Annotated in this window: 51 protein-coding genes and 1 pseudogene (1 of these 52 running past the window's edge); 27 read left to right on the top strand and 25 right to left on the bottom strand. The window is 68.6% G+C overall.

Annotation, left to right across the window (positions count from 1 at the left end):
* Positions 1-1,046: LCP family protein (locus MRAB57_RS08615; RefSeq protein WP_245835877.1), on the top strand; the 1,046-nt coding region annotated here is incomplete at its 5' end.
* A gap of 14 nt (positions 1,047-1,060) precedes the next feature.
* Here the strand turns inward: MRAB57_RS08615 and MRAB57_RS08610 are convergent.
* Positions 1,061-1,885 carry a glycerophosphodiester phosphodiesterase gene (locus MRAB57_RS08610; RefSeq protein WP_077087186.1) on the bottom strand — a complete coding sequence of 275 codons (825 nt, stop codon included), beginning with the start codon at positions 1,883-1,885 and terminating at the stop codon, positions 1,061-1,063.
* Positions 1,886-1,889: 4 nt separating this feature from the next.
* On the bottom strand, positions 1,890-2,915 hold the full coding sequence (locus MRAB57_RS08605) for a DUF4328 domain-containing protein (protein ID WP_077090484.1): 1,026 nt from the start codon (positions 2,913-2,915) through the stop codon (positions 1,890-1,892).
* 557 nt (positions 2,916-3,472) lie between these two features.
* Here MRAB57_RS08605 and MRAB57_RS28770 point away from each other — a divergent pair.
* The 10 genes from MRAB57_RS28770 (at position 3,473) to rraA (ending at position 9,976) form a co-directional block, all read left to right on the top strand.
* Positions 3,473-3,628 carry a hypothetical protein gene (locus tag MRAB57_RS28770; protein WP_173813920.1) on the top strand — a complete coding sequence of 52 codons (156 nt, stop codon included), beginning with the start codon at positions 3,473-3,475 and terminating at the stop codon, positions 3,626-3,628.
* A 159-nt stretch (positions 3,629-3,787) separates the two neighbouring features.
* Positions 3,788-4,411: a superoxide dismutase gene (locus MRAB57_RS08600; RefSeq protein WP_077090483.1), complete on the top strand. Its 624-nt coding sequence runs from the start codon at positions 3,788-3,790 to the stop codon at positions 4,409-4,411.
* Between the two features lie 223 nt (positions 4,412-4,634).
* A complete protein-coding gene (locus MRAB57_RS08595) occupies positions 4,635-5,168 on the top strand; it encodes a peptidase (protein WP_077087185.1) in 534 nt (177 codons plus the stop codon).
* A gap of 256 nt (positions 5,169-5,424) precedes the next feature.
* Positions 5,425-6,120, top strand: coding sequence for a TMEM165/GDT1 family protein (locus tag MRAB57_RS08585; RefSeq protein WP_077087184.1), 696 nt, complete (start codon positions 5,425-5,427; stop codon positions 6,118-6,120).
* Positions 6,121-6,575: 455 nt separating this feature from the next.
* Positions 6,576-6,974 (top strand): transcriptional regulator, encoded by a 399-nt coding sequence (locus MRAB57_RS08580; protein ID WP_077090482.1) that lies wholly within the window; start codon positions 6,576-6,578, stop codon positions 6,972-6,974.
* Between the two features lie 123 nt (positions 6,975-7,097).
* A complete protein-coding gene (locus MRAB57_RS08575) occupies positions 7,098-7,754 on the top strand; it encodes a DUF6474 family protein (RefSeq protein WP_077087183.1) in 657 nt (218 codons plus the stop codon).
* Positions 7,755-7,769: 15 nt separating this feature from the next.
* Positions 7,770-8,429: a YcnI family copper-binding membrane protein gene (locus MRAB57_RS08570; RefSeq protein ID WP_083743342.1), complete on the top strand. Its 660-nt coding sequence runs from the start codon at positions 7,770-7,772 to the stop codon at positions 8,427-8,429.
* Positions 8,426-8,938 (top strand): copper resistance CopC family protein, encoded by a 513-nt coding sequence (locus tag MRAB57_RS08565; RefSeq protein ID WP_077087182.1) that lies wholly within the window; start codon positions 8,426-8,428, stop codon positions 8,936-8,938. The genes MRAB57_RS08570 and MRAB57_RS08565 overlap by 4 nt, the downstream gene beginning before the upstream one ends.
* 118 nt (positions 8,939-9,056) lie before the next feature.
* The gene (locus MRAB57_RS08560; RefSeq protein ID WP_077090480.1) at positions 9,057-9,491 is read left to right on the top strand and encodes an Rv3852 family protein; all 435 of its coding nucleotides are present in this window, start codon (positions 9,057-9,059) and stop codon (positions 9,489-9,491) included.
* A complete protein-coding gene (gene rraA, locus MRAB57_RS08555) occupies positions 9,491-9,976 on the top strand; it encodes a ribonuclease E activity regulator RraA (RefSeq protein ID WP_077087181.1) in 486 nt (161 codons plus the stop codon). Before MRAB57_RS08560 ends, rraA begins: the two co-directional genes overlap by 1 nt.
* On the opposite strand, the gene MRAB57_RS08550 is transcribed toward rraA, so the two are convergent.
* The gene (locus tag MRAB57_RS08550) at positions 9,973-11,442 is read right to left on the bottom strand and encodes a flavin-containing monooxygenase (protein ID WP_077087180.1); all 1,470 of its coding nucleotides are present in this window, start codon (positions 11,440-11,442) and stop codon (positions 9,973-9,975) included. The genes rraA and MRAB57_RS08550 overlap by 4 nt on opposite strands.
* Positions 11,443-11,518: 76 nt before the next feature.
* On the opposite strand from MRAB57_RS08550, the gene MRAB57_RS08545 reads away from it, so the two are divergent.
* From MRAB57_RS08545 to MRAB57_RS08535, 3 genes are all read left to right on the top strand, one after another.
* Positions 11,519-12,157 (top strand): TetR/AcrR family transcriptional regulator, encoded by a 639-nt coding sequence (locus MRAB57_RS08545; protein WP_077087179.1) that lies wholly within the window; start codon positions 11,519-11,521, stop codon positions 12,155-12,157.
* A gap of 30 nt (positions 12,158-12,187) precedes the next feature.
* On the top strand, positions 12,188-13,387 hold the full coding sequence (gene dinB, locus MRAB57_RS08540; protein WP_077087178.1) for a DNA polymerase IV: 1,200 nt from the start codon (positions 12,188-12,190) through the stop codon (positions 13,385-13,387).
* Between the two features lie 149 nt (positions 13,388-13,536).
* Entirely contained in the window at positions 13,537-14,295 is a 759-nt protein-coding gene (locus MRAB57_RS08535) for a YoaK family protein (RefSeq protein WP_077087177.1), read from the top strand.
* Positions 14,296-14,305: 10 nt separating this feature from the next.
* Here MRAB57_RS08535 and MRAB57_RS08530 read toward each other — a convergent pair whose 3' ends face one another.
* Both MRAB57_RS08530 and MRAB57_RS08525 read right to left on the bottom strand, forming a co-directional pair.
* Entirely contained in the window at positions 14,306-15,313 is a 1,008-nt protein-coding gene (locus MRAB57_RS08530; RefSeq protein WP_077087176.1) for a PHP domain-containing protein, read from the bottom strand.
* 20 nt (positions 15,314-15,333) lie between these two features.
* Positions 15,334-15,765, bottom strand: a complete 432-nt coding sequence (locus MRAB57_RS08525) for a hypothetical protein (RefSeq protein WP_077087175.1) — start codon at positions 15,763-15,765, stop codon at positions 15,334-15,336.
* Between the two features lie 51 nt (positions 15,766-15,816).
* Here MRAB57_RS08525 and MRAB57_RS08520 point away from each other — a divergent pair, with 51 nt between their 5' ends.
* Entirely contained in the window at positions 15,817-16,668 is an 852-nt protein-coding gene (locus tag MRAB57_RS08520; protein WP_077087174.1) for an LLM class F420-dependent oxidoreductase, read from the top strand.
* 377 nt (positions 16,669-17,045) lie between these two features.
* On the opposite strand, the gene MRAB57_RS08515 is transcribed toward MRAB57_RS08520, so the two are convergent.
* Both MRAB57_RS08515 and gltB read right to left on the bottom strand, forming a co-directional pair.
* Positions 17,046-18,512, bottom strand: coding sequence for a glutamate synthase subunit beta (locus MRAB57_RS08515; RefSeq protein WP_077087173.1), 1,467 nt, complete (start codon positions 18,510-18,512; stop codon positions 17,046-17,048).
* Complete coding sequence (gltB, locus tag MRAB57_RS08510) at positions 18,505-23,088, bottom strand: glutamate synthase large subunit (protein ID WP_077087172.1); 4,584 nt, start codon at positions 23,086-23,088, stop codon at positions 18,505-18,507. The genes MRAB57_RS08515 and gltB overlap by 8 nt, the downstream gene beginning before the upstream one ends.
* 492 nt (positions 23,089-23,580) lie before the next feature.
* Between gltB and MRAB57_RS08505 the strand changes: the two genes are divergently transcribed.
* A complete protein-coding gene (locus tag MRAB57_RS08505) occupies positions 23,581-24,627 on the top strand; it encodes a MinD/ParA family ATP-binding protein (RefSeq protein WP_083743341.1) in 1,047 nt (348 codons plus the stop codon).
* Positions 24,628-24,643: 16 nt separating this feature from the next.
* On the opposite strand, the gene sigI is transcribed toward MRAB57_RS08505, so the two are convergent.
* Positions 24,644-25,528: an RNA polymerase sigma factor SigI gene (gene sigI, locus MRAB57_RS08500; RefSeq protein WP_077087171.1), complete on the bottom strand. Its 885-nt coding sequence runs from the start codon at positions 25,526-25,528 to the stop codon at positions 24,644-24,646.
* 134 nt (positions 25,529-25,662) lie between these two features.
* Between sigI and MRAB57_RS08495 the strand changes: the two genes are divergently transcribed.
* Entirely contained in the window at positions 25,663-26,499 is an 837-nt protein-coding gene (locus tag MRAB57_RS08495) for an SDR family oxidoreductase (protein ID WP_077087170.1), read from the top strand.
* 16 nt (positions 26,500-26,515) lie between these two features.
* The gene (locus tag MRAB57_RS08490; RefSeq protein WP_077087169.1) at positions 26,516-26,965 is read left to right on the top strand and encodes a nitroreductase family deazaflavin-dependent oxidoreductase; all 450 of its coding nucleotides are present in this window, start codon (positions 26,516-26,518) and stop codon (positions 26,963-26,965) included.
* A 166-nt stretch (positions 26,966-27,131) separates the two neighbouring features.
* Here the strand turns inward: MRAB57_RS08490 and MRAB57_RS08485 are convergent, their stop codons facing one another.
* On the bottom strand, positions 27,132-27,413 hold the full coding sequence (locus MRAB57_RS08485; protein WP_077090478.1) for a WhiB family transcriptional regulator: 282 nt from the start codon (positions 27,411-27,413) through the stop codon (positions 27,132-27,134).
* A gap of 351 nt (positions 27,414-27,764) precedes the next feature.
* Here MRAB57_RS08485 and MRAB57_RS08480 point away from each other — a divergent pair, with 351 nt between their 5' ends.
* Positions 27,765-28,556, top strand: coding sequence for a transcriptional regulator (locus MRAB57_RS08480; protein ID WP_245835876.1), 792 nt, complete (start codon positions 27,765-27,767; stop codon positions 28,554-28,556).
* A 15-nt stretch (positions 28,557-28,571) separates the two neighbouring features.
* Here the strand turns inward: MRAB57_RS08480 and eccA are convergent, their stop codons facing one another.
* From eccA to MRAB57_RS08430, 10 genes are all read right to left on the bottom strand, one after another.
* Positions 28,572-30,422 (bottom strand): type VII secretion AAA-ATPase EccA, encoded by a 1,851-nt coding sequence (gene eccA / locus MRAB57_RS08475; protein ID WP_077087168.1) that lies wholly within the window; start codon positions 30,420-30,422, stop codon positions 28,572-28,574.
* A complete protein-coding gene (gene eccE / locus MRAB57_RS08470) occupies positions 30,419-31,957 on the bottom strand; it encodes a type VII secretion protein EccE (RefSeq protein ID WP_077087167.1) in 1,539 nt (512 codons plus the stop codon). The genes eccA and eccE overlap by 4 nt, the downstream gene beginning before the upstream one ends.
* Positions 31,954-33,561: a type VII secretion-associated serine protease mycosin gene (gene mycP / locus MRAB57_RS08465; protein WP_083743598.1), complete on the bottom strand. Its 1,608-nt coding sequence runs from the start codon at positions 33,559-33,561 to the stop codon at positions 31,954-31,956. Before mycP ends, eccE begins: the two co-directional genes overlap by 4 nt.
* A gap of 5 nt (positions 33,562-33,566) precedes the next feature.
* Positions 33,567-35,048: a type VII secretion integral membrane protein EccD gene (eccD, locus tag MRAB57_RS08460; RefSeq protein ID WP_077087166.1), complete on the bottom strand. Its 1,482-nt coding sequence runs from the start codon at positions 35,046-35,048 to the stop codon at positions 33,567-33,569.
* Positions 35,048-36,076: a MinD/ParA family ATP-binding protein gene (locus tag MRAB57_RS08455; RefSeq protein ID WP_425436731.1), complete on the bottom strand. Its 1,029-nt coding sequence runs from the start codon at positions 36,074-36,076 to the stop codon at positions 35,048-35,050. Before MRAB57_RS08455 ends, eccD begins: the two co-directional genes overlap by 1 nt.
* Before the next feature lie 36 nt (positions 36,077-36,112).
* The gene (locus tag MRAB57_RS08450; protein WP_077087164.1) at positions 36,113-36,946 is read right to left on the bottom strand and encodes an ESX secretion-associated protein EspG; all 834 of its coding nucleotides are present in this window, start codon (positions 36,944-36,946) and stop codon (positions 36,113-36,115) included.
* 54 nt (positions 36,947-37,000) lie between these two features.
* The gene (locus tag MRAB57_RS08445) at positions 37,001-37,297 is read right to left on the bottom strand and encodes a WXG100 family type VII secretion target (protein ID WP_077087163.1); all 297 of its coding nucleotides are present in this window, start codon (positions 37,295-37,297) and stop codon (positions 37,001-37,003) included.
* A 54-nt stretch (positions 37,298-37,351) separates the two neighbouring features.
* On the bottom strand, positions 37,352-37,672 hold the full coding sequence (locus MRAB57_RS08440; protein ID WP_077087162.1) for a WXG100 family type VII secretion target: 321 nt from the start codon (positions 37,670-37,672) through the stop codon (positions 37,352-37,354).
* A gap of 185 nt (positions 37,673-37,857) precedes the next feature.
* Positions 37,858-38,376, bottom strand: coding sequence for a pullulanase (locus MRAB57_RS08435; RefSeq protein ID WP_077087161.1), 519 nt, complete (start codon positions 38,374-38,376; stop codon positions 37,858-37,860).
* Between the two features lie 24 nt (positions 38,377-38,400).
* Positions 38,401-39,843 (bottom strand): CCA tRNA nucleotidyltransferase, encoded by a 1,443-nt coding sequence (locus MRAB57_RS08430; RefSeq protein ID WP_077087160.1) that lies wholly within the window; start codon positions 39,841-39,843, stop codon positions 38,401-38,403.
* Between the two features lie 109 nt (positions 39,844-39,952).
* Between MRAB57_RS08430 and MRAB57_RS08425 the strand changes: the two genes are divergently transcribed.
* The 8 genes and pseudogenes from MRAB57_RS08425 to MRAB57_RS08390 all read left to right on the top strand — a co-directional run bounded on the left by MRAB57_RS08425 (position 39,953) and on the right by MRAB57_RS08390 (position 50,989).
* On the top strand, positions 39,953-40,687 hold the full coding sequence (locus tag MRAB57_RS08425) for an NUDIX hydrolase (RefSeq protein WP_083743340.1): 735 nt from the start codon (positions 39,953-39,955) through the stop codon (positions 40,685-40,687).
* Positions 40,684-43,089, top strand: coding sequence for a hypothetical protein (locus MRAB57_RS08420; protein ID WP_077087158.1), 2,406 nt, complete (start codon positions 40,684-40,686; stop codon positions 43,087-43,089). Before MRAB57_RS08425 ends, MRAB57_RS08420 begins: the two co-directional genes overlap by 4 nt.
* Positions 43,086-46,712, top strand: coding sequence for a murein biosynthesis integral membrane protein MurJ (locus MRAB57_RS08415; protein ID WP_077087157.1), 3,627 nt, complete (start codon positions 43,086-43,088; stop codon positions 46,710-46,712). The genes MRAB57_RS08420 and MRAB57_RS08415 overlap by 4 nt, the downstream gene beginning before the upstream one ends.
* A gap of 62 nt (positions 46,713-46,774) precedes the next feature.
* A complete protein-coding gene (gene sigM, locus MRAB57_RS08410) occupies positions 46,775-47,356 on the top strand; it encodes an RNA polymerase sigma factor SigM (protein ID WP_077087156.1) in 582 nt (193 codons plus the stop codon).
* A gap of 56 nt (positions 47,357-47,412) precedes the next feature.
* Positions 47,413-48,193, top strand: a pseudogene (locus MRAB57_RS08405) (hypothetical protein).
* A gap of 85 nt (positions 48,194-48,278) precedes the next feature.
* Positions 48,279-49,289, top strand: a complete 1,011-nt coding sequence (gene trxB / locus MRAB57_RS08400; protein ID WP_077087155.1) for a thioredoxin-disulfide reductase — start codon at positions 48,279-48,281, stop codon at positions 49,287-49,289.
* Positions 49,286-49,639 carry a thioredoxin gene (trxA, locus tag MRAB57_RS08395; RefSeq protein ID WP_077087154.1) on the top strand — a complete coding sequence of 118 codons (354 nt, stop codon included), beginning with the start codon at positions 49,286-49,288 and terminating at the stop codon, positions 49,637-49,639. The genes trxB and trxA overlap by 4 nt, the downstream gene beginning before the upstream one ends.
* A 129-nt stretch (positions 49,640-49,768) precedes the next feature.
* On the top strand, positions 49,769-50,989 hold the full coding sequence (locus tag MRAB57_RS08390; protein ID WP_077087153.1) for an N-acetylmuramoyl-L-alanine amidase: 1,221 nt from the start codon (positions 49,769-49,771) through the stop codon (positions 50,987-50,989).
* On the opposite strand, the gene MRAB57_RS08385 is transcribed toward MRAB57_RS08390, so the two are convergent.
* From MRAB57_RS08385 to yidC, 6 genes are all read right to left on the bottom strand, one after another.
* On the bottom strand, positions 50,986-51,753 hold the full coding sequence (locus tag MRAB57_RS08385; RefSeq protein WP_077087152.1) for an acetyltransferase: 768 nt from the start codon (positions 51,751-51,753) through the stop codon (positions 50,986-50,988). The two genes, MRAB57_RS08390 and MRAB57_RS08385, sit on opposite strands and share 4 nt — an antisense overlap.
* A gap of 273 nt (positions 51,754-52,026) precedes the next feature.
* Complete coding sequence (locus tag MRAB57_RS08380; RefSeq protein WP_077087151.1) at positions 52,027-53,010, bottom strand: ParB/RepB/Spo0J family partition protein; 984 nt, start codon at positions 53,008-53,010, stop codon at positions 52,027-52,029.
* A 23-nt stretch (positions 53,011-53,033) separates the two neighbouring features.
* Positions 53,034-54,050 carry a ParA family protein gene (locus MRAB57_RS08375; RefSeq protein WP_077087150.1) on the bottom strand — a complete coding sequence of 339 codons (1,017 nt, stop codon included), beginning with the start codon at positions 54,048-54,050 and terminating at the stop codon, positions 53,034-53,036.
* Positions 54,047-54,793: a 16S rRNA (guanine(527)-N(7))-methyltransferase RsmG gene (gene rsmG / locus MRAB57_RS08370; RefSeq protein WP_077087149.1), complete on the bottom strand. Its 747-nt coding sequence runs from the start codon at positions 54,791-54,793 to the stop codon at positions 54,047-54,049. Before rsmG ends, MRAB57_RS08375 begins: the two co-directional genes overlap by 4 nt.
* Positions 54,794-54,853: 60 nt before the next feature.
* On the bottom strand, positions 54,854-55,426 hold the full coding sequence (locus tag MRAB57_RS08365) for a Jag family protein (RefSeq protein ID WP_077090475.1): 573 nt from the start codon (positions 55,424-55,426) through the stop codon (positions 54,854-54,856).
* 83 nt (positions 55,427-55,509) lie between these two features.
* Positions 55,510-55,644, bottom strand: partial view of a membrane protein insertase YidC gene (gene yidC, locus MRAB57_RS08360; protein WP_245836078.1) — the 3' portion only. It continues 906 nt past the right edge of the window; only the last 135 of its 1,041 coding nucleotides appear in the window; its start codon lies beyond the right edge, outside the window; it ends in the stop codon at positions 55,510-55,512.

Raw genomic sequence — 55,644 nt, 5'->3', positions numbered from 1 at the left:
CGCCACCGCCGAGCCCCCCGGAGCCGGCGCCACCGCCCCGGCCGACGCCGCCGCGCCGGGTGCGCCCGAAGCGCAAGGGCGGCGTGCGTCGCTGGGCCGGCAGGATCGCCCGGATACTGCTGATCGTCCCGCTAGTCGTCGGCCTCGGCATCGTCGGCGGCGCCATCTGGGTCGACAAAGAGCTACACCGCGCGGACGTGTTCACCGACTATCCCAATCGGCCCGCGCCGGGCCGCGGCACGAACTGGCTGCTCGTCGGCTCGGACAGCCGCCAGGGCCTCAGCGAGCAGCAACAGCAGGACCTGGCCACCGGCGGTGACATCGGCACCGGCCGCACCGACACGATCCTGCTGATCCACGTGGCGCAGTTCGGGTCCGGCAACCCGACGACCATGGTGTCGATCCCGCGCGACTCCCTGGTGTCGATCCCCGACCACGGCAAGGACAAGATCAATTCCGCGTTCGCGCTGGGCGGCGCATCCCTGCTGATCCAGACCGTCGAGCTGGCGACCGGGCTGCGCATGGACCACTACGCCGAGATCGGCTTCGGCGGGTTCGCGGCCGTGGTGGACGCCCTCGGCGGGGTGACCGCGTGCCCGACCACACCGATCAACGATCCCCTGGCGGGCATCGATCTGCCGGCCGGCTGCCAGCAGCTGGGCGGGCGCGACGCCCTCGGGTTCGTCCGGAGCCGGGACACCCCGCGGGCAGACCTGGACCGGATGGTCAACCAACGGCTGTTCGTGTCCGCGCTGCTGCACCGCGCCGGCAGCCCGGCCGTGTGGCTGAACCCGTGGCGCTGGTACTCGGTGCCGAAGGCGGCCACCGCTGCCCTGACCGTCGACCAGGCCGTGCACATCTATGACCTGGCGCTGTTGGGCTGGGCGCTGCATGGGCGCACCACCACGATGACCGTGCCGATCGGTTCGTTCACCGGCAGCGACGAGGGCTCGGTGGTGGTCTGGGACCACGATGCGGCGGGCAAGCTGTTCGACGCGCTGGCGTCCGACGGGCCGGTACCCGCGTCCCCCGACGGTCAGCAGTAGCGGCCCCGTCGGGGCTAGCCGCTGTCCTCGATGGTGCGGGCGTTCTGCAGCCACGCCCTGGTGCGCCCGGGGTGGTTCGTCGCGATCCAGGCCACGCCGACGCTGCGGCAGAAGTCGATGTCGTCGTACTCGTCGACGGTCCAGCAGTAGACGGACCGGCCCTGAGCCAGCGCGCGATCGACCAGTTGCGGATATTCGCGCAACGCGGCCACCGAGGGACCGACGGCCGTCGCCCCGATCGCGGTGGCGGCGCTGCTGGCCAGGTACCGGGCGCCGCTACCGAGCAGCACCGTCGGCAGCAGCGGCGCCGCGCGCCGGATCCGCCACACCGCGGCCGCCGAAAACGACATCACCACCGCGCGCGATCGGTCGGCGGAGGCCGGCGAGGCGATGCCGTAGCGGTGCAGCAGGGCCAGCACCTTGTTCTCCACCAGCGAGCCGTAGCGAACCGGGTGCTTGGTCTCGATGAAGATCTTCACCGGCCGCTGCCAATCCAGGACGAGGGCCAGCAGCGCGTCCAGGGTCAGCAGGCCGGTGTCCCCGTGGGTTCCGTCCGGGCGCCAACTGCCGTGCCATGCGCCGTATTCGAGTTCGCGCAGCTGGGCCAGCGTCATCGTGCTGACCAGGCCGGCGCCGCTCGACGTTCGTTCCAGCCGGCGGTCATGCACACAAACCAGGTGGCCGTCGCGGGTTAGCCGGACATCGCATTCCAGGCCGTCGGCGCCCTCTTTGAGGGCAAGGTCGTAGGCGGCCAACGTGTGTTCGGGCCGATCAGCGGAAGCCCCGCGGTGGGCGACGACAAAGGGGTGCCCGCCGAGCACTTCGTCGGCCGACGTCATACCCCTATGCTGCCGGTTCCTGCCCCTCCAGCTCAACCGGGCCCGCCGGTCGATCCGACCGCACCGCGACCCAGCGGTGGGCGGGCCGCTCGACCGGCTTGCGCACGAATGCGTCGAAGACGCGGGCGGCGGCGGCCACGGCCACCGCGGCCAGCAGGTAGGCGACCACCATGAGGGCGGTGTTGTCGGCGATGCCCTGGGCATCGGTGGCGAAGCTGGTGATCATGGCGGTGATCGACACCAGGTAGCTGAACACCCACGCGATCCACCACTGGATGATCGGCCGCCGCACCCGCGCGTAGTGGGCCTCCAGGATCGCCATTTCGATGACGTACACCGGGGCCCAGAGCAGATTGCCCAGCGGCACAACGCATCCGGCCCACAGGGCCCGCACGGAGCGCTGCTCGGACAGTCCGTGATGCGCGAAGACGGCGGCCCGCCGGGCGATCAGCCACTGGATCAGCAGCACGCCCGCGGCGATCACCGCGGCGAAAGCCGCCACGCTGGCCAACACGCCCAGCCAGTCCGCCACGATGGCCACCCAGGTGTCCAGCAGCGTCTTGCGGTTGATGATCAACAGCACGTACCGCACCACGTACACCAGGGCCGCGATGCACAGCACCAGCACGCTGACGAACGTGGCGAGGCGCACCGCCGCCGGCGACGGACCGGTGCGCCGCGATGTTTCGGCGGCCGCGGGGTCCTGCTGCTCGACGCGATCGACCAGGCCCCAGCGCGGGATCACGGCGTAGCGCGGGGTAGGGCCGAGCGGCCGGCGGCCGCGCCGGGCCGGCGGCGGGGCGCCGGGACGAACGGCTATCCACCGGAAGCCCGGGGGCAGTCGGGGCGCGGTGCGTTGCCAGGCCGGCAGCCCCGCCGGAACCCGCTGCTGTTGAGTGCTCCATCGCGGGTCGGCCGAGGGCGCCTCCGACAGCGGCGCCATCAGCGCCCCGCGGCAGCGGGGGCACCACTCGCGGCGCCGTTCGCGCACGTTCCACCGAGTGCCGCACTGGGAGCACGCCTGGATCACCGGACCAGCGTAGCCCCGCCCGCGGCGCCGGCGGTTGCTGCGCGACCCGTCGCCCCCGGTGTGGATCAGCGGTTGCGGGTTCGCGGAATTCAGACTCTCCCCTGACACCGATTCAGGCCCGGCGCGGGCCGCGATCGGGGCCTCTCGGCGATCACTCGCCAACGCGGACAGTTGACTATGGCTATCCACAGTTTCCACAGGTTTATCCACAGTGGCCGAGCGGGTACGAGAGTCATTAATACTGCGTCTAACTGTTGGTCGCTTGGTGTTGTGCATAACCGGCGGCCAACAATTTGTTGCCATGGACTGTCTACGCGGGGGCCGCGAGCGAAATGTATTGCCGGACTAAGCACTCGCCTGCCCGGTGGTGCCGGTTCGTCGGCCGGTCGCCCGGTGACCGCTCTCCCGATGATCGCGTTTTGGGCAAACCCGCAGCTCTCGGGCCGATGAGCGTGTTTATTTTTCAACCTGATCACAACGCGTTATGATCGCCATCACGAAAGTCGTTGTGATTCACCTCACTACGGCGGGGTGGACGGTTAGGTGAAAGGCGCTTGATGGCGACGCATTCGTTCGGCCCCGGTTCGCCGGGCCCCTCGAACTCGTATTCCGGTTCGCCTGCGTGGAACCAGAGTTACAGCGTCGCGGCGCTGCGCGCCGGCCTCATTGCCCTCGCACTGCTCGGGGTACTCGCCCTCATCGTCTTGTCTTGAAGTCACGCCGACGGGGTATTCGGTTCAGCGGCGTCTCGCAATCGTTCTTGCGGCGCGCGCGGTCTTAGAGCAGGGTTGATAACGTCAGGCTGCCGCGTGGCCGACCGCGTGCGAACGCCCGTCAAGACGATCACCCTGATCATCGAAGAAAGGAATGCCGTGGCTGAATACACCCTGCCCGACTTGGACTGGGACTACGCAGCGCTGGAACCCCATATTTCCGGTCAGATCAACGAAATCCACCACACCAAGCACCACGCCACCTACGTCAAAGGCCTCAACGATGCGGTGGCCAAGCTCGAAGAGGCGCGCGCGAATGGAGACCACTCGGCGATCTTCCTGAACGAGAAGAACCTCGCCTTCCACTTGGGCGGTCACGTCAACCACAGCATCTGGTGGAAGAACCTGTCGCCGAACGGTGGCGACAAGCCCACCGGCGCCCTCGGCTCCGCGATCGACGAGCAGTTCGGGTCGTTCGACAAGTTCCAGGCTCAGTTCAGCGCGGCGGCCAACGGCCTGCAGGGCTCGGGCTGGGCGGTGCTGGGTTACGACAGCCTGGGCGACCGACTGTTGACCTTCCAGCTGTACGACCAGCAGGCCAACGTCCCGCTCGGCATCATCCCGCTGCTGCAGGTCGACATGTGGGAGCACGCCTTCTACCTGCAGTACAAGAACGTCAAGGCGGACTACGTCAAGGCGTTCTGGAACGTCGTCAACTGGGCGGACGTCCAGTCGCGATACGAAGCCGCGACCGCGAAGACGAATGGTCTGATCTTCGGCTGATACCAACGATCAAGGCTGAGGCGTCGCGGATAATCCGCGGCGCCTTTGCTTTTCCCGGCTTTGCTTGCGCATTTCTCCAGGATTTCGCCGGCTCGCGATGGGCCGTCAAGATTGCCCGCATTACTGGCCGTGTCGAGTTGCAACGCGCCTAACCCGCAGGCATTCTTAACTATTCGGGCTACCAACGTGGTTATTTCGAAACTCGCGTCGCGGGGAGGTCGAGATGGAAGCTGCGTCGGGTCAACCTATTGGGGTTGCTCCCTTTCATTCTCGTGGCGCCCTTAAAGGGTTTGTGATTTCCGGGCGTTGGCCCGATTCCACCAAGGAATGGGCCCAGTTGCTCATGGTGGCGGTCCGGGTCGCCTCGTTGCCCGGATTGCTCTCCACCACAACGGTATTCGGCGCCCGCGAGGAACTGCCTGACGAACCCCAGCCGGACACCGTCGGGCTGGTAATGGCCGAGGGCACCATATTCGGTGAATCCGCCATTCAGCCGGGCTATTTCGCGGAACGCCAGCCGCCCGCGTTGCTGATGCTGCACCCGCCGTCGGAAACCACACCGTCGTTGCCCGAATGCAGTGGGGCGGCATCGGGATGCGTGTTGCTACCTGGCTTACCGTATCTGGGATTAGAGCATCGAGCGGCGTGGGTAGAGGCCGAATCCGACGGCACCATCACATCAATGGTGAGCCGCGTGGGGGTGGACCCCATCAGCCATCCTGATACCGCGATCCTGGCAATGCTGCTTGCCGCATAAGGCAATTCACCTCTGAATCGTCCAGTGCTCGAATCGATGAATACGGGTGCCCGAACTTCCCGGCGTTGCTGGCGCCCGCCAGAACTGCCCGGTAGCCTGGTGCGGTTAGCGAAGGGGAGTAGCCCCCAATCGTCGTGTCGACATACTGGCGCATAGCCCGGCCGACGAACCGGTCCCACCAGACCGGTGGGCGAGACCTTCGACCGATGTCGATGACCACCAGGTCGTCGACGACGTGTCGAAAGGTCGTCAGAGGATGCTCGCCGCAACACTGCTAAGCCTCGGGGTGGTTTTCCTTGCTGAACTGGGCGACAGGTCCCAACTCGTCACCATGACCTACGCGCTGCGCTACCGATGGTGGGTGGTGCTGACCGGGGTGGCTATCGCGGCGTTTCTCGCACACGGAGTCTCGGTTACGGTCGGGCACTTCCTGGGTGCCGCCCTGCCCGCCCGCCCGCTGGCGTTCGCCTCCGCGGTCGCCTTCCTCGTCTTCGCCCTCTGGGCCTGGCGCGAGGGCACCAGCGGCGACGACGAGGTCTCGACGGAAACCGAGCCCCGCTTCGCGCTGCTGGCGGTGATCTCGACGTTCGTCCTCGCAGAGATGAGCGACAAGACGACGTTGGCCACACTCACACTCGCTAGCGGCCACGACTGGCTCGGCGTGTGGATCGGCTCCACGATCGGCATGGTGCTGGCGGATGGTTTGGCGATCGGCGTCGGGGTGTTGCTGCACCGCCGCCTCCCGCGGCAGCTGCTGCATGTCCTGGCGGGCCTGCTGTTCCTGATGTTCGGCCTGTGGATCCTGCTCGACACCGCACTCGGCTGGCGGCCCGCGGCCGTCGCCGCCACCTCGGCGGTGGCGCTGGCTGCCGCTGCAGCGACGTGGGCGCAAACGGTGCGCCGGCGCCGAACGAACGCTTCGATCGCCGGGAGGTCGCCGGAAGTCTCCTAAGGTGCTCGCCCGCACCACTCCCCTCGATCCGCCGTGTTCGGCAGTGGCCCCAGAGAGCTCTCCGCGGGCTGTTTCAAGGCATCCGGAAGCCGATTGCAACGTGCGGATTGCATCTGACAGCAAATACAGCTCGCGCCGAGTTGCCGACACCCGATGGTTGCGCACCTCTACCCGGTACCGTGGGTCCGATATCTTCGGCGGGTTCTTGCGCGGCGCCCGTTCGCTTCGGATCGGCGGGTTCATTTCTGCGGATAACCTGTGAGTTTCGCTCACATTATGGACACTCGCGTGATTTAGTTGGACGCTCGTCGAGTGTGGACTCAGCTAACCTCCTTGGGGACTTCAGCGAACCCGCTTCCCTTTGCACTCGGTCGCGGTCCGAAACCCTCGGTACCATGGTCAGCAAATACACCTAGGTAATAGTTCACTTCTACAGCCCAGTGGAGGTCATATCGATGAGCACGACGTTCGCTGCTCGCCTGAACCGCTTGTTCGACACCGTGTATCCACCCGGTCGCGGGCCGCACACGTCGGCAGAGGTGATCGCGGCGCTCAAGTCGGAGGGCGTCACAATGTCGGCTCCCTACCTGTCGCAGTTACGTTCGGGCAACCGCACCAACCCGTCGTCGGCCACCATGGCCGCGCTGGCCAACTTCTTCCGGATCAAGCCGGCGTATTTCACCGACGACGAGTACTACGAGAAGCTCGACAAGGAGCTGGCGTGGCTGGCGGCGGTGCGCGAGGACGGCGTGCGCCGCATTGCGGTGCGCGCGGTCGGGTTGTCCGCGCAAGCCCAGCAGGACATCGTCGAGCGCGTCAACGAGCTGCGCCGCATGGAGCGCCTCGACGCGTAGGCCGCCGACGGTCATGCAGCCCGACCTGTTGGGCTGCTGTCGGCGTACGCCGATTAGGGTTGACTCCACGGATCGCGCACGCGCGAGAGCGATAGTCCACGAGATACCGGGAGGCGGCCTCCAATGGGCCTGTTCCGCAAGCGAAAGAGCCGCGCGACGCGCCGTGCCGAGGTCCAGGCGATCAAGGCCCGCGCAAAGCTGGAAGCCAAGCTGTCCGCCAAAAACGAGGTTCGCCGCATCAAGGGCGATCGTCGCGCCGCAGAGAAGGCGCTCCAAGCGCAGGTCAGGTCCCAGCGCGACTCCGACCGCACGGCGCTGAAGGTCGCCGAGGCCGAGCTGAAGGCGGCCCGGGAAGGAAAGTTGTTGTCGCCCACCCGCATTCGCCGCGTGCTGACCGTGCTTCGGCTGCTCACACCCATCCTGACGCCGCTGATCTACCGGGGCGCCACCGCCGTGCGCGCGCTGATCGACCAGCGTCGCGCCGACCAGCTCGGCATTCCCCTCGCCCAGATCGGGCAGTTCTCCGGGCACGGCGCCGAGCTGTCGGCCCGCATCGCCGGGGCGGAGAAGTCGTTGCGGCAGGTGCAGGACCGCAAGCCCAAGGACGCCGAGACCCGCCAGTTCGTGGCCGCGATCGTCGAGCGGCTCAGTGACCTGTCGGCGGCCATCACCGCGGCCGAAAACATGCCCACCCCGCGGCGGCGCGCGGCGCACTCCGCCATCGCGTCGCAGCTCGACGGGATCGAGGCGGACCTGATGGCCCGGCTCGGCCTGAGCTGAAAGCCGGGCACTGACATGCCCTTTCAGCAAAACTGGACGTGGCGGGCGCTGGTCGCGGTTGCCGCAGCGGGCACGCTCTACGCCGGCTCGGCCGCTTTCACCCCCGCGGCCTGGGCGCACGTGCACGCCAGCAGCGACAACGCCGTGCGCGGCGGCACGGCGTTGGTGACCTTCCAGGTGCCCAACGAGTCGGACAAGGGTGCGGCGACCACCACGCTGACGATCGTCCTTCCCGACGTCGCCTCCGCGCGGACCGAGACCATGCCCGGGTGGACGGCCAAGCTCGACCGCGACGCGGCGTCCGGCACCGTGCACTCGGTGACCTGGACGGCGGTCGCCGGCGGTGGGATTCCGGTGGACCAGTTCGCGCTGTTTCGCCTGTCCGTGCAATTGCCCAACACCGACACCGTCAGCTTCCCGGCCACCCAGACCTACGCCGACGGGTCAGTGGTGAAGTGGGATCAGCCGCCGCTGCCCGGCGGCGGTGAACCGGAGCATCCGGTGCCCATGCTGACCCTGGCCACCGGGCCGGCCACGGCGCACGAGCACCATCACGCGAGCGCGCCGACCGAGCACGGCGGCCAGGCCGACAACGCCGCGCGCCTGCTGGGCGGCGCCGCCATGATCGTGGCGGCCGTGGGTATCTGTCTCGTGCTCATCCGCCGAAGGACATGAGGCGCCTCGCGGTCCTCGCGCGGGCGGGCATCTTGCTGGCCGCCGTGGCGTTGACCGTGACCCTGCACGCGCCGGTCGCAGCGGCGCACGCCAACCGCGTGTCCACCGAGCCCGCCGACAACGCTGCCCTGGCGGCCGGCCCGGCGCGGGTGAGCGCGACGTTCAACGAACGACTGCAGACCACGTTCGCGGCCATGACCGTGGTGGGTCCGGATGGAAACTTGTGGTCAGCCGGAGAAACCAGCGTCCAGGGTGCGGTCGTGAGCGTCGGCCTGCGCCCGCTCGGGCCGGCCGGCACCTACACCGTGAACTACCGGGTGACCTCCGCCGACGGACACGTGGTCTCCGGATCCTGGTCGTTTCGCCTGACGGCGCCCGGGACCGGAACACCGGGACCCGCCGCCGCGGCAGGCAATATCGCCGGCGCGATCCCTATCTGGCCGTTTGTTCTGGCCGCGGTGGTACTGGTGGCCGGGGCGGCGCTGTGGACGCTGCGGCGGCGGCCCTGACCGTCTTGGCAGGTGAACCGGCGTCGCGCCTCCTGGCATGATGGAACTCGAGTAGTTTTTCGTGGCGCTGACAGTGCCGCTGATAATGGCCGAGACCAAGCTGCGAAGGAGCGGCCGCATGGCAGACCCGCAGGATCAACCGGACAGCGCACCCAACGGCGCACCGCCGCCGGGGCCGACGCCCCCGGAGAAGAAGCCGCCCGCCAAGGTGGCCAAGAAGACGCCCGCGAAAAAGGCACCTGCGAAAAAAGCAGCCGCAAAGAAGGCGCCGGCCAAGAAAGCCCCGGCCAAGAAGGCACCTGCCAAGAGCCCGCCGCCCACGCCACCGAAGCCCCCGGTCGAGCCGCAGCATCTGGCCGGATCCAACGGCGAAATCACGGCCGCAGCCAAAGATGCGGCGGCACAAGCAAAATCAACCGTTGACGACGCCAACAATCCGGTCGCCCCGATCATCACGCCGTCGGCACCCGGCCAATCGGCGCTGCCGCTCGCGGTCGCGCTGGCGATCAGCCTGCTCGCCATCCTGCTGGTCCGCCAGCTGCGTCGCCGCTGATGAGCGTCAAATTCACGCCGACCGCCGACCTCGTCGACAGCATCGGACCCCACGTACGCAGCTGCGACGTTCAGTTCCGCCAGTTCGGCGCCCGCACGCAATTCGCCGGGCCGATCACCACCGTTCGGTGCTTTCAGGACAACGCTCTGCTGAAATCGATTCTCTCGCAACCGAATGCGGGCGGAGTTCTGGTGATCGACGGTGGCGGCTCGCTACACAGCGCGCTGGTCGGCGACCTCATCGCCGAATTGGGCCGCTCCAACGGCTGGGCCGGGTTGATCATCAACGGCGTGGTCCGCGACGCCGCCGTCCTGCGCGGCATCGAAATCGGCATCAAGGCACTGGGCACCAACCCGCGTAAGAGCTCCAAGACGGGCGACGGTGAGCGGGACGTCGAGGTCAGTCTCGGTGGGGTGAGCTTCGTCCCCGGCGACATCGCCTACAGCGACGACGACGGCATCGTGATCGTCGCGGCGGGTAGCTAAACCGCTACCGCCGCAGGCTTTTTGGAGAAATTCAGGCCCTCGTCATCGATCTTGCCGCGGCGGATCAACGGGATGTCGAGCAGGTAGTTCTGGTTCAGCCGCCACGGCGTGCGCGAGCCCTGCTTGGGTAGGTCGTCGAGCGAGCGCAACACGTAACCGGGCGTGAACTCCATGAACGGGCGCTCCTCGACGGCGTTGCCTGGGTGCTCGACGACGACGGTGTCAAAGCCCTTGTCGTCCATGTGGTTGAGCAGGCGGCAGACGTACTCCGACACCAGGTCGGCCTTGAGCGTCCACGAGGCGTTGGTGTAGCCGACGGTGTAGGCCATGTTCGGGATACCGGACAGCATCATGCCCTTGTACGCCATGGTCTTGGTCAGGTCCACCGCGTGGCCGTCGATGGTGGCGGTCGCGCCGCCGAACAGCTGTAGGTTCAATCCCGTTGCGGTAATGATGATGTCGGCCGGCAGCTCAGTGCCCGAGGCGAGCCGGATGCCGCGCGGGGTGAACCGTTCGATGCTGTCGGTGACGACGTCGGCCTTGCCGTGGCGGATCGTGCGGAACAGATCGCCGTTGGGCACCAGGCACAGCCGCTCGTCCCACGGGCTGTAACGCGGACCGAAGTGCTTTTCCACCTCGTAGCCCTCCGGAAGCTGGCGCTCGACGAAGCCCAGCAGCGTCTTGCGCATCCGCTGTGGGAACCTGCGGCAGGCCTGGTAGAGGAACATCTGCTGGAACACGTTCTTCCAGCGCACCGCCGTGTAGGCCGCCTTTTCCGGAAGCAGGCGGTTGAGCCGATCGGCCAGCTTGTCCCGTTGCGGCTGCGAGACGATGTAGGTCGGCGAACGCTGCAACATCGTCACGTGCTTGGCGCCCGAATTCGCCAGTGCCGGAACAAGAGTCACAGCGGTCGCGCCGCTGCCGATCACCACGACGTTCTTGTCCGCGTAGTCGAGGTCTTCGGGCCAGTGCTGCGGATGAATGATCGGGCCGGTGAAGTCCTCGGCCCCCGCGAACGACGGCGAATAGCCCTGGTCGTAGTTGTAGTAGCCGCTGCACAAGAACAGGAACGAACAGGTGATGGTGTCCGGCACCCCGTTGTTCTCGATGCGCACGGTCCAGCGCCGGTCCGCGCTGGACCAGTCGGCGTCGAGCACCTTCTGATTGAGCCGGATGTGCTTGTCGATGCCGTACATCGACGCCGTGCCCTTGACGTAGTCGAGGATCGGTTTGCCGTCGGCGATCGCCTGGCGCTCGGTCCACGGGCGGAACCGGAAGCCCAACGTGTACATGTCGGAGTCCGACCGAATCCCCGGATAGCGGAACAGATCCCACGTGCCGCCCATGGCTGCCCGCTTCTCCAGGATGGCGTAGCTCTTGGTCGGGCAGCGGTCCTGCAGGTGCCAGGCGGCGCTGACGCCCGAGATGCCAGCGCCGACGATGACGACGTCGAGGTGCTCAGTCATGCGGTCACGCTATCAACACACTGTCGAATTCGTCAACGGGGCGTTGAATAACTCAACTCTGTGTAAAGTAGCTGACGTGACAGCCGCCAGTTCGACCCGCACAGCGCGGGGCCGGCGTTCGACCCGACCCTCGGGCGACGACCGCGAACAGGCGATCCTTTCCACCGCCGAGCGGCTGCTGGCCGAACGCCCGCTCGCCGACATTTCGGTGGACGACCTGGCCAAGGGTGCGGGTCTGTCCCGGCCGACGTTCTACTTCTATTTCCCGTCGAAGGACGCGGTGCTGCTCACCCTCTTCGAGCGGGTGATCGTCGAGGCCGACTCCGCGCTCGAGGCCATGGTGGCCAATCCGCCCGCCGACCCGAAGACGTTGTGGCGCATCGGGATCAACGTGTTCGTCGAGACATTCGGGGCGCACCGCGCGGTGTCGCTGGCCGCCGCGGCCGCCCGCACCAACAACGATCTCGGCGAGCTGTGGTCGCGGTTCATGCAGAAGTGGGTCGGGCACATCACCACCGTGATCGAGGCCGAGCGGGCCCGTGGTGCGGCGCCGGCGACGCTGCCGGCCCATCATCTGTCGGCGGCGCTGAACCTGCTCAACGAGAAGGTGATGCTGACGTCTTTCGCCGACGAGCGGCCCTCGGTGCCCGGCGAGCAAGTCCTCGACACGCTGGTGCATATCTGGGTCAGCAGTATTTACGGCGAGGCCGGCTAACCCCTCGTTGTCGGCCAGCTATGCGAACATATGTTCGTGTCCTGCGATGCGGCCATCCTGCACGCGGATCTGGATTCGTTCTACGCGTCGGTCGAACAGCGTGACGACCCGACGCTGCGCGGCCGTCCGGTGCTCGTGGGCGGCGGCGTGGTGCTCGCGGCCAGCTACGAGGCCAAGGCCTACGGCGTCCGCACCGCGATGGGCGGCGCGCAGGCGCGAAGGTTATGCCCGCACGCCGTGCTGGTGCCGCCGCGAATGTCGGCTTACTCCCGCGCCAGTGACGCCGTGTTCGAGGTGTTTCGCGACACCACGCCGCTGGTCGAGGCGGTCTCGGTGGACGAGGCGTTCCTGGACGTCGCCGGGCTGCGCCGGGTATCCGGCACACCGGTCCAGATCGCCGAGCGGTTGCGCGCGGACGTGCGCGATCGGGTCGGGCTGCCCATCACCGTCGGGATCGCCCGGACGAAATTTCTGGCGAAGGTCGCTAGCCAGGAAGCCAAGCCGGACGGCCTGTTGCTGGTGCCGCCCGACGGGGAGCTGGCCTTCCTGCATCCGCTGCCGGTCCGCCGGTTGTGGGGCGTCGGGGCAAAGACCGCCGACAAGCTGAACGCGCACGGCATCCATACGGTGGCCGACGTCGCTGAGCTCGGCGAGTCGATGCTGGCCTCGTTGGTCGGCGGCGCGATGGGCCGCCAACTGTTCGCGCTGTCCCACAACGTCGACCGTCGCCGCGTCACCACCGGCGTGCGGCGGCGGTCGGTCGGCGCCCAGCGCGCGCTGGGCCGCGCCGGCAATCGCATGACGCCGGCCGAGGTCGACGCGGTGGTGGTCAACCTGATCGACCGGATTACCGGCCGCATGCGCGCGGCCGGCCGCACCGGGCGCACGGTGGTGCTGCGGTTGCGGTTCGACGACTTCACCCGGGCCACCCGGTCGCACACGCTGCCGTGGGCCACCTCGTCGACGCAGCCCATCCTCGGGGCCGCCCGGCGGCTGGTCGCCGCGGCGGCGCCCCTGATCGCGCAGCGGGGATTGACCCTGGTGGGCTTCGCGGTCTCAGGCATCGACCGCAGCGGCGCCCAGCAGCTGATGCTGCCGTTGGATCCAGAAGCGCCCATGGTGGACGCCGCGGTCGATCAGGTGCGGCACCGCTTCGGCAAGTCCGCGCTCACCCGCGGGGTGTTGATCGGCCGGGATTTGGGTATAGAGGTGCCGACCCTCCCCGACTGAGGGTTGGTCGTAGTTTTACCAATTCGATTCCAGCCCTTGCGGTTTCGATAATAAGAGCTTTGTTTGAGGTACCGCTCGAGCCCGGCGGGCGGCAAGGCCCGCTTGTAAGCTTGCGACGACCCGATCTTGAAAGTGAGTAACTGAACACGATGCCGCCGCCGGACACAGCCCGCAAGGGCGGCCCGCCTCGCGAAGGTCTCCTGCTCGGCTACAGTGCGGTACTCGCGCTGTCCGCCGGCTTCGTCAACGCGGTGGCCCTGCTGATCCTGGCGCTGCCGGTCGGCAACCTCACCGCCATCACCACGCAGCTGGGCATGGACACGGCCCACCCCTGGCTGTACGAAAGCCACGTGCTGGTCGCGATCCTGCTGGGCTTTCTGGCGGGCGCGGCCGTGGCGGGCGCGGTGCTCGCACCCACCCAGGCCCTGGCCGGGCCCCGCCACGCCGTCGTGCTGATGGCCGAGGCGGCGCTGCTCGTGCTGGCCGCTGCCGGCGTGGAGGAAACCCCCGTCAAGGCGCAGATCGCCGCGCTGGGCATCGAGCAGACCGCGGTTCAGGCGCTGTTCGCCGCGGCCGCCCTCGGGCTGCAGAACGGGATGACGTCAAGCTTCCGCGGGATGGCGATCCGCACCACCCACTTCACCGGGACCGTCACCGATCTGGGCCTGATGCTCGGCCGCAGCCGGCAAGACGGCATCCAGAAGTGGAAGGCCACGATCCTGGTGACGACGCTGCTGCTGTTCCTCGGCGGCGGCATCGCCGGCATCGTGTTCGGGGCCCGACTCGGTGGCTACTCGCTGCTCATCCCGGCCGCAACGTGCGCGGCCGTGGCCGCTGCCAACGTGGTGCACAGCCGCGCGCGCAGCGGTGAACCGGCCGCCGAGGCCGCCGAAACCGTGCCGGCCTGACCCGTCGCGCCTAGCCGGACCCGGTCCACTCCAGCAGTCGCTCGGCCGGCCAGGTGTTGACGATGCGGTCGACGGGCACCCCGGCGTCCAGCGCGCGCTGCGCGCCGTAGCCCAGGAAGTCCAGCTGGCCGGGCGCGTGCGCGTCGGTGTCGATGCTGAACACGCAGCCGATCTCCAGCGCCAGGTTCAGCAGCCGGGTCGGCGGGTCGCGGCGCTCGGGCCGTGAGTTGATCTCGACCGCGGTGCCGTGATCGCGGCAGGCCGTGAAGACCTTCTCGGCGTCGAACTTCGATTCGGCCCGGATGCCGCGGTTGCCGGCGACCAGCCGGCCGGTGCAATGGCCCAGCACGTCGGCGTGGCCGTCGGAGACGGCGCGCACCATGCGGCGCGTCATCGCCGGCTCATCCATCGACAACTTGGAATGCACGCTGGCCACCACCACGTCCAGGCGCTCCAACAGCTCGGGCTCCTGGTCCAGGCTGCCGTCGTCGAGGATGTCGACCTCGATGCCGGTGAGGATGCGCATCGGCGCGAACTGCTCGCGCAATCGGTCGATCACGTCGAGCTGCTTGCGCAGCCGCTCCGGCGACAGGCCGTTGGCGATCGTCAGCCGCGGGGAATGGTCGGTCAGCGCGCAGTACTCGTGGCCCAGGTCCGCCGCGGTGGCCATCATCTCCTCGATTGGCGCCGAGCCGTCCGACCAGTTGGAATGCAGATGTAGATCGCCCCGCAGCGCGGTCCGAATCTCGCCGCCGCCGAGATCGGTTGCCTCGGAACGCAATTCGATCAGCGCGTCCGGCTCGTGGCCGGCCCAGGCCTGCGCGATGACCTTCGCGGTCTTGGGGCCGATGCCCGGCAGCGTCTGCCAGCTGTTGGCCTGCCCGTGGCGCTCCCGCTCGGCGTCGGACAGCTTCTCGACGATGTCGGCGGCGTTGCGATATGCCATCACGCGTTTGGAGTCTTGCCGGCTCCGGTCCTTGTAGTACGCGATCTGTCGCAGCGCGGTCACCGGATCCATGGCTCCAGTGTGCCCGTCGGCTACAACAGCTGCCCGTACACGAAGCCGGCCAGGATCACGCTGAAGCCGCCGATCTCGCCGACGATCAACAGGGTCATGGCCAGCCCCGTTCCGCGGGGCGCGTTCTCGAATTGGTTGACGGTGTCGCGCCGCGCCCCGTGCTCGATGTAGGCGGCGATCGCCCCGACGAAGAAGAACACGACGACCATCGCCGCCGTCAGGTTGACCCACATCGGCCAGGCGCTGTATTGGACGAACACCGCGATCAGCAGGGTCGCGAAGGAATACAGCAACGCCGCCCGGTGCGCGATGTCGACGTAGGGATGCGCCCGGTGGTCGTCGGACGCCATGATCTGGCGGTACTTCCACACTCCGAGAACGAGTGCGAGCAAGAAGATCAGTCCGGCCGCCAGCAACGTGATCTTGGTGTCGAGTCCGAGTGCGCTAGTCATGGTCCGAACGAGTTTAGTTGCGCTTCATAAAGATCGACTACCTTCGGGTATATGCGATTCGCGTTCAAAACCTCCCCGCAGAACACCACCTGGGCCGACATGCTGGCCGTCTGGCAGGCCGCCGACGACATCGACGTCTACGAGTCCGGATGGACCTTCGACCACTTCTACCCGATCTTCTCCGACAGCGGCGGGCCATGCCTGGAGGGCTGGACGACGCTGACCGCGCTGGCGCAGGGCACCAAGCGGCTGCGGCTGGGCACCCTGGTCACCGGCATCCACTACCGCCACCCCGCGGTGCTCGCGAATATGGCTGCCGCACTTGACATCATCTCCAACGGCCGGCTCGAGCTGGGCATCGGCGCCGGCTGGAACGAAGAGGAGTCCGGCGCCTACGGCATCGAGCTCGGCAGCATCAAGGAGCGCTTCGACCGCTTCGAGGAAGCCTGCGCGGTGCTGACCAGCTTGCTGTCCGAACCGTCCACCAACTTCGACGGCAAGTACTACCAACTCAAGGACGCCCGCAACGAGCCGAAGGGTCCGCAGCGGCCGCACCCGCCCATCTGCATCGGCGGCAGCGGAGAAAAGCGCACCCTGCGGATCACCGCGCGCTACGCCCAACACTGGAACTTCGTCGGCGGCCCGCCCGACATGTTCGCCCACAAGCGCGACGTGCTGGCCTCGCACTGCGCGGACATCGGCCGCGACCCGAAGGAGATCACCCTGTCGGCCCATCTGCGCCTGGAGCCCGACCTCGATTACCAGAAGGTCGTCGCCGACGCGGCCGGGCTGGCCGCCGAGGGTTTGGACCTGGGCATCGTCTACCTCCCGCCGCCGCACGACCCGGCCATCCTCGAACCGCTGGCGGAGGCGATTCGGGACTCGGGACTGCTCGACGGGTAATTTCCGGGCCATGCCTGGCGTAGAACCGATTCGGTAACGCCGAGCAAACCCTTGATCAATTTTCGGTTGTGAACTGCGTGCGGTTACACCCCGAACAGCAGCAGTTCTTCAGCGGTTACCAGACGTTCGTGCTTGGCAGGAAATTCGCGGCTCTTCATCGGGTGGCGAAACCATGACCAGGCCATTCGCCCCATCCGCGTTCGAGGTAATGGGTTGACATGCACAGTGACACTCCTGCGATCGTTCCTATCAACCGGGGCTTCGTTGCGGCTTCTACGTGACGTAGCCCACAACGAATTATTAGACACCCGGGTTCTGGCAAACTACGGGAGACGCGCCGACCGATTTAACGCGTGTTTCGTGTGTGGCTAGTGTGACTACTGAAGTGGTGCGGCGGTCGGCTTGACCGGCGCCGGCAAAGCCGTGGACCCCATCAAATGCCGGTCCGCAGCGGCGGCCGCGGCCCGGCCCTCGGCGATCGCCCAGACGATCAACGACTGGCCACGGCCCATGTCCCCAGCAACGAAAACGCCGGGAACCGAAGTGTCGAAATCGGCCCCGCGGGCGACGTTGCCGCGGTCGGTGAATTTCACTTTGAGGTCGGTGAGCAGTCCCGGCTTCTCGGGGCCGACGAATCCCATCGCCAGCAACACCAAGTCGGCCTCGAGCTCGAAGTCGGATCCCTCGACCTTGACGAACTTGCCGTCCTGCATCGTCACTTCGTGCGCCTTGAGCGCGGTGACGTGCCCGTCCTTGCCGACGAACTCCTCGGTATTCACCGAGAAGACGCGCTCGCCGCCCTCTTCGTGCGCCGAGGACACCCGGTACATCAGCGGGTAGGTCGGCCACGGAGTGGATTCCGCGCGGGACTCCGGCGGCCGCGGCATGATCTCGAACTGGTGGATCGCAACCGCGCCTTGCCGGTGCGCGGTGCCCAGGCAGTCGGCTCCGGTGTCGCCGCCGCCGATGATGATGACGTTCTTGCCCTTGGCGGTGATCGGCGGCTCGCCGTCCTCGCCAAGGACGTCGTCGCCTTCCTGCACCCGGTTGCCCCACGGCAGGTATTCCATCGCCTGGTGGATGCCGTCCAACTCGCGGCCGGGCACGGGCAGGTCGCGCGCGGCGGTGGCACCGCCGGCCAGTACCACGGCGTCGAAGTCGGCCACCAGCTGCTCGGCCGTGATGTCGACTCCGACATTGACGCCGGCGCGGAATTCGGTTCCCTCGGCCCGCATTTGGTCAAGGCGGCGATCCAGGACGCGCTTTTCCATCTTGAATTCAGGAATGCCATAGCGCAGCAGGCCGCCGACGCGGTCGGCCCGCTCGAAGACGGTGACGGTGTGTCCGGCGCGGGTCAGCTGCTGGGCGGCGGCCAGTCCGGCCGGGCCCGAACCCACCACGGCGACCGTCTTTCCGGTCAGCTTGGTCGGCAGCATCGGCTCCACGAAGCCCTCGTCGAAGGCGTGGTCGATGATCTCCAGCTCGATCTGCTTGATCGTCACCGGTTCCTGGTTGATGCCGAGCACGCAGGCCGGCTCGCACGGCGCGGGACACAACCGCCCGGTGAAGTCGGGGAAGTTGTTGGTGGCGTGCAGCCGCTCGATCGCGTCGCGCCACCGGCCCCTGCGCACCAGGTCGTTCCATTCCGGGATCAGGTTGCCCAGCGGGCAGCCGTTGTGGCAGAAGGGAATACCGCAGTCCATGCAGCGGGTCGCCTGCTCACGCAGGGTGTCGTCGTTGAAGTCCTGGTAGACCTCTTTCCAGTCCTTCAACCGCAGCGGGACAGGCCGGCGCTGCGGCAGTTCCCGGTGCGTGTACTTCAGGAAGCCGCTTGGATCAGCCATGTGCGGCCGCCATGATCGCTTTGTCGACGTCGGCTCCGTCGCGTTCGGCCTGCGCGATCGCCTCCAGCACCTTCTTGTAGTCCCGCGGCATCACTTTGGCGAAATGCCTTTGCTGGCCGTGCCAGTCGGCCAGGATGCGCTGTCCGACAGCGGAATCGGTGGCATCGACATGCGCCTGGATGACGCCGTGCAGGAAGTCGATGTCTTCGGAATCGAGAGTCTCAAAATCCACCATCTCGGTGTTCAGGTTTTCGGGCAGTTGCTCGTCCGGGTCGTAGACGTAGGCCACGCCGCCGGACATGCCGGCCGCGAAGTTCCGTCCGGTGTGGCCGAGGATGACGACCCGGCCGCCGGTCATGTATTCACAGCCGTGATCGCCGACGCCCTCGACCACCGCGTGGGCGCCGGAGTTCCGGACCGCGAACCGCTCGCCGACCACGCCGCGCAGGTAAACCTCTCCGCTGGTCGCGCCGAACAGGATCACGTTGCCGCCGATGATGTTTTCCTCGGCGACATAGTTCTGCGGGGCATCGTCGGACGGGCGCACCACGATCCGTCCACCGGACAAGCCCTTGCCGACGTAGTCGTTGGCGTCGCCGTACACGCGCAGGGTGATGCCCTTGGGCACGAAGGCGCCGAAGCTGTTACCGGCCGAGCCGTCGAAGGTGATGTCGATGGTCCCGTCCGGCAAGCCTTGGCCACCATACGCTTTCGTCAACTCGTGACCGAGCATGGTGCCCACGGTGCGGTTGACGTTGCTGATGGTGGTGGAGAACCGGACCGGCTTACCGGAATCCAGCGCCTCGCGGCTCATCACGATCAGCTGTTGGTCCAGCGCCTTGTCCAAGCCGTGGTCCTGACGCGAGCTGCAGTACAGGTCCTGGTTCATGAACGCCGACTCGGGCTCGTGCAGCACCGGGCTCAGGTCCAGCTTGTGCGCCTTCCAGTGCGCGCGGGCCAGCGTGGTGTCCAGCGAGCCCACCTGGCCGACCGCCTCGTTGAGGGTGCGGAAGCCCAACTGCGCCAGGTATTCCCGGACTTCTTCGGCGATGAACATGAAGAAGTTCTCGACGAACTCCGGCTTGCCGGTGAACCGCTCACGCAGCACCGGGTTCTGCGTGGCTACGCCGACCGGGCAGGTGTCGAGGTGGCAGACCCGCATCATGATGCAGCCCGCCACCACCAGCGGGGCGGTGGCGAAGCCGAATTCCTCGGCACCCAACAATGCGCCGATCATCACGTCGCGGCCGGTCTTGAGCTGGCCGTCCACCTGAACCACGATCCGATCGCGTAACCCGTTGAGCAGCAAGGTCTGCTGCGTCTCGGCCAGGCCCAGCTCCCACGGGGCGCCGGCGTGCTTCTGCGACGTCAGCGGCGTGGCACCGGTGCCGCCGTCGTGGCCCGAGATGAGCACCACGTCGGCGTGCGCCTTGGACACCCCCGCGGCGACCGTGCCGACGCCGTTCTCGGACACCAGCTTCACGTGTACCCGCGCCTGCGGGTTGGCGTTCTTCAGATCGTGGATCAGCTGCGCCAGGTCCTCGATCGAGTAGATGTCGTGGTGCGGCGGCGGCGAGATGAGGCCGACACCCGGCGTGGAGTGCCGGACCTCGGCCACCCACGGGTAAACCTTGTGACCCGGAAGTTGGCCGCCCTCACCGGGTTTCGCCCCCTGGGCCATCTTGATCTGGATGTCGCTGCAGTTGGTCAGGTAGTGCGAGGTGACGCCGAACCGCGCCGAGGCGACCTGCTTGATGGCGCTGCGGCGCCAATCGCCATTGGGGTCGCGGTCGAATCGCTTGACATCCTCGCCGCCCTCGCCACTGTTGGAGCGGCCGCCGAGGCGATTCATCGCGATGGCCAGCGTCTCGTGCGCCTCGGCCGAGATCGAGCCGTAGCTCATGGCGCCGGTCGAGAATCGCTTGACGATCTCGCTGGCGGGTTCGACCTCTTCCAGCGGAACCGGGGGCCGCATATCGCCGCGGAATTTCAGCAGGCCGCGCAGTGACGCCATCCGCTCGCTCTGGTCATCGACCAGGCGGGTGTAGTCCTTGAAGATCTTGTACTGGCCGGTGCGGGTGGCGTGCTGCAGCTTGAACACCGTCTCGGGGTTGAACAGGTGGTACTCGCCCTCACGGCGCCACTGGTAGTCCCCGCCCACCTCCAGCTCGCGGTGCGCGCGCTCGTCCGGCCGGTCCAGGTAGGCCAGCTTGTGCCGCGCGGCCACATCGGTGGCGACGTCCTCGAGGGTGATGCCGCCGGTCGGGCACACCAGCCCGGTGAAGTACTCGTCGAGCACGTCCTCGGAAATCCCGATCGCCTGGAACAGCTGGGCGCCGGTGTAGGAGGCGAGCGTCGAAATGCCCATCTTGGACATGACTTTCAGCACGCCCTTGCCGGCGGCCTTGACGTAGTTGTTCAGCGCCTTGTCGCGGTCGATGCCGTCGATGACGTCGCGGTCGAGCATGTCCTCGATGGACTCGAAGGCCAGGTACGGGTTGACCGCGGCGGCGCCGCAGCCGATCAGCATCGCCATGTGGTGCACCTCGCGGGCATCACCGGACTCGACGACCAGCCCCACGTGGGTGCGGGTCCGGTCGCGAACCAGGTGGTGGTGCACGCCGGCGACGGCGAGCAGCGACGGTATCGGCGCCATCTGCTCGTCGGAGTCGCGGTCGGAAAGGATGATCACCCGGGCGCCGTCGGCGATCGCGGCCGACGTCTGCGCGCGCACCTCCTCCAGCGCTGCGGTCAGCCCGGCGCCACCCTCGGCGACCGGGTACAGACAACGAATCACCTTGGAGCGCATGCCATGTGCGCGCCCGTTGATTTCGTCGTCGGGATTGAGGTTGATCAGCTTGGCCAGCTCGTGGTTGCGCAGAATCGGCTGACGCAGCGCGATCTGGTGGCAGGACTTTTCGTCCGGGCTGAGCAGATCACGCTCACCGCCGGTGGTGCCCTGCAGGCTGGTCACCACCTCCTCGCGGATGGCGTCCAGCGGCGGGTTGGTCACCTGAGCGAACAGCTGCTGGAAGTAGTCGTAGAGAATGCGGGGACGCTGCGAGAGCACCGCGACCGGGGTGTCGGTACCCATCGACCCCAGCGGCTCGGCACCGGTGCGCACCATCGGCGCCACCAGCAGGTTGAGCTCCTCGTAGGTGTAGCCAAAGGCCAACTGCCGCATGACAAGTCGCTCGTGCGGCATCCGCACGTACTTACCCTGCGGCAACGATTCGAGCGGGACAAGGTTCCTGTCGAGCCACTCCTGGTAGGGGTGCTCGGCGGCCAGCTGCGCCTTGATCTCCTCGTCGGCGACGATGCGGCCCTGCGTGGTGTCCACCAGGAACATCCGGCCCGGCTGCAGCCGCATCCGCTGCACGACCTTCGACGGGTCCAGGTCCAACACGCCCGCCTCGGACGCCATCACCACCAAACCGTCATCGGTGACCCAAATCCGGGATGGGCGAAGGCCATTGCGGTCCAGCACCGCGCCAACGATGGTGCCGTCGGTGAACGTCATGGAAGCCGGGCCGTCCCACGGTTCCATCAGCGAGGCGTGGTACTCGTAGAAGGCACGGCGGGCCGGGTCCATCGTCTCGTTGCGTTCCCAGGCCTCGGGAATCATCATCAGCACCGCGTGCGGCAGGCTGCGCCCGCCCAGGTGCAGCAGCTCGAGCGCCTCGTCGAAACGCGCGGTGTCCGACGCACCCGGCGTACAGATGGGGAACAGCTTGTCCAGGTCCTCGACCGCGCCGAAGACGTCGGTCTTCATCAGCGCCTCACGGGCCCGCATCCAGTTCTCGTTGCCCGTGACCGTGTTGATCTCGCCGTTGTGGGCGATGCGCCGGAAGGGGTGCGCCAGCGGCCAGGACGGGAAGGTGTTGGTGGAGAAGCGGGAGTGCACGATGCCCAGCGCGCTGGTCATCCGATCGTCTTGCAGGTCAAGGTAAAACGCCTTGAGCTGTGGGGTCGTCAGCATGCCCTTGTAGACCATGGTCTGGCCGGACAGGCTTGGGAAGTACACGGTTTCGCGGCCCGGCCCATCCTGGCCCGGACCCTTGGTGCCCAGCTCGTGCTCGGCGCGCTTGCGTACCACGTAGCAGCGGCGCTCGAGGGTCATGTCGGTGGCCCCGGTCAAGAACACCTGGCGGAAGGTCGGCATCGCGTCGCGCGAGAGCGCGCCCAGCGAGGAGTCGTCGGTCGGCACGTTGCGCCAGCCCAGCACCGTCAGGCCTTCGGCTTCGGCGATCTTCTCCACCGCCGCGCAGGCCGCCGCGGCGTCCTTGGACGACTGCGGCAGAAACGCGATGCCCGTGGCGTAGCTGCCCGGGGCGGGCAGCTCGAAGTCCACCACCTCACGCAGGAAGGCGTCCGGGACCTGAATGAGGATGCCCGCGCCGTCACCACTGCGTGGCTCGGCACCCTGGGCGCCGCGGTGTTCCAGGTTGACCAAGGCGGTGATCGCCTTGTCGACGATGTCGCGCGTCCGCCGGCCGTGCATGTCGACGACCATGGCTACCCCGCACGCGTCGTGCTCGAACGCAGGGTTGTACAACCCAACGCGCCTGGGCGTCATATGCACCTGCCTCTTCACCAAAACCTGCTGCGCGGCCGTTTTTTCTCGCTCCGACGGGGCCGCACCCAGAGGTTGCGGGCTGAGGCCCCTTCGGACTTGTCGATAGGCTGTCTCCCAGACGGAAAGTGATCCGGCTAGGGAATCGTCCGTGCGGCGCTGAACGGTGGCGTGTACCCGGTCTCGACAAGTCGTAAAACGATATGACAAAAACCGCCTGACATGCCAACTTCGTCAAGTCTAACCTGCGGGCTTGCTGCGACGTAAATTCGCTGCAGAAGGGCATCGCGCGCTCACCGACGCGCAGGTCAACCGGCGAAAATCCGGCGGAACCGCGGCGGCCCCGGACCGCCCCACAGCAGCGGTGCCAAGCGCCTCCGTTTGCTCGGGTGCGACCCGCGGATACCCCTGAATGGTGCGGCGGGCCGTGACCGATACTGGAGCTCCGTGCGATCGGCCACACGCGACGATCGATCGGCCGGCACTGAGGAGCCCATGAACGAGCGCGACGAATTCCTGCGGGACCGTCTGCAGCCCGGCGCCCCCGCGCCCGAAGGTGACCAGCCGCAGGATGCGCCGCAGCCGCGTCCAACGCCCCCGCTCGCTACACCCGCCACACCGGCGGCCGCACTTCCCGACAGCGGCTGGCGGCGCATCCTGCGGCTGGTCACCTTCGGGCTGATCACGCTGGGTCCGTCACTCGCGCAACGCCAACAGGTCGAGTACGAGGCCGCGATCCGGGCGGGCCTACGCGGCACCCACAAGGTCGGCGTGCTGGGCAAGGGCGGAGTGGGAAAGACGTCCGTCGCCGCCAGTGTGGGGTCGCTGTTCGCCGAGCTGCGGCGGCAAGACCACGTGGTCGCCATCGACGCCGACACCGCCTTCGGCCGGCTGAGCAGCCGCATCGATCCGCGCTCGAGGGGTTCGTTCTGGGAGCTGACCGCCGACAAGAATCTGGAGACGTTCACCGATGTGGCCGAGCGGGTGGGCCGCAACCCGGTCGGCCTGTACGTACTCGGCGGTGAACCTGCCTCGGGCCCGCGCCGGGTCCTCGATCGCGCGATCTACCGGGAGGCCGCGTTGCGGCTGGACCGCCATTTCGCGATCTCGGTGATCGACTGCGGGTCGACGATGGATTCGCCCGTCACCCACGAAGTGCTGCGCGACCTCGACGCGCTGATCGTGGTGTCCTCGCCGTGGGCCGACGGAGCCTCCGCGGCGGCCCGGACCATGGAGTGGCTCTCGGATCAGGGCCTGACGGACTTGCTGAACCACACCATCGTGGTCCTCAACGATTCCGACGGCCATGCCGACAAACGCACCCGCGCGTTGTTGGCGCGCGAATTCGTCGATCATGGGCGGCCGGTGGTGGAGGTTCCCTACGATCCCCACCTGCGGCCCGGCGGCGTCATCGATGTGAGCAACGAGATGGCGGGCCCGACGCGACTGAAATTCCTGCAGATCACCGCGACGATCGCCGGGTACTTCGCGGCCCGCACGGGCCGGGACCGGTCGCGCCGTGCGCCGGCCGACGAGAGCTGAAGCGGCCCAAGGTGATTCACACCTCTGCGGCACGGGCCGCGGGGTCGGCGACCGCCTCGATCTTGGTGACCAGGCCGCCCCGGATGGTCAGCACGATGGCCGCGAACAGCCGGCGTTCGGCAAAGGCCAGCACGACGGGTTGGCCGGCGGGGCCGCTGACCAGCGTCACCTCCGGGCTCAGGTAGCGCATCAGGTTGGTGGCCACCGCCGCTGGGCCGTGGTTGATCTGCGGGGGCGGGGCCGGCTCGGCGATCACCGTGCCCACCCCCCACACCGTCGGGTCGAGCACGGCGGTCAGCGCGGCGATGTCGCCGTTGGCGCACGCGGTGATGAATGTCTCGGTGACGAGCTGGTGCTCGGCGGGCGTCACCTCGCCCAACTTCGGTTGTGCGGTAGTGAATTTGGATCGGGCCCGGCGCGCGAGCTGGCGGCACGTGCCGACCGGGCGGCCCACCGTTTCGGCGATGGCGTCGAACGGGACCCCGAAGACGTCGTGCAGCACGAAGGCCACCCGCTCCCCCGGGCTCAGCCGCTGCAGGACTTCCATCAGCGCGCTGCGCACCTCGTCGTCGAGGGTGACCCGATCGGCCGGGTTGAGGGCCGGCGACGGGTCGGCCGGGACGTCGCGCTCCTCGTGGCCTGGCCTGCCAAGCCGTTCGTAGCGGGTTCGCGCCGAGCGCACCTGGTCCAGGCACAGCCTGCTGGTGACCACCGTGAGCCAACCCCGGATGTCGTCGATCTCGTCGTCCGGCACCCGGGACAGGCGCAGAAAGGCCTCCTGCGCAACGTCTTCGGCGTCACCGACGTCGCCGAGGATTTGGTATCCGAGGTTGACCAGGTAGGGACGGTGCCGGCGCCATGCCTCGACGACCTGATCGCTGGGCGGGTGTGACTGCTTCATGGATCACCGACGATCTGCTGCCGGAAAAAGTTACGCACCTCGACTGTAACTTCTCCCGCGCCGCGGCCGTCGTTGCTGCAGGGCTCATCCAAGAGCGCCTCGAAGACATCCGTCATCCCAGGAGGAATCACATCATGACGATCGTCGTCACCGGAGCGACCGGCAATGTCGGGCGCCCTCTCGTCGCCGAACTCCTCGCCGCGGGCGCCGCGGTGCGGGCCGTCTCCCGAACGCCGGATGCGGCGGCGTTTTCGCCGCGCGTCGAAACCTTCGGGTCGGTGTCCGCCGCGCTAGCGGGCGCCTCGGCGGTCTTCCTGAATTCCCGCGCGCTCGGCGATGAGCTATCCGACGTGGCGGCGCAGTGCCGGCGCGCCCGGGTCAGCAAGCTGGTCGCGCTGTCGGCGATCAACGCCGACGACGACTTCTCTCGGCAGCCGTCGCGATTCCGCGGGGACCGCAATCGGGAGGTCGAACAGGTCGCGGTCGAGTCGGGCCTGCCCTGGGTGAGCTTGCGGCCCACCGTCTTTGCGACCAACTTCGCCGGCATGTGGTCGGCGCAGCTGCGCGCCGGCGACGTGGTTGCCGGACCGTACGCGGCGGCGTCGACCGCGCCGATCGCCGAGATCGACATCGCGGCGGTCGCCGCGCGTGCGCTGCTCACCGACGAGCTTGTCGGCCAACGCATTCCGTTGACCGGTCCACACGCGTTCACCAACACCGAGTTGGTGGGCGTCATCGGCGCGGTGCTGGGGCGCCCGCTGCGGTATCAGGAGATACCCGCGGGCGTGGTGCGCCAACGATTCGTCGACCTGGGTTTCGGCGCACAGTTCGTCGACGCCTACACGGCGATGCTCGCCGAGACGATCGACCGGCCCGCCCTGGTCACCCACGACGTGGAAAAGATCCTTGGCCGCCCGGCCCTGCCCTTTGGGCAGTGGGTGGCCGAGCACCGCGACCTGTTCACCGACTAGACCAAGGAGCCCCGACATGTCCGATCCGCTTCCGCCGCGCTACCTCAAACCCATGAACCGGGTGATGATGGCCGTGCAGAAACTCGGTATCCCCACCGGCCCCGCGATGGTGCTGACGGTGCCCGGCCGCAAGTCGGGCCGACCGCGCAGCACCCCCATGACACCGTTCCAATTCCGGGGCGGGCTCTACGTGGTGGCGGGCTACCCGGGTGCCGACTGGGCGGCTAATGCCCGCGCCGCCGGCAGCGGCACGCTGGCCCGGGGCCGACGGTCCCGCGAAGTCAGGATCGTCGAGCTGACCGCCGACGAAGCCCGCCCGGTGCTGCGAGCGTTTCCCGACAACGTGCCCGTGGGCGTCTCGTTCGCGAAGCGCTCGGGAATGGTCCGCGATGGGACCGCCGACGAATTCGAGGCGCTGGCCGGCCGGCTCGCCGTCTTCCGCTTCGACCCGGCGACGCCCCGGTAAGGCAGGCGTGCGAAACAGCGCGAGAAATTCCGCTCATTTCTCGCGCTGTTCACGCCGGCCCGGCTCGCGTTGTGCGAGCCCAAAGATGATGCCGCGCAGGGCTTTTCACCTTTCCCGGTCACCGTGGGGCCGCTGACCCCTCAAATCAACGGCCGGCAACCGAGGGTTAGGCCGATTTCGCTGCCGCGCGCACCGGGTATCCGTTGCGCTCGGCCAGAGATCGGAGCTGGCCCAGTGCGAATGTTCGCCCTCGGCCGCCTTCGGGGATGAAGACGCCGGCCCACAGCCCTTCCGCGCCAGGCGCCTGCACCGCGTCACGCGCGCACTGCCACCGGAGCGGACACGCCCGGCAGAGGGCCTTGGCCTCGCTGTCGGGAGCCGTCGTCCAACGATCGGGGTCCGTGGAGCACACACCCAACCAGGGGTTGTAAGGAGCTATTGCGGTCATCACCACGTCCCTCCATGAAGCGTTGCGTTCCTACGTCCTACGCGAGTCACGCTATAGCACTAACCGTTGCATTGCAACAGTTAGCCGATGAGCGTTCGGGTCGTGTCGCGGGCCAATGCTTCGTCACGCAGGCGAGTAGGCGCATGAATCCGCAGTTGAGCGCAATACGGGGGGCTGAAATAGGCCCGAGGCAGAGCCGTGGCGATGCTTCGGTTATGCCGCGACGCATCTTCCGGAAAAGTGTTTATTGAACCGTAGCGCTGCGATAGGATTGCCGAAGTGCGGCGGTTCGAACCCCGAGGGCAGACAGCCCGCCGTCGCCTAGACCTCACGAGCAAGGACCCGCCGCGTATGCCCAGTCCCCCATCCTCTGCCCGCTCCGGCGGACCGGGCTTTGGCGGGGGCCGGGACGACACCATCGAGATCGGTGAGTCGGACCCCGGCCTGATCCGCGCCGGGGCCGCCGCGGCCGCACGTCGTCGCGAACTCGACATCAGTCAGCGCAGGCTCGCCGCCGAGGGGATCATCAACGCCGGCGCCCTCATCGCGTTCGAGAAGGGCCGCAGCTGGCCGCGCGAACGAACCCGGGCCAAGCTCGAGAAGGTGCTGCGCTGGCCGACCGGGACCATCGCGCGAATCCGCCGCGGCGAATCCGCCGCCGACGAGGCCGCCGCGGAGGCTGCGCGTGACGACTCCGACCCTGCCGACGATGGTGCGGCGTCGTTGCTCGGGCAGGCGGTCGTCGCGGCCGTCGACAGCTGCACCCTGGCCATCGCCGCGCTGCCGCCGGGCGACGATCCGGAATTCACCAAACGCGCGGCGCCCATTCTCGCCGACTTGCGCCACCTCGAGACCATTGCCGTGCGCGCAACGCGAATCAGCCGAATAACCCCGGAATTGATCAAAGCCCTCAGCGCTGTGCGCCGCCATCGCGACGAACTGACGGCACTCGGCGCCAAAGCCCCGGACGCGCCTCTCGCGCAACGTTTATATGCGGCCCGCCGGCGGGCGAGCCTTTCCACCGGAGAAACTGCCCGTGCGGCTGGCGTCGACGAAGAAATGATCATCCGCGCCGAGGCCGAGCAGCCGGTGCCGGCTCATGTCGTGGACGCGATCGAGACGTTGATCGCCCACATCAACTGACTCGGGCGGACCCGCTCAGAGCGCTATCGGCACGTGCTTTTCCTGGCACGCGTCTTTGACCGCGGCCACCATGTCCGGGGCGCGCAGCGTCTGCAGGTCCTCCACGGTCACCGAGCCCTTGTCGGTGCGATTCCGGGCGGCCACCCGCGAGTCGCGCAGCCGCTCCGCGCGCTCCACCACGTTGCGGGCGAACCGCCCGTTTTGCATGACGTCGACGCCATGCGTGCCGTCGGGCGCGCGGAAGGCGCGCAACGTCGCCGTCGCGGTCTTCAGCGCCTCGGCCGCGGCCGGCTCCAAAATCGTCGCGCGCGGTTTGCCGTACCGGATCGCGATCTCCACCAGCTCGGTGGGCGTGTAGGACTCGAACCGCAGCTTGCGGTTGAACCGGCCCGCCAGACCCGGGTTCACGGTGAGGAATTCGTCGACTTCCTTCTCGTACCCGGCGCCGATGAAGCAGAAGTCGAACCGGTGCACCTCGAGGGCCACCAACAACTGGTTGACGGCCTCCATGCCGATCATGTCCGGCCGGCCGTCCTGGTGGCGCTCCACCAGCGAATAGAACTCGTCCATGAACAGGATGCGGCCCAGCGAGCGGCTGATCAGCTCGTTGGTCTTCGGGCCCGACGCCCCGATGTGCTCGCCGCAGAAGTCGGAGCGCTTGACCTCGATGATCTCCGGATGGCGCACGATGCCGAGCCCGGCGTAGATCTTGCCCAGCGCCTCGGCCGTGGTGGTCTTACCGGTTCCGGGCGGCCCGACCAGCAGCATGTGGTTGGTCTGGCCCACTACCGGCAGGCCGGCCGCCAGGCGCAGCTCCCGCACCTCGATCTGGTCTTCGAGTTCCGCGACCGCGCGCTTGACCTCGGTCAGCCCGACCTGATTGTTGAGCAACGCGCGGCCCTCCTGCAGGAGTTCACCGCGGCGCTCCTTGTGCTCCTCTTCCGCGCGCTGCTGCTCCGACAGTTCGGTGGCCACGTCCCATTTGTCGGTCCGCGTCTTGATGGCGTCCTCGTCGGTGACCACCAGCTGCAGCGTGGGGTCGGCCAGCGCCTGCTTCGCGGACTCGATCAGGGCGCCGTTGATCGTCGCCTTGGACAGCCAAACCTGCGCCTTGGCCTCGTCGCCGAGCTGGCGATGCGCCATCCCGCGCACGTAGGCCAGGTCGGCCGCGATCAATGGGAAGTCGTTGGGATCGACTGCGGTGACGGCGGTCTCGAGCTGCTGGCGACGGGACTCGGTCGAACCGCCGTATCCGCTGCGCAGCTCGACGCGGTCAGTCCACTCCAGCGCGACCCGCGCCTGACCGAGATGCGCCGCGGCGTGCGCCGCCAAGGTACAGGTCGCCGCGGTGACCGCCGACATGATGATGGCCTGGGGCGGCAAGATGGTCGCCGCGACGGCGATCACATCCGGCCAGCGCTGCGTCGCGAACATCAGGTACGCCTCGATGTACTGCTTCCACTGGTGGTTCTCCCAAGTGTCCAGCAGCGACGAATCCCCAAGCAGCGCTCCGGCTTTCTCGTACTGCCGGTCGTCGATGAGGGCGCTGGCCAGCGCCAGCCCGGCGTGCGAGGCCTCGGTCACCGCGATGGACAGGTACGGGCCCGCCTTGATCGGCGCCGACAGGCGCGCGCCGATCCGGTTGGTCTCCCGATGCAGCCGGCTGCCGTATTCGTACAGCTGCTGCACGGTCGACAACGTCTCGTCGCCCGCGGCGATCCGGCCCAGCCACGCGTCGGCCATCGACGGATCGATCTCGGTCGCCTCCCGAAAACGCGCGGCGGCCGAGCCCGAGTCGGTGTCGAGCAACGACATCGCCTGGTCGAAATACTTGCGTGCGGCAGCGGGTGTAGTGCTGCTGGTCATGGTGTGTCTACTGCTTCCAGCTCAGAAGTTCGCAAAACCATCGGTTCCGACGATACGTAGCGATTCTCGGCGCGGAACAGCTCGACCTCCACGACATGGGTCTGGCCGGCGGCCCGCACCTCGACCGTCGCCGGCCCGATCTGCGTGATCAATACGTTGGCGGTGCCCCGATACGGTTCGCCCGGTGATCCCACCGAGATCAGCGTGTTGGGGCGGGGCGCGGGCGACAGCGTGCCGTCCACCACGCTGACCGTGGTGCCCGAGGCCGGCTTGGCCTGGCCGGTCACCGCGATGTCGGGCATCCGAACGCTGTTCCAGCGCTGCATGTTTCGCGTGTGCACCGTGATCCGCTCGCCGGCACCGGCCAGCCGGATGACGAACCGCTTGGCCAGCGCGTCCTCGGCGGCGATGTGCACACGGCTGAACTCGCCGGCATCGTCGAACGGCAGCAGCATCCGGTTGCCGCCGGCGACCTTGCCGAGCAGCACGCCCGACGGCCCGATCGGCACGACGAGCGGGCCCCGCAACACCCCGCGGCGGATGCCGCGCAGCGCCGGCAGCGGCCCGCACAGGTTCGCGGCCAGCGCCTGCAGCTGCTCGCCCCGCAACGTCCGCAGCATCAGGTTCAGCGGCACCGTCGGCGGCTGCGCGGTGCGCGCCGTCACGGTGGCCGTCGCGGTCCCGTCGGCGAAAAGCGTGACGTTCTGCACGATTCCGTCCGCACGCGCCGACCACGCCTGCGCCAGCGCCTCCGCGTTGATGTCGGCGGGCCGGTACCAGTAGGTCGTCAGCCAGCCGGTCTCACCCCGGACCGAACGCCAGCGCCGGCCGGACGTGTCAAGCGCCGCGCGGCCCAACCGCCGCTCCATCTCGACGATGTCGGTGGCGGTGGCGACTTTCGCGCGCACGCCGTGCTGGCGCATGGCCGCGCTGATTCGCTGGGCCGCGGCGAGCGTAGCGGTGCCGACCGAGGTACGTCCGCTCAGCGCCTCCGCGTTGCCCAGCGCCGAAGTCCTTACGATCAGCCAGGTTTCGCGCTGACCGGCATACGGCGGGGTGCCGATCAGCGTGTCGTACACCCGCGGGTAGTCACCGGTGCTGCGCCGGCGCGCCCCGGCGGTGACGACGCTGATCGAACCCAGCTGCAGACCGAGGCTTTGCCGCAGCAGCGGGATCAGTTCGGTGAGGTCGAAGGCGTTCGCGGTGTAGGTCGACGTCGACCCGGTGAAAAGCGTTGGCGTATGCGCCTTTCCGAACAGCTGGACGGCGGCGACCGCGACGCCGTCCTGGTACCGGATGCCACCGCCCGCGCGGTCATTGGCGACGGTGAGCGGCTCGCTCCAGTGGACGGGTCGGCGGCGCCGGAACCACAAAATCATCCAGGACCAGATCGGCTGGCCCCGCCACCGGACGACGCCGACGATCAGCCCCAGCACCAAACCCACCGCCAGACCGATGTATTGGCCGACGGCCCAGCCGGTGAGGGCGGAAAGAAAGATGCCGACGATGATCGTCAGCTTGGTGCCGCTGGTCATCGTTCCCGCCGCGCCCGGACGATCAGCGAGACCACCGCTATCGCGGCCGCCAGCACACCGGCGAAGACCAGTGCGACGTTGCGGGCGCGGTGATCCGGCGGTGGTGGCGGCGGCAACGGGTGCACGATGCGGCTCGCCGCCGCGGGCGGAAGCCGGTCGCCCGGAGGCACATCGAACGTCAGCGCGGCAACCGGATCGACGACGCCGTAGCCGACCTGATTGTCGACGCCTCGCGGCGGGTTGTGCGCCGTCTGCAGGATGCGGTTGATGATCTGATGCGCGGACAGGCCCGGGTACTTGGCCCGCACCAAGGCGGCGACGCCGCTGACGTACGCGGCCGAAAAGCTGGTGCCCCACAACGGCATGTTCTTCTCGCCCGGATGAATCGGCGGATAGGCGTTGACCGGCCCGCCGGTCTCGGGGGACAGCCCCATGACGCCGACGCCCGGAGCCGCAGCGGCCACCCACGGCCCGGCGAGGCTCTTGCTGATCGGCGCGCCGGTGTTGTCGACCGCCCCCACCGACAGCACATAGTCGGAGAACCACGACGGCGACGACACCGTCTTCACCTGATGCCAGTCGCGCGGATCCGAGGCATTCAGTGGGTCGAACGACGGATTCTGCGCGCAGCCGTCCTCGCTGTCGTTGCCCGCGGCCGCGACGACCACCGCGTCCTTCACGGTGGCCGCGTACCAGACCGCGGCACCGATGGCGCCCTGATCGAGCGGATCGGCGGCCGAAACACACGCCGTCACACTGACATTGATCACCTTGGCACCCATGTTGGCGGCATGCACGATCGCGCTGGCCAGCGTGGCGATGGTGCCCGCCTTCTTGCGGCCCTCCATGTCACCGCCACCACCGGGATTCACCGGTTCGAAGGCCCGGGACGACTGCCGGACGGAAATGATCACGGCGTGCGGCGCGACCCCGACCACTCCATCGGGCGCGCCCGGCGGCAGCGGCGGCACCTCGGGGTCGTCGGGTTGCCCGGACACGGGATCACCCGGCCCGTTCGACGGCGCGTCCGGTGGCGGCGGCGGCGGTGGCGGCGCCACCCCGCCCGGCGGCGGCGGCGCGATGTCGGTCGGGGGCGGACCCGCCGGCGGCGGGAACGCCGGGGCGCTGGGCATCGGGGCCGGCATCGGATTGCCTTGGGGCGCAGCGCCTATCAGCGACGCCACGATGGTTCCGTGCGCGTCGCAGTCGGACAGGCCGTCGCCGCCCATGATGTAGTCGCCGCCCGCGACCACCGGCAACCGGCGGCTGGGGTTGATCCCGGTGTCGATGACGGCCACCGGCACCCCGTTGCCCGTCGAGTACTGCCAGGCCTTGGCGACGTTCAGCATCGTGAAGCCGGGTGCCGTCAGGCCGACGTTCGGGTCGGCGACGGTGATCGTGCGCGCACAGGCGAAGGACTGGCGCATGGGCTGATCCGACGCGGGCTTGCCGTCCGCGGGGACTCGGCCAGGGTCCACCATCGGCGGCGGAACTGCGTGCGCCGCAGGAAGACTCGCGACCATCCCAACGAGAAGACTGGTCATCGCGATCGCAGCGGCGCGCTGCGTCGCAGCCAGTAGAGCACCCCGAGCCGCGTCAGCCATCCGGGTCATCGCATGCGCACCCAGTTGAACAAGCCACCGATCCACGCGGCCAGCGGCAGCGCCGCGATGATCGCCGCGATCTCCACCCATTCGGCGGTCATCCGCACCAGCGGGGTGAACCTGGTGATCGGCACCAGCAGCGCCGCCAGCAGACCCGCGCCGCCGAATCCGGCCAGGACCAGCGCACCCCACAGCACCGGAAGGCCGGACGAGGCCGGTTCGTGCACAACGTATTTCACGACGCCGACGCACATCGCTGCGGCGCCGCCGCACACCAGCGCGACGGCCTGACGCTTGTCCGCGAACGCCCGCCCCCGGCTGATGAAGATCAGCACGAACAACCCGGCCAGCACCGCGGCCGCCGTGCCGCGATCGCGGCCGGGCATCAGGGTGACCCACACCGCGGCGGGCAGGGCCAACGCGGAGGCGATGCAGATTCCCGTCAGGATGTTGTTGGCCCGGACCGCAGCGATCGCGATCTGCGCGCCCCGCGGCGTGGTGTCGGAGTTGGCTTCTTCGTCGGCGCCCTCCTCGACGGGCGTCACCGCGTCGGACGGCAGGCCCGCGCTGCGGCGGAACAGGTCCCGGCCGGTGATCGACCCGAAGTAGGGCGGCCGGATCCGCGCGACCCAGAGCGAGATCGTCGGGGCCATGGTCAACAGCAGCAGCAGGGCGACCAAGGTGAACATCCCCAGCCACTGGGCCGGCACCGGCCACCACATCCGCGCCCCGGAGAGCGCCGCGCCCAGTCCGAGCAGCGTCACGACCGTCGCCGCGACGTTGGCGTGGCGGCCCGTAGCCGTGGCGAGGCCCACCGTCAGGACGGCACCCATCAGCGCCGCGATGAACGCGTGCGCCGCCCCGAGGTGCCCGGGGGCGTTGGCAGCGGCGCTCGCCGCCAGCAGCGGCAGCGCGGTCCAGCCGAGGCCGTCGACCATGTCGGTGCGGCTCGGCCACCAGCGCCACACCGCGCCCGCCCCCCCGGCGACCAGCAACCCGGCCACCCCCGTCACGATGGTGGGCAGCAGCGAGTCGCTCGCAAAGCGTTGGCGCACAGCCAGTCCCAGCACCGTCGCCACCACCATCGCGAGGATGATCAACGCGGTGTGCGCGGCGGTCCGCAGGGTCACCGGCTCGAACAGCGTCTTGCCGACGCGGGCCAGCCCGGTGGACAGCGATTCGTATTGCGGCTCAAACGATTCCCCGTCGACCACGGGGACCAGGGTCAGCGTGGCACCGTCCTCGACGCCCATCTCGTCCAGCGTCTTGGCGACGTCCAGCCGCACCCCATTGGCCTTGTGCAGCTCGTAGCCGACGCCGGACTCGAGCCCGGTGAAGCCACGCCGCTTGAGTTCGTCGTTAAGCAGCTCGACGACGTTGTCGAGGAAAGCCTCGATGGGCACCGAGGCGGGGTATACCTGCGAAACCAGATGTTCTCCGCAAACGACCGCAACCGCACAACGAGCCGGAAACGATACTTTCGCCATTAGCGCGGCCTGTCGGCATCTGGAATGTACTTGTCGGCCAAGGCCGCAGTGATCTCAAATAGCCGCAATCGGGTCTTCTTCTTCAGCTCGTGGCGCGTGTCGATAATCCCGCCCTTTGCGAGGAATGGGTCGTACGGCATGAATTCCACCGTCGCACCCGACTGCGCGAAGCGTTCGGTGAGGTAAGCGCGCGCCTCGGGGTCGTCGGTGTCGCGGCTGTCATTCAGAATGACCATGCTGCGCGACACCACCTCGTGGTAGCCCATCGACCGCAGCAGGTCGATCGACCGGGTGACCGGCAGGGACGTGTCCGCGGTGAGGCCGGACACGAAGACCAGCGTGTCGCAAGCGTCGAGCACCGCCTTCATCACGGGGTGCTCGAGGTCGTCCGAGGTGTCCACCACGATCACCGTGTGGGTGCGCCGCAACCGCGACAGCACGCCGGCGAACATCGACGCGACCAGCGGCCGCGGTTGATCCGACGCGCGGTTGCCGGCCAGCACGTCAAGGCCAAGGCTGTTCTGCCCCAAGTGTTCTCGGATATCGGCATAGCCCTGGACGTCGGTGTCGTTGAGCACCGCCGCGTAGTCGCCCGGTGGCGCCTCGTCGATGCGCCCGGCCAGGGTTCCGAAGCCGGGGGCCGCGTCGATGGCGACCACGTTCTCGGGCCGGCATTCGCGGAACACCGCGCCGAGGCACGCGGTCATCGTGGTCTTGCCGACGCCGCCCTTGCCCGACACGACGCCGACTACGTACTGCTTGCGGATATGGCGCCGGATTCGCTCCTGCAATTCCCGATAATGCCTTTCGCCGGGCGATTCGCCGAAGTTAATGGCGTGAAATGTCGCCTGGTAAAGGAATCGCCGCCAGCCGGAGCCGGGCGGGATTTTCCGGGGCGCGACCATATCCGAGATGCGCAATGTCCCCGATACCGAGTCTTGACTTTGATAGCCAGCGCCGGACGCTTCTCGCCTAGTCGGCCCGCCTTGTTCCCCAGGATTGGACGAGCCCGTCCACGGGTTTGTCACGACGCCGATGCTAACATTTATGCGAGTTCCTCTCGACTACACGACTTTTCGGTACGAATGCCATTCTTCTTCCGCCGGCAGGCGCCGCATCATTTCATTGATCGCCTTGACGATGTTGTTGTTGTTTCCCGGTGCAATGATCATCCATTTTCTGCCCGCAGAACAGACTTGCTCGGCGACCAACCGTCCCTCCGGCGTATCGATGATGGTCACCGAGCCCGGTTCGACGTAAATCCGAGTGACTCGGCCGGTGTCCACTCCGGACTGCATGGCGACGATCGAGGCCTGGGCCGAGCGCTCGGGGTCGGCCGCCAGTTCGAGGATGTGCACCTGGTCGCGATCGAGCCCTTGCTTCTCGAACCACGCGTTCAGGGAGTCTTGGTCGGTCGCGGCGGCGCGCATGGCCTCGGCGTCCAGAGTGACGGGCCGCAGCGCCGCCGGTTCGTTGGCGCCGCACAATCTCTCCATCTGCGCGGCTAGGGCGGCGCCGGCCGCGCCCTCGGTGCTGGCGACGCCCGCGCCGCTGATCCGGACGATGTCGGCCGACCGCTCCATGGCTACCCACCACTGCGCGAACCTCGCCAGCAGCGCCCGCGGCGGTTCGTCCTGGCCGGGCGTGCGGAACTGCACGAAGAGGCCGACGTCGCGGCGAGACAGCACGGTCAGCCATTCGACGACCGTGCTGTCCACGACGCCCAACTCGTCGATGACCCCGGCGGCCCGCAGTTCGGCCACGACCGGGTGTGCCAGCGCGGAACTCTTGGGTTCGACGCTCGGCAAGTGCGGCCGCAGTCCCAGCTCGGCGGACAAGACCTCGATGCCGGTGAGCACCTGAAGGGCCCACAGACCGTCCAGTGTGGTGGTTAGCACGCTATTCCCTTGTACCCGAGGGGAGAGCACGCACCGCGCGTGCACCCACCAAGCTCAACCTTGCATGAAGAACTTGCTGGTCAGATTGTCCGTCATCAGCGCGGCGTCGTGCACATTGCTCACCGTGTGGCCGTGCAGGGTCACCGTCTGGATCAGGTCCTCCAACCCGTGCAGCATCTGCTGCTGGGCGTCGAAGAACGAGGTCGCGCCGTGGCCCTGGAAGAAATCGGTCAGCGCCTGGGTTAGGTGCAGGACGTCGCCGTGAATCTCCATCAGCTGAGACGCCTGCGACGCGATGTCTCCGGAAAGGCCGCTCACCGCGGCGTGGTTGTAAATGATGCTGTCGGACATATTCGCTTTCCTTACGTGAAATAGGTCTTGGGTCGGAATTGGCGCGGCATCGGGTTAGGTGGACACCCCGCCGCCGAAGACGCCGTTGAGGTTGTGGGCGGAATCCGCTTCCTGGCTCTCCATCAGCGACGCGGTCTGCGCGAGGCCATTGGCCAGCCGGTGGCCGCCATTCATCATCTGCTGCAGATCGTGGTGAATCTGGCCCGCCGTGTTCAGCGACGTCGACCCGGCCTGGCCGGCCCAACCGGCACCGCTGATGATGTTCTCGTGACCGCTCAAGTATTGATTGGCGATGGCCGCTGCTTCCTGCAGCCGCGATTCAATCCGCTGCTTGGTGCTGCGGAGCAGCTCCGGTGTGACGACAGTTGATGACATCTTTCCTCCCTGGTTTCTAGGCTCTCCCCGGCCTGGATATGGATTGAAGTTTAGACATGTATCGGCGGCTGTCACTTCAGCTGTTTTTCACAGATCCACACGCGGAGTGCTGCTGGTTTACCCACAAACGACAAAAACCATGTCAACCGCAAAGACCTTTTAGCTGAGCTTGTCGGCGACCGCGGTTAAAGGCCGGTCGCCCCATCGGACAGACCGTCCCCGTCGCCGTCGGTCAACCGAACGTTCCACTTCCCGTCGCCGTCGGTGTCCACATATCCGGTGACCCCGTTCTCGCCGGCGCACACGACGCGGTCGGCCACGCCGTTGCCGTCGGTGTCGATCAACCGGTCGTCCAGCCGGCCCCGGACGTGCACCCCGTCGAAGTCGACCAGCGGCCCGCCGGTGTGCTCCGCGCCGTCCAGCCCGTACCAGCGCAACTGCCCACCTCGGTCCACGGTGACCGCCCAGGTGCCCGACCCGTCGTCGGTGAAATAGCTTTCCGGGGCGCCGTCGTTGTCCAGGTCGAGCACCGCGTGATCAGCCACCCCGTCGCCGTCGAAGTCCGCCAGCGCGTCGTCGCGCATGCCGTCACCGTCGAAATCCAGGCCGTAGGCATCGAGGCGGCCGTCGCCGTCAAGATCGAGATCGGGCTGGCCATGCCACATTGCCGCGGTGCCGTCGTCGCCAGATAGGCAGTAGTCCATGACCTGTCGGACGCGCGTCCGCCGCTAGGCGTTCCCCCGCGACTGCCACCAGGCCAGCAGCTCGGCGGTGGCCTCCTCGTCGCTCATCGGGCCCCGGTCCAGCCGCAGCTCCTTCAGGAACCGCCACGCCTCGCCGACCTGCGGGCCCGCGGGGATGCCGAGCAGCTCCATGATCCGGTTGCCGTCCAGGTCGGGGCGCACGCGCGCCAGATCCTCCTGGGCGGCCAGCTCGGCGATGCGCGCCTCCAGCTGGTCGTAGTTGGCCTGCAGCCGCGCGGCGCGGCGCTTGTTGCGGGTGGTGCAGTCGGCGCGGACCAGCTTGTGCAGCCGGGGCAGCAGCGGTCCGGCATCGGCGACATAGCGGCGCACTGCGGAGTCGGTCCACTTGCCGCCGCCATAGCCGTGGAAGCGCAGGTGCAGATACACCAGCTGCGAAATGTCCTCGATCATCTGCTTGGAGTACTTCAGCGCCCGCAGCCGCTTGCGGGTCATCTTGGCGCCGACGACCTCGTGGTGGTGAAAGCTCACACCGCCGTTGTCCTCGTGCCGCCTGGTCGACGGCTTGCCGATGTCGTGCAACAGCGCTGCCCAGCGCAGCACCAGGTCGGGGCCCTCGTCCTCCAGCGCGACCGCCTGCCGCAGCACCGTCAGCGAATGCTGGTACACGTCCTTGTGCTGGTGGTGTTCGTCGATGGCCATCTGCATCCCGCCGATCTCGGGCGCCACCACCTCGCCCATGCCGGTCTGCACGAGCAGGTCGATTCCGGCGACGGGGTCCGCCCCGAGCAACAGCTTGTCGAGCTCGGCGGCCACCCGCTCGACGCTGATGCGGCCGAGTTGCGGGGCCATGTCTTCGATCGCCGTCCGCACCCGCGGGGCGACGGTGAAGCCCAGCTGCGACACGAACCGCGCGGCGCGCAACATGCGCAGCGGGTCGTCGCCGAACGACACCTCCGGGGCCGACGGGGTGTCGAGCACCCGGGCCCGCAGGGCCGCCAAACCACCCAGCGGATCCACGAATTCGCCCGGGCCGGCCGACGTGATCCGCACCGCCATCGCGTTGACCGTGAAGTCGCGGCGCACCAGGTCGTCTTCCAGGCGATCGCCGAAGCGCACCTCCGGATTGCGCGACACCTGGTCGTAAGCGTCGGCGCGGAAGGTGGTGATCTCCAGGCGGCGCTCGTCCTTGCCGACGCCGACGGTGCCGAAGTCGATGCCGGTGTCCCACAGGCTGTCCGCCCAGCGCCGCAGGATCTGCTGCACCTGCTCCGGGCGGGCGTCGGTGGTGAAGTCCAAGTCGGCACTCAGCCTGCCCAACAAGGCATCCCGCACCGACCCGCCGACCAGATACAGCTCGTGCCCCGCGGCGTCGAACGCCGACCCCAGCTCGCCCAGCATGGACGCGTACTGATTCAGGGCGACCGCGGCCGCGGTCAACAGCTCTGCATCGTCGGCGGCTTCCGGCACGTTCGGTTAGCGTAGTCGCGTCGGTCCGGCCGCGCCTGCGCGCCCGCCGCAGCCCCACCAGCGGCGAGTATGTCCGGGAGACCAGGCCGTGCCAGCTACTATCGCTTGGGTGTCGGACGGCGAACGAGCCAAACCACGTCGGCGCCGCGGACGGCGCCGTAATCGTGGCGCGGTCGCCGCGGCCGAGACCAACACCCCCGGCCAAGCCAGCGACGAATCCGCGACCGCCAAGCGCCGCCGCCCCCGTGCCCCACGCCGCGGTCCCGAGCGACTGCGGACCGTGCACGAGACGTCGGCGGGTGGGTTGGTGATCGACGGCATCGACGGGCCGCGCGACTCGCAGGTCGCCGCGCTGATCGGCCGCATCGACCGCCGCGGCCGGATGCTGTGGTCGCTGCCAAAAGGCCACATCGAACTCGGCGAAACCGCCGAGCAGACCGCCATTCGTGAGGTGGCCGAGGAGACCGGGATCCGCGGCAGCGTGCTCGCCGCGCTCGGGCGCATCGACTACTGGTTTGTCACGGATGGCCGCCGGGTGCACAAGACCGTGCACCACTATCTGATGCGTTTCTCCGGCGGGGAGCTGTGCGACGAGGACCTCGAGGTCGCCGAGGTGGCGTGGGTACCGATCGGAGAACTGCCATCGCGGCTGGCCTACGCCGACGAGCGCCGGCTGGCCGAAGTCGCCGACGAACTGATCGGGAAGCTGCAGACCGACGGCCCGTCGGCGCTCCCGCCGCTTCCGCCCAGCGCGCCGCGGCGGCATCCGCAGACACACTCGCGCGCCCGCAACTCGCAGAAACCCGACACGGGCCGGAAGAACGGTCACGGGCCGGGGCCGTGACCTCGCCACGACTCTGCTGGGCCGGCTTGTTGCGCCTTGCCGCAGCGGTCGGCATCGTGGCCGGTTTCGCGGTACTGCTCACCGGGCCCATCGTCGCGCCCCACGCGGCCGCCGGCGAGCCCGGCGCGACACCGTTCGTCCGCGTCCGCATCGACCAGGTGACGCCGGACGTCGTGACAACGACGAGCCCACCCGTGGTCACCGTCAGCGGGATGGTGACCAACATCGGTGACCGCCCGGTCCGCGACGTGATGGTCCGGCTCGAACACGCCGCCGCGGTGACGGCCTCGGCCGGCCTGCGCACCTCGCTGGACGGCGGCACCGATCAGTATCAGGCTGCCGCTGAATTCCTCACCGTCGCACCGGAATTGCAGCGCGGGCAGGAAGTCAGCTTCACGCTCTCCGCCCCGCTGCGGTCGCTGGCCAAGACGTCGCTGGGCATCGGTAAGCCGGGGATCTACCCCGTCCTGGTCAACGTCAACGGCACCCCGGACTACGGCGCGCCCGCCCGCCTGGACAACGCCCGCTTCCTGCTGCCGGTGATCGGGGTGCCGCCCGACCAGGCCGACGCCCTGGAATCGGCCGTTGCCCCCGATACCTCTAAGCCCGTGTGGATCACCATGCTGTGGCCGCTGGCCGACCGCCCCCGGCTGGCGCCCGGCCAACCCGGCGGCACCATCCCGGTCCGGCTGATCGACGACGACCTGGCCACGTCGCTGGTCACCGGCGGCCGGCTGGACGTGCTGCTGTCCGCCGCCGAGGTCGCCACCAGCCACGACGTCGATCCCGACGGCGCCGTCGGGCGGGCGCTGTGCCTGGCCATCGACCCGGACCTGCTGGTCACCGTCAACGCGATGACCGCCGGCTACGTCGTGTCCAACGCCGCCGACGCGTCCGCCCAAACGCCGGGCACCCCGACGCATCCCGGCGCCGGCCAGGCCGCCGCGACCGCCTGGATGAACCGGCTCCGGGCGCTGGGCAGGCGCAGCTGCGTGGCACCGCTGCCCTACGCGCAGGCCGACCTGGACGCCCTGCAGCGCGTGAACAACGCCGAGCTGAGCGCGATCGCCACCAACAGCGCCGCCGACGTCGTCGACCAGATCCTCGACGTGCGCTCCACCCGCGGCGCCACGCTGCTGCCCGACGGCCCGCTGACCGGCGGGGCGGTCAGCCTGCTCAGCGCCAACACCAACACGGTCGCGATCGCCGCCGCGGACCTGGTCGCACCCGACACGTCAGTGTCGTCGGGCGCCGCGTCCGGCACCAACGTCGACACGGCCCCGCGCCGGTTGTCTCCCCAGGTGGCGATCGCCCCATTCGACCCGGCCGTCGGTGCGGCGCTGGCCGGCGCGGGGAAAGACCCCACCGTGCCCACCTACCTGAGCCCGTCGCTGACGGTCCGGCTCGCCCACGACTCGGACACCGCGCGGCGGCAAGACGCGCTGGGCTCCATGTTCTGGCACGCGCTGGACCGGGACGCCGCGCCGCGCACCCAGCTGCTGGTCCCGCCGGCGGTGTGGAACCTACAGAACGACGACGCGCAGGTCCTGATGACCGCGTTGGCCACCACCATCCGGTCCGGCCTTGCGGTGGCCCGGCCCCTGCCCGCGGTGGTGGCCGAGGCCGCGTCCCGCACCGAACCGGCCGACCCGCCGGCGATCGACGGCTCCGAGCGCGGCCGGTTCTCCGACGACGTCACCGCCGACGTCGGCACTCAGGCCGGGCGGCTGTGGCGGCTGACCTCGGCGCTGAGCACCGACGAGCGCACCGGGCTGACCGGCATCCAGTACACCGCGCCCCTGCGCGAGGACATGCTGCGCGCGCTCAGCCAGTCGCAGCCACCCGATACCCGCAACGGGCTGGCACAACAGCGGCTGGGCGTCGTCGGCAACACCATCAACGACCTGTTCGGCGCGGTCACCATCGTCAACCCCGGCGGCAACTACACCCTGGCCACCGAACACAGCCCGCTGCCGCTGGCCCTGCACAACGGCCTCGCCGTGCCGATCAAGGTCCGGCTGCAGGTGGATGCGCCGCCCGGGATGACTGTCACCGACGTCGGTCAGATCGAGCTGCCGCCCGGGTACCTGCCGCTGCGGGTGCCGATCGAGGTGAACTTCACCCAGCGGGTCGCCATCGACGTGTCCTTGCGAACGCCGGACGGCACGCGGCTGGGCGAACCGGTGCGCTTGTCGGTGCACTCCAACGCCTACGGCAAGGTGCTGTTCGGGATCACGCTGACCGCGGCGGCCGCGCTGGTGCTGCTGGCCGGGCGGCGGCTCTGGCACCGGTTCCGCGGCCAGCCCGACCGCGCCGACCTCGACCGCCCCGATCCGCCGGGCCCGAAATCCGCTGGCGGCCAAGGGGTTGGCGCGCGCGTCGACGAAGAGAACCGCGTATGAAATCCGGCCACCGGCCACCCCATCCCCAACCGCCGCAGTGCCCGTTGCCGCCGGCACGCCGCCCCGGGCCGCCGACCGGTCCGCTGCCGCCGGTGCCGGAGCTGGCCCGCCGGCGTGCGGAGCTGTCCGACGCCGCGGTGGTCTCGCGGTCGTGGGCGATGGCGTTCGCGACGCTGGTCAGCCGCCTGACGGGATTCGCCCGGATCGTGCTGCTCGCCGCGATTTTGGGTGCCGCGCTGTCCAGCGCCTTCTCGGTGGCCAACCAGCTGCCGAACCTGGTCGCCGCGCTGGTGCTGGAGGCGACGTTCACCGCGATCTTCGTGCCGGTGCTGGCCCGCGCCGAGCAGAGCGACCCCGACGGCGGCGCGGCCTTCGTACGGCGCCTGGTCACCGTGACCACGGCCCTGCTACTGATTGCGACGGCGCTGTCCGTGGTGGCCGCGCCGCTGCTGGTGCGGCTGATGCTCGGCCGCGCCCCGCAGGTCAACGAGCCGCTCACCGTCGCGTTCGCCTATCTGCTGCTGCCGCAGGTGCTGGCCTACGGCCTGACGTCGGTGTTCATGGCAATCCTGAACACCCGCAACGTGTTTGGGCCCACGGCGTGGGCACCGGTCGTCAACAACCTGGTCGCGCTTGCCACCCTCGCGGTGTACCTGGCGGTGCCCGGCCAGCTATCCGTCGACCCGGTGCAGATGGGCAACACCAAACTGCTGGTGCTCGGCATCGGCACCACCGCCGGCGTGTTCGCGCAGACCGCGGTGCTGCTGGTCGCGTTGAAGCGCGAGCGCATCAGCCTGCGCCCGTTGTGGGGCATCGACGAGCGCCTGCGGCGCTTCGGCACGATGGCCGCCGCGATGGTGCTCTACGTGTTGATCAGCCAGCTCGGTCTGGTGGTCGGCAACCAAATCGCCAGCACCGCAGCGGCTTCGGGCCCCGCGATCTACAACTACACCTGGCTGGTGTTGATGCTGCCGTTCGGCATGATCGGCGTCACGGTGCTGACCGTGGTGATGCCGCGGCTGAGCCGCAATGCCGCTGCCGACGACACCCCGGGCGTGCTGGGTGACCTGTCGCTGGCGACGCGACTGACGCTGATCACGCTGATCCCGATCGTGGCGTTCATGACCGTCGGCGGTCCGGCGATCGGGAGCGCGCTGTTCGCCTACGGCCACTTCGGCGGGGTCGACGCCGGGTACCTGGGCGCCGCGATTGCCTTGTCGGCGTTCACGTTGATCCCCTACGGGCTGGTGCTGCTACAGCTGCGGGTGTTCTATGCGCGCGAGCACCCGTGGACGCCGATCGTGATCATCCTCGTCATCACCGCCGTCAAGATCGTCGGCTCGGTGCTGGCCCCGCACGTCACCGACGACCCCAAGCTGGTGGCCGGGTTCCTCGGGTTGGCCAACGGGCTCGGCTTCGTGGCCGGGGCGATCGTCGGCTACCTGCTGCTGCGCCGCGCCCTGCTGCCCGCCGGCGGTCACCTGGTCGGCGTCGGCGAGGTGCGCACGATCCTGGTCACCCTGGTGGCCTCGATGCTCGCCGGCCTGGTCGCGCTGGTGGCCGACCGGCTGCTGTTCCTCGACGAATTGACCGCCCGCGGCGGCCCCGCCGGCTCGCTGCTACGGCTGTTCGTGCTGGCCATCATCATGGCGCCGATCATGGTGACGGTCATGGTCCGGGCGCGGGTGCCCGAGGCGCAGGCCGCGCTCGCCGCGGTCAGGCACCGGATCACCCGCCGCAGCCGTCCCAGTCCCAAAGGCCAGCCCCCCGCCCGCGCGGCAGTTGTGCCGGACGGATCGTCTCAGCGCCGTCCCGTCACGTACCCTGAGCACAGGAATTCGTCCCCGCCGGGGGTCAATGCGGTCCAGGAGCCGATCCGGCGCAGGCCTCCGGAGCGGGCATCCAACGCCCAGCTAGCGAAAGGACCGGAGGTGACCGACCGCCCAACCGAAAGCCCGGCCTCCAGCCCCGGCGCTGGCTCGGGTTCCGGTTCGCCATCGCCGCGCCCCTCCGCCGACGACTTCCAGCCCGACATCCCGGCCGGCTCGCCGCCGCCGTCCGACCAGCGCAACGGCGGCCTCCCGGCCGAGCCCGTCCGCGGCGCGTTCGACGCACCCCGCGAGCGTGGTGCGGATCCGTCGGCGGCCTCGGACGACTCCCCCCTGGTTCCCGGCGCGCGGATCGCCGGGGGCCGGTACCGCCTGCTGGTCTTCCACGGCGGCGCGCCTCCCCTGCAGTTCTGGCAGGCGCTCGACACCGCCCTGGACCGGCAGGTCGCGCTGACCTTCGTCGATCCGGACGGCACCCTGCCCGAGGAGGTCCTGCAGGAGATCCTGTCGCGCACGCTGCGGCTCAGCCGGATCGACAAGCCGGGTATCGCCCGGGTGCTCGACGTCGTCCACACCGGTTCCGGCGGCCTGGTCGTCGCGGAGTGGATCCGCGGCGGCTCGCTGCAGGAGGTCGCCGATACCGCGCCGTCGCCCGTCGGCGCCGTGCGGGCGATGCAATCGCTGGCCGCGGCCGCCGACGCGGCCCACCGCGCCGGTGTCGCCCTCTCGATCGACCACCCCAGCCGCGTGCGCGTCAGCATCGAGGGTGATGTCGTGCTGGCGTACCCGGCGACCATGCCGGACGCGAACCCCGAGGACGACATCCGGGGCATCGGCGCTTCGCTGTACGCGCTGCTGGTCAACCGGTGGCCGCTGCCCGAGTTCGGCGTGCGCAGCGGGCTCGCGGCGGCCGACCGCGACGGCAGCGGCCTTCCCGTCGAGCCCACCGTCATCGACCGCGACATCCCCTTCCAGATCTCCGCTGTCGCCGTGCGGGCCGTCCAGGAGGACGGCGGAATCCGCAGTGCGTCAACGCTTTTGAACCTGCTGCAGCAGGCGACGGCGGTGGCCGACCGCACCGAGGTGCTCGGCCCCATCGACGATTCGACGGCGGAACCCAGCCCCGCCCCCGCCGGTCGCGAGTACGCGGATTCGGTGCGCCGCCGTCGCGGACTGCTGATCGGCGTCGGCGCGGCCGTCGTCATCATCGTGGTCGCGCTGGTGGTGCTGGCCTCGATCGTCAGCAAGATATTCGGCAACGTCGGCGGCCTGAACAAAGACGAGCTGGGGCTGAACGGGCCGAGCTCGTCGACCGCGTCGTCGACGACGTCCGCGCCGGCCGGCAGTAAGGTCAAGCCCACCAGGGCGACCGTCTTCTCCCCCGACGGCGATCCCGACAACCCGGGCCAGGCCGGGCAGGCCATCGACGGCGACCCCAGCACCGCATGGTCGACCGAGATCTACACCGACCCCGTCCCCTTCCCGTCGTTCAAGCAGGGCGAAGGGTTGATGCTGCAGCTGCCGAACCCGACAGTGGTGGGCCAGGTCGGCATCGACATCGCCGGCACCGGGACGAAGGTGGAGATCCGCTCGGCCTCCACGCCGACGCCGGCGAAGCTGGAGGACACCACCCTGCTCGCCCCGGCGTTCGCGCTGAAGCCCGGCCACAACGTCATCCCGGTGCGGGCCGGCTCGCCGACATCGAACCTGCTGGTGTGGATCACCGTGCTGGGAAGCACCAACGGCAAGAGCCAGGCCAGCCTCTCGGAGATCACGGTTCAGGCCTCGTCCTGACACTCACAGGCGGCCGCCTCAGGTGAAGTGCCGCACCCCAACCGATTGGTTACTGTCCGGCCGTGGGGTTGGGGGCAAGGATCCAGTGCGAGCGCAGTGATGCCGAGCTGTTGGCCGCCCATGTCGCCGGCGATCGCTACGCCTTCGCCGAGCTGTTCGGACGTCACCAACGCCATCTGCACCGACTGGCGCGGCTGACCACCCGCAGCCCCGAGGACGCCGAGGACGCCCTGCAGGACGCGATGCTCTCGGCGCACCGCGGCGCCGGATCCTTCCGCTACGACGCCGCGGTCGGCAGTTGGCTGCACCGCATCGTCGTCAACGCCTGCCTGGACCGGCTGCGCCGCGCCAAGGCCCACCGGACCACTCCCCTCGAAGACGTCTACCCGGTGGCCGATCGGACCGCGCAGGTCGACACTGCGATCGGCGTCCAGCACGCGCTGATGCGCCTCCCCGTCGAGCAGCGCGCCGCGGTGGTGGCCGTCGACATGCAGGGCTACTCGATCGCCGACACCGCCCGGCTGCTCGGCATCGCCGAAGGCACCGTCAAGAGTCGCTGCGCGCGGGCCCGGGTGCGCCTGGCCCAGCTGCTCGGTCACCTCGACCTGTACACCGCCCCGGACCGTCCAGCCGGCCAGCGCTAGCCCACCGCGCGGGTTGCGCGTGACCATCGGCCTATCCATGACGGACACTGGGGCGGATGGGTGAAGTCGAGAAACCAGCGACGGACCCGCCGCTGACGGTCGAGCTCCTCGCCGATCTGCAGGCGGGTCTGCTCGACGACGAGGACGCCGCCCGGGTGCGCGGGCAGATCCGCGCGGATCCGCGCGCCGAGGGGATGCTGCGCGCCCTGAATCGGGTGCGCCGCGACGTCGCCGCCGCGGGCGCGGACACCGCGTCGGCCCCCGAGGTACCCGCCGAGGTCAGCGCCCGCATCACCGCGACGCTGCAGTCGGCCGCCCCGCAACGGCCAGGCTCGACCCATTCGGCGCGGCCGAACGCCCGTCCCGCCAAGCTCGTCGCGGGCATCGCGGGGGTGGCCGCCGCGCTGGCTGCGATCGCGTTCGGCACGGTCGCCCTGCTGCGGGCGCCCGCGCCCACCCCCGTTCGGCACGGTCGCCCTGCTGCGGGCGCCCGCGCCCACCCCCAGCACCGGCCCCACCGCCGAGCACATCACCGTGTCGACGCCGCCGATGGCGATCCCGCTGTCCGCGGCCGAGCTGCGCGACCTGCTGAACCACCCCGCCGACTACGGCCCGCTCAGCGACCCGGCCCGGCGGGCGTCGTGTCTGAGTGGCCTCGGCTACCCGGCGTCGACCCCGGTGCTGGGCGGGCGCCCCGTCGAGATCAACGCCCGCCCCGGGATTGTGCTGGTGCTGCCCGCCGACGCCCCCAACACCCTGGCGGTGTTCGCGGTGGCGCTGAATTGCAGCGCGGCCGATACCGGGCTGTTGGCCGACACCCAGATTCCCCGCGCTTAGGGTGGTGCCACGTGCGACGCGCGGGAACACCCACGCCTACGCTGGCGTTCGAAAAGTTGAAGATATCTGTACCGGAAAGGCTGGTATGACCGCCGCTGCTGCTGACGAGACAGTCCACAACGTGATCGTTATTGGTTCTGGTCCGGCCGGATACACCGCGGCGCTCTACACCGCCCGCGCGCAACTGGCTCCCCTGGTTTTCGAGGGCACCTCCTTCGGTGGCGCGTTGATGACCACGACCGAGGTCGAGAACTACCCCGGGTTCCGCGACGGCATCACCGGCCCGGAGCTGATGGACCAGATGCGCGAGCAGGCGTTGCGCTTCGGCGCCGACCTCCGGATGGAGGACATCGAGTCGGTGTCGCTGGACGGGCCGATCAAGTCCGTCGTGACCGCCGAGGGAGAGACCTACCGGGCCCACGCCGTCATCTTGGCGATGGGCGCCGCGGCCCGATACCTCAACGTTCCCGGCGAGCAGGAGTTGCTGGGGCGCGGCGTGAGCTCGTGTGCCACCTGTGACGGATTCTTCTTCAAGGACCAGGACATCGCCGTGATCGGCGGCGGCGACTCCGCGATGGAAGAGGCCACGTTCTTGACCCGGTTCGCCCGCAGCGTCACCTTGGTGCACCGCCGCGAGGAGTTCCGGGCGTCGAAGATCATGCTCGACCGCGCGCTGAACAACGACAAGATCAAATTCGTCACCAACGCGGCGGTGGAGGCGGTCGATGGCGACACCAGCGTGACCGGATTGCGGTTGCGCGACACCGTAACTGGCGAAGAATCCACTCTGCCGGTGACGGGTGTCTTCGTCGCGATCGGGCACGACCCGCGCTCGGCGCTGGTGCGCGACATCGTCGACCTCGACCCGGAAGGCTACGTGCTGGTCCAGGGCCGCACCACCGCTACCACGGTGGACGGCGTCTTCGCCGCCGGCGACCTGGTGGACCACACCTACCGGCAGGCGGTCACCGCCGCCGGCAGCGGCTGCTCGGCGGCCATCGACGCCGAGCGCTGGTTGGCCGAACACGAAGAGTCCGAAGCGTCCGACGGCCAAACAAGCGCTGGAAATACCGATTTGATTGGAGCCAAACGATGAGCGACAACGAAAAGGCCGGGGGCACAGTAGAAGTCTCCGACGCATCGTTTTCTGCGGATGTGTTGTCCAGCGATAAGCCTGTGCTGGTTGACTTTTGGGCCACCTGGTGCGGGCCATGCAAGATGGTGGCGCCGGTCCTCGAGGAGATCGCGTCCGAGCGTGGCGAGCACCTCACCGTCGCCAAGCTGGACGTGGACGCCAACCCGGAGACGGCGCGTGACTTCCAGGTGGTGTCGATCCCCACGATGATCCTGTTCAAGGACGGCCAGCCGGTGAAACGGATCGTCGGCGCAAAGGGCAAAGCGGCCTTGTTGCGCGAGCTGTCCGAGGCGGTTCCCAACCTCGATTGATCGCGATCCGCCTCGACGCGGCCCCGCCGCTTAGCCTGCGGTTTTCCCGAAATTGAGAAGGATCTGCGACAATACCCGTTAGCTGCAACGCAGTTGTCAGGCTGTTAGTTGTCCCGGAGGGCCCTTGGTATGTCGAGTCCGCGCCGCGAAAATGGCGACGCGCTGCGCTGTGGTGACCGCAGCGCTGCTGTGACCGAGATCCGGGCTGCCCTTGCTGCGCTGGGGTTGCTGGAAAGTGCCGACGAAGACCTCACCACCGGCCGCCATGTTGCCCTCGAAGTGTTCGACACCGAGCTCGACCAGGCGGTGCGCGCCTTCCAACAGCACCGCGGGCTGCTGGTGGACGGCATTGTCGGCGAGGCCACCTACCGGGCCCTCAAAGAGGCGTCCTACCGGCTGGGCGCCCGCACGCTTTTCCACCAATTCGGTGCCCCGCTGTACGGCGACGACGTCGCCACCCTGCAGGCCCGCCTCCAGGACCTCGGTTTCTACACGGGGCTGGTCGACGGCCACTTCGGCCTTCAGACTCACAATGCGTTGATGTCGTATCAGCGCGAGTACGGGCTCGCCGCAGATGGCATCTGCGGCCCGGACACGTTGCGCTCCTTGTACTTTCTGAGCTCGCGGGTCACCGGCGGCTCGCCGCACGCCATTCGCGAAGAGGAACTGGTGCGCCGGTCTGGCCCGCGGCTGTCGGGCAAGCGGATCATCATCGATCCGGGCCGCGGCGGCCCCGACCACGGCCTGATCGCGCAGGGTCCCGGCGGCCCGATCAGCGAGGCGGACGTGTTGTGGGACTTGGCAAGCCGGCTCGAGGGCCGGATGACGGCCATCGGGATGGAGACCTTCCTGTCCCGTCCGACGAACCGCAGCCCGTCGGACGCCGAACGCGCCGCGACGGCCAACAACGTCGGCGCGGACCTGATGATCAGCCTGCGCTGCGCGGCGCAGGCCAGCCCGTCGGCCAACGGCGTGGCGTCGTTCCACTTCGGGAACTCACACGGCTCGGTGTCAACGATCGGCCGTAACCTCGCCGACTTCATCCAGCGAGAAGTGGTCGCGCGCACCGGGTTACGGGACTGCCGGACCCATGGACGGACGTGGGATCTGCTGCGGCTCACGCGGATGCCGACCGTTCAGGTCGACATCGGCTACATCACCAATCCGCATGATCGCTCGATGCTGGTCTCGACCCAGACCCGCGACTTCATCGCGGAAGGCATCCTCGCCGCGGTCAAGCGGCTCTACCTGTTGGGCAAGAACGACCGGCCCACCGGTACCTTCACGTTCGCCGAATTGCTCGCCCACGAACTGTCGGTGGAGCGGGCGACCGGGCTCGGCGGCTCCTAGCCGGTCCGGTTGGTCAGCCCGGTCCGGTTGGCCTGCAACGCATTCGCCGTAGCAGACCCCGCGCCGACCGGCTGCTCCAGTTGCGCGTTGGCCAGCAGGCGCTCCAGCGCGGCCTCCACTTCGGCCTTCCAGCCCAGGCCCTTGTCCAGCTCGAGCCGCAGCCGGGGGAAATACGGATGTGGTGCCACCACAACGAATCCCACGTCCTGCAGGAACTCCGCGTCGATGATGCAGCGGTCAACCGAGCAATCGCCGAGCGCCTCGAGCACCGGCCGCACACCGGGTTCCACCAACTGCGGGTCGTGTAGTTCCGATGCCTCAGGCGTCCGGCCGAACGCCTCGAGCGCCCGGACTCCGCGGCGGACCAACTCTTCGATCACCCGGGCGAGCAGACTGTGCGGCAGGTCGTCGGCGGCGTGCCCGAGTTCGATACCCATCGACGTCAGCAGCACGGCGTCCGGCGACACCGGCGCGGTGGGAAAGCGGCTGGCTCGCGGCACCGCCCCGGGCGGCGCGTAAAGCACATACCCCAGGCAGGACGGCTCGGCACTACTGCGCTCGTCGGGAACCGTCGTCGCGAGTTGCCCGCACGAACCCCACTCCAGCATCACCATCGACAGCCAGGCTTCTTTTTCGAATTCCGGGTCGGCAAGATGGTCGTGGCCCAGGGTCGCGGGGTCGACCTCCCAAAAGACGCACCGGCGCGCATGCTTGGGAAGCTGCTCGAAGGCTTCGAGCCGCAGCGGTGTGATTCGAGCAGACACTAGCCTCCTGGCTTCCGTACGCGCCGCAGCCGACTGCCTACATCCCGGCGGTCCAGGCTGACATGCACCACCAACCGCTCCAGGATAGGAGAGTTTGGCGCAAACCGGCGACTGTTGACGCCGTTACGCGGGCCGGCCGGCCGCGGCCACGCCGCGTCCCGCGAAATGAGTTGGCGCACAGCATCTTCCGTTAGAGGGGGACGGCGCGGGCGGTCGCTTCGGGCCCGGAAAGCGCCCCGATGTCACAGTGACGTAATTACACGGTGTATCCGGTCACGCCCTGGGCGGGCTCATCACGTCGATAATTCGCTGGAGGTCCTCGACGGAGCCGAACTCGACGACGATCTTCCCCTTGCGCTTGCCCAGGCTGACCGAGACGCGGGTGTCGAACGCATTCGACAGCCGGTCGGCCACGTCTTGGAGGCCCGGCATCTGAATCGGCTTGCGGCGCGGGGCCGACGGGGCCGCGGTGTCGCCGCGGTTTGCCAGGGTGACGGCCTCTTCGGTGGCGCGCACCGACAGACCCTCGGCGACGATCCGGGCCGCGAGTTCCTCCTGCGCCTCGGGACCGGATTCCAGGGACAGCAATGCGCGGGCGTGACCGGCCGACAGCACGCCGGCCGCAACCCGGCGCTGGACCGCGATCGGGAGCTTGAGCAACCGGATCATGTTGGTAATCAACGGCCGCGAGCGGCCGATCCGGGAGGCCAGCTCGTCGTGCGTGACATCAAACTCGTCGAGCAGCTGTTGGTAGGCCGCCGCCTCTTCCAACGGATTCAGCTGTGCCCGGTGGATGTTCTCGAGGAGCGCATCGCGCAACAGGTTGTCGTCGGTCGTCTCCCGCACGATGGCCGGCAAGGTGGCCAGGCCCGCCACCTGGGCGGCCCGCCACCGCCGCTCCCCCATCACGATCTGGTAACGCGCGCCGCCCGGCGCCGGGGTAACCGCGCGCACCACGATCGGCTGCAGGAGGCCGAACGCGCGGATGGAGTGCACCAGCTCGGCGAGCGCATCGTCGTCGAACACCTGGCGCGGCTGGCGCGGGTTCGGCTCGATGTCGGACGGCGAGATTTCGCGGTACACCGCGCCGATCTCCTTGGCCGCGGGCATGGTCCCACCGATCAGCACGTCGGCGGCGGCGTCCCCCATGCGGGGCCCGAGCGTCGCCGGGCCCGGGTCCCCCTCGGCGGGGCCGGTCGGGATCAGCGAAGCCAGGCCCCGGCCGAGGCCGCCCTTCTTGCGTGACGGCTGCGTCATGGTCGTCCCTTCACGAATGGTGGTCAATCACGCTGCGCGAGTTCGCGGCTGGCATCTAGATAGCTCATCGCCCCGCGCGATCCGGGGTCGTAATCAATGATCGTCATGCTGTAGCCCGGCGCCTCGGAGACCTTGACGCTGCGCGGAATCACGGTGCGCAACACCTTGTCCCCGAAGTACCTACGGACCTCCTCGGCCACCTGGTCGGCGAGCTTGGTGCGCCCGTCGTACATCGTGAGCAGGACGGTGGTGACATCGAGTTGGGGGTTGAGATGCGCCTTCACCATCTCGATGTTGCGCATCAGCTGCGAGACGCCCTCGAGCGCGTAGTACTCGCACTGGATCGGGATCATCACCTCCGGGGCGGCGACGAGCGCGTTGATCGTGAGCAGCCCGAGCGACGGCGGGCAGTCCACGAAGACGTAGTCGAAGTCGAAGTGCTCCAGCTCGACCAGCGCGTTGCGCAACCGGTTCTCGCGCGCCACCATGCTGACCAACTCGATCTCGGCACCCGCCAGATCGATGGTCGACGGGACGCAGAACAGGCGCTCGCTGTGCGGGCTGCGGCGCAGAGCCGACTCCACCGTCTCCTCGCCGAGCAGTACTTCGTACGACGAGGGCGTGCCCGATTGCCGGTCGGTGATCCCGAGCGCCGTGCTGGCGTTGCCCTGCGGATCGAGATCGATGACGAGCGTCTTGAGTCCCTGGACCGCGAGCGCGGCGGCGAGGTTGACCGCGGTGGTCGTCTTGCCGACGCCGCCCTTCTGGTTCGCCACCGTGAACACCCGTCGCCGGGCGGGTCGGCGCAGCGGCGGATAGGCAGTGTGCAGAACCCGCATGGCGCGCTCGGCGGCGGCGCCGATCGGGGTGTCGTATTCGTTCGATGTTTCACGTGAAACATCCGACCCGGGGACATCGGCCGGGTGCGTGATCTCCTCCGGTGCGAGCGGCGGCGCGATCGGTGCCACGGCCGGCGCCGGCGGATGCGGCGCGTTGTGCGGCGACGGGGAACCTCCGGGGCCGCCTCCGGGAGAACTCATCGAGACCTCCTTTTGGACGACGCCGCTCGGCCGGACGGCCGCTGCCCACGCACCGCCAAGACTACGGTTGCGGGTGGACTTAAGTAGTTCGCGCCACATGCCAACACCCTGACATCAACGGCACCGGACGCCGTCATCACACGCCGGTGCTCCTGGACTTCCTCGGGAGCGCGCTCCCCCTTGATCGCAACCATCCGCCCGCCCGGCCGTAGCAACGGCATACTCCACTTCGTCAGTTTGTCCAACGCAGCAACCGCTCGAGACACTGCAGCGTCCCTTTCGCCGAATTCGTCGCGGACCCAAGGCTCTTCGGCCCGGCCACGGACGACCTCAACGGACAACCCTAGATCGGCGACGGCCTCTTTGAGAAACTCCGCCCGCCGCAGCAGCGGCTCGAGGAGTACCACCTCGAGATCGGGCCTGGCGATCGCTAGCGGGATACCCGGGAGGCCGGCACCGCTGCCGATGTCGACCACCCGCTCGCCCTCATCGAGCAGCTCCCCGACCGCCACACTATTGAGTAGGTGGCGGTCCCAAATCCGGTCGAGCTCGCGCGGGCCCAGCAGCCCCCGCTCGACCCCGGCGGTGGCAAGGAATTCCGCGTACCGCTTCGCCACGTCGAGCCGCGGACCGAAGATCGCGATCGCCGGCTCGGGAACGGCCACCGGCTCGGCCGAGGGCGCGGGTGCGGGTGCGGCGTTGGGCGCCCGATCGGATTGCCCGACATGTTTCACGTGAAACATCCCTCTGATTCGGCGGAGCCTTCAGCGCGCGGGGCGCCCTCTCGAACTACACAGCTGTAACTAGTCGTGCAGGACGACGACGCGGCGTGAGGGCTCGGCGCCCTCGCTCTCGCTGTGCACCCCCGGCACCGCGGCGACGGCGTCGTGGACGATCTTTCGCTCGAACGGCGTCATCGGGCGGAGCTCCTCGCGCTCGCCGGAATCCAGCACCCGGCGGGCGATCTTGTCGCCCAGCGCCGCCAGCTCCTCCCGGCGGCGGCGGCGCCAGCTCGCGACGTCCAGCATGAGCCGGCTGCGCACGCCGGTCTTCTGGTGCACGGCCAACCGGGTCAGCTCCTGCAGCGCATCGAGCACCTCGCCGCCGCGGCCGACCAACTTGTTCAGGTCGTCGCTGCCGTCGATGCTGACGACGGCCCGGCTTCCCTCGACATCCAGATCGATGTCGCCGTCGAAGTCCAACAGGTCCAACAGCTCTTCGAGGTAGTCCCCGGCGATCTCGCCCTCGGCGACCAACCGCTCCTCCTGATCCTCGGGCTCGTCGGCGCCGGCGTCCTCCGTCGTGGGGGTGTCGGGGTCATCCTCGACCGCCACCGGGGTTTCCAGATCGGGGCCGGTGGTTTCGGCTTCTGTCATCGTTTTCTCTCCCTCATTCACAGGTCTTGAGTCTCATTGGGGTCACTCATCGGCGACGGGCCGATAACGCTGGGCGACCGCGGTCAGCGTTTGCGTCTCTTCGGTCGCGCGCCGGGCCGCGGCGTGCGGTTGGCCGGATCGTTGGTGCCGACCGCCGGCTCGGACTTGTCCGTCTTGGCGTCGGCCACCCCACCGTCGTGGGTCGTCGTCTCCGCGCC

The organism is Mycobacterium rhizamassiliense (assembly GCF_900157375.1).
GTDB lineage: Bacteria > Actinomycetota > Actinomycetes > Mycobacteriales > Mycobacteriaceae > Mycobacterium > Mycobacterium rhizamassiliense.
The sequence above is the reverse complement of the archived record's forward strand: the minus strand, read 5'-3'. Positions and strand labels throughout refer to the sequence as shown.

Excerpts from the sequence above, each read along its gene's own strand:
- MRAB57_RS08390 (WP_077087153.1), top strand. The coding sequence starts at position 49,769 with ATGTCGAGTCCGCGCCGCGAAAATGGCGACGCGCTGCGCTGTGGTGAC.
- MRAB57_RS08525 (WP_077087175.1), bottom strand. The coding sequence starts at position 15,765 with ATGACTAGCGCACTCGGACTCGACACCAAGATCACGTTGCTGGCGGCC.
- MRAB57_RS08440 (WP_077087162.1), bottom strand. The coding sequence starts at position 37,672 with ATGTCATCAACTGTCGTCACACCGGAGCTGCTCCGCAGCACCAAGCAG.
- MRAB57_RS08580 (WP_077090482.1), top strand. The coding sequence starts at position 6,576 with ATGAGCACGACGTTCGCTGCTCGCCTGAACCGCTTGTTCGACACCGTG.
- MRAB57_RS08535 (WP_077087177.1), top strand. The coding sequence starts at position 13,537 with ATGCCGCCGCCGGACACAGCCCGCAAGGGCGGCCCGCCTCGCGAAGGT.
- MRAB57_RS08610 (WP_077087186.1), bottom strand. The coding sequence starts at position 1,885 with ATGACGTCGGCCGACGAAGTGCTCGGCGGGCACCCCTTTGTCGTCGCC.
- MRAB57_RS28770 (WP_173813920.1), top strand. The coding sequence starts at position 3,473 with ATGGCGACGCATTCGTTCGGCCCCGGTTCGCCGGGCCCCTCGAACTCG.
- MRAB57_RS08375 (WP_077087150.1), bottom strand. The coding sequence starts at position 54,050 with ATGAGTTCTCCCGGAGGCGGCCCCGGAGGTTCCCCGTCGCCGCACAAC.
- MRAB57_RS08520 (WP_077087174.1), top strand. The coding sequence starts at position 15,817 with ATGCGATTCGCGTTCAAAACCTCCCCGCAGAACACCACCTGGGCCGAC.
- MRAB57_RS08585 (WP_077087184.1), top strand. The coding sequence starts at position 5,425 with ATGCTCGCCGCAACACTGCTAAGCCTCGGGGTGGTTTTCCTTGCTGAA.
- trxB (WP_077087155.1), top strand. The coding sequence starts at position 48,279 with ATGACCGCCGCTGCTGCTGACGAGACAGTCCACAACGTGATCGTTATT.
- MRAB57_RS08550 (WP_077087180.1), bottom strand. The coding sequence starts at position 11,442 with ATGACTGAGCACCTCGACGTCGTCATCGTCGGCGCTGGCATCTCGGGC.
- mycP (WP_083743598.1), bottom strand. The coding sequence starts at position 33,561 with ATGGCTGACGCGGCTCGGGGTGCTCTACTGGCTGCGACGCAGCGCGCC.
- dinB (WP_077087178.1), top strand. The coding sequence starts at position 12,188 with ATGTTCGTGTCCTGCGATGCGGCCATCCTGCACGCGGATCTGGATTCG.
- eccE (WP_077087167.1), bottom strand. The coding sequence starts at position 31,957 with ATGACCAGCGGCACCAAGCTGACGATCATCGTCGGCATCTTTCTTTCC.
- MRAB57_RS08365 (WP_077090475.1), bottom strand. The coding sequence starts at position 55,426 with ATGACAGAAGCCGAAACCACCGGCCCCGATCTGGAAACCCCGGTGGCG.
- MRAB57_RS08490 (WP_077087169.1), top strand. The coding sequence starts at position 26,516 with ATGTCCGATCCGCTTCCGCCGCGCTACCTCAAACCCATGAACCGGGTG.
- MRAB57_RS08415 (WP_077087157.1), top strand. The coding sequence starts at position 43,086 with ATGAAATCCGGCCACCGGCCACCCCATCCCCAACCGCCGCAGTGCCCG.
- MRAB57_RS08485 (WP_077090478.1), bottom strand. The coding sequence starts at position 27,413 with ATGACCGCAATAGCTCCTTACAACCCCTGGTTGGGTGTGTGCTCCACG.
- gltB (WP_077087172.1), bottom strand. The coding sequence starts at position 23,088 with ATGACGCCCAGGCGCGTTGGGTTGTACAACCCTGCGTTCGAGCACGAC.
- MRAB57_RS08515 (WP_077087173.1), bottom strand. The coding sequence starts at position 18,512 with ATGGCTGATCCAAGCGGCTTCCTGAAGTACACGCACCGGGAACTGCCG.
- MRAB57_RS08565 (WP_077087182.1), top strand. The coding sequence starts at position 8,426 with ATGAGGCGCCTCGCGGTCCTCGCGCGGGCGGGCATCTTGCTGGCCGCC.
- trxA (WP_077087154.1), top strand. The coding sequence starts at position 49,286 with ATGAGCGACAACGAAAAGGCCGGGGGCACAGTAGAAGTCTCCGACGCA.
- MRAB57_RS08435 (WP_077087161.1), bottom strand. The coding sequence starts at position 38,376 with ATGGACTACTGCCTATCTGGCGACGACGGCACCGCGGCAATGTGGCAT.
- MRAB57_RS08530 (WP_077087176.1), bottom strand. The coding sequence starts at position 15,313 with ATGGATCCGGTGACCGCGCTGCGACAGATCGCGTACTACAAGGACCGG.
- MRAB57_RS08445 (WP_077087163.1), bottom strand. The coding sequence starts at position 37,297 with ATGTCCGACAGCATCATTTACAACCACGCCGCGGTGAGCGGCCTTTCC.
- MRAB57_RS08595 (WP_077087185.1), top strand. The coding sequence starts at position 4,635 with ATGGAAGCTGCGTCGGGTCAACCTATTGGGGTTGCTCCCTTTCATTCT.
- MRAB57_RS08575 (WP_077087183.1), top strand. The coding sequence starts at position 7,098 with ATGGGCCTGTTCCGCAAGCGAAAGAGCCGCGCGACGCGCCGTGCCGAG.
- rsmG (WP_077087149.1), bottom strand. The coding sequence starts at position 54,793 with ATGTTTCACGTGAAACATGTCGGGCAATCCGATCGGGCGCCCAACGCC.
- eccA (WP_077087168.1), bottom strand. The coding sequence starts at position 30,422 with ATGACCAGCAGCACTACACCCGCTGCCGCACGCAAGTATTTCGACCAG.
- MRAB57_RS08480 (WP_245835876.1), top strand. The coding sequence starts at position 27,765 with ATGCCCAGTCCCCCATCCTCTGCCCGCTCCGGCGGACCGGGCTTTGGC.
- eccD (WP_077087166.1), bottom strand. The coding sequence starts at position 35,048 with ATGGCGAAAGTATCGTTTCCGGCTCGTTGTGCGGTTGCGGTCGTTTGC.
- MRAB57_RS08505 (WP_083743341.1), top strand. The coding sequence starts at position 23,581 with ATGAACGAGCGCGACGAATTCCTGCGGGACCGTCTGCAGCCCGGCGCC.
- MRAB57_RS08560 (WP_077090480.1), top strand. The coding sequence starts at position 9,057 with ATGGCAGACCCGCAGGATCAACCGGACAGCGCACCCAACGGCGCACCG.
- rraA (WP_077087181.1), top strand. The coding sequence starts at position 9,491 with ATGAGCGTCAAATTCACGCCGACCGCCGACCTCGTCGACAGCATCGGA.
- MRAB57_RS08570 (WP_083743342.1), top strand. The coding sequence starts at position 7,770 with ATGCCCTTTCAGCAAAACTGGACGTGGCGGGCGCTGGTCGCGGTTGCC.
- MRAB57_RS08495 (WP_077087170.1), top strand. The coding sequence starts at position 25,663 with ATGACGATCGTCGTCACCGGAGCGACCGGCAATGTCGGGCGCCCTCTC.
- sigI (WP_077087171.1), bottom strand. The coding sequence starts at position 25,528 with ATGAAGCAGTCACACCCGCCCAGCGATCAGGTCGTCGAGGCATGGCGC.
- MRAB57_RS08380 (WP_077087151.1), bottom strand. The coding sequence starts at position 53,010 with ATGACGCAGCCGTCACGCAAGAAGGGCGGCCTCGGCCGGGGCCTGGCT.